This window comes from Neogemmobacter tilapiae, from assembly GCF_014652215.1.
Taxonomy (GTDB): Bacteria; Pseudomonadota; Alphaproteobacteria; order Rhodobacterales; family Rhodobacteraceae; genus Neogemmobacter; species Neogemmobacter tilapiae.
The window spans coordinates 113090-158979 of record NZ_BMYJ01000008.1; the positions used below are offsets into that span (position 1 = coordinate 113090).

Annotated in this window: 50 protein-coding genes, 3 tRNA genes and 1 other annotated feature (1 of these 54 cut by a window edge); of the genes, 35 read left to right on the plus strand and 18 right to left on the minus strand. The window is 62.1% G+C overall.

Annotated features, from left to right (window positions below; translation table 11 throughout):
• Positions 1-2369, plus strand: partial view of an ABC transporter permease gene (locus tag IE095_RS13370; protein ID WP_189412175.1) — the 3' portion only. The gene continues 136 nt to the left of window position 1, outside the view; only the last 2369 of its 2505 coding nucleotides appear in the window; the start codon falls outside the window, past its left edge; its stop codon occupies positions 2367-2369.
• Positions 2370-2493: 124 nt separating this feature from the next.
• On the opposite strand, the gene IE095_RS13375 is transcribed toward IE095_RS13370, so the two are convergent.
• Positions 2494-3105: a DUF1287 domain-containing protein gene (locus IE095_RS13375; RefSeq protein ID WP_189412176.1), complete on the minus strand. Its 612-nt coding sequence runs from the start codon at positions 3103-3105 to the stop codon at positions 2494-2496.
• Positions 3106-3217: 112 nt separating this feature from the next.
• On the opposite strand from IE095_RS13375, the gene mnmH reads away from it, so the two are divergent.
• Positions 3218-4276 (plus strand): tRNA 2-selenouridine(34) synthase MnmH, encoded by a 1059-nt coding sequence (mnmH, locus tag IE095_RS13380; protein ID WP_189412177.1) that lies wholly within the window; start codon positions 3218-3220, stop codon positions 4274-4276.
• Positions 4277-4315: 39 nt separating this feature from the next.
• Here the strand turns inward: mnmH and IE095_RS13385 are convergent, their stop codons facing one another.
• Both IE095_RS13385 and IE095_RS13390 read right to left on the minus strand, forming a co-directional pair.
• Positions 4316-5485: a Gfo/Idh/MocA family protein gene (locus tag IE095_RS13385; protein WP_189412178.1), complete on the minus strand. Its 1170-nt coding sequence runs from the start codon at positions 5483-5485 to the stop codon at positions 4316-4318.
• 78 nt (positions 5486-5563) lie between these two features.
• Complete coding sequence (locus IE095_RS13390; protein ID WP_189412179.1) at positions 5564-6616, minus strand: sugar phosphate isomerase/epimerase family protein; 1053 nt, start codon at positions 6614-6616, stop codon at positions 5564-5566.
• Positions 6617-6928: 312 nt separating this feature from the next.
• Between IE095_RS13390 and hemP the strand changes: the two genes are divergently transcribed.
• The 21 genes from hemP (at position 6929) to IE095_RS13490 (ending at position 21683) form a co-directional block, all read left to right on the plus strand.
• Positions 6929-7090, plus strand: coding sequence for a hemin uptake protein HemP (gene hemP, locus IE095_RS13395; RefSeq protein WP_189412258.1), 162 nt, complete (start codon positions 6929-6931; stop codon positions 7088-7090).
• An 11-nt stretch (positions 7091-7101) separates the two neighbouring features.
• On the plus strand, positions 7102-8355 hold the full coding sequence (locus IE095_RS13400; protein ID WP_189412180.1) for an imelysin family protein: 1254 nt from the start codon (positions 7102-7104) through the stop codon (positions 8353-8355).
• A gap of 9 nt (positions 8356-8364) precedes the next feature.
• Positions 8365-8640, plus strand: coding sequence for a (2Fe-2S)-binding protein (locus tag IE095_RS13405; RefSeq protein ID WP_189412181.1), 276 nt, complete (start codon positions 8365-8367; stop codon positions 8638-8640).
• The gene (gene bfr / locus IE095_RS13410) at positions 8615-9100 is read left to right on the plus strand and encodes a bacterioferritin (RefSeq protein ID WP_189412182.1); all 486 of its coding nucleotides are present in this window, start codon (positions 8615-8617) and stop codon (positions 9098-9100) included. The genes IE095_RS13405 and bfr overlap by 26 nt, the downstream gene beginning before the upstream one ends.
• Positions 9101-9105: 5 nt before the next feature.
• Positions 9106-10593, plus strand: a complete 1488-nt coding sequence (locus tag IE095_RS13415) for a di-heme oxidoreductase family protein (protein ID WP_189412183.1) — start codon at positions 9106-9108, stop codon at positions 10591-10593.
• Positions 10593-11555, plus strand: coding sequence for an imelysin family protein (locus IE095_RS13420; protein WP_189412184.1), 963 nt, complete (start codon positions 10593-10595; stop codon positions 11553-11555). The genes IE095_RS13415 and IE095_RS13420 overlap by 1 nt, the downstream gene beginning before the upstream one ends.
• A 1-nt stretch (position 11556) precedes the next feature.
• Positions 11557-12630, plus strand: coding sequence for a DUF1513 domain-containing protein (locus IE095_RS13425; protein ID WP_189412185.1), 1074 nt, complete (start codon positions 11557-11559; stop codon positions 12628-12630).
• A gap of 75 nt (positions 12631-12705) precedes the next feature.
• Positions 12706-12879, plus strand: coding sequence for a hypothetical protein (locus IE095_RS13430; protein WP_189412186.1), 174 nt, complete (start codon positions 12706-12708; stop codon positions 12877-12879).
• Entirely contained in the window at positions 12872-13675 is an 804-nt protein-coding gene (locus IE095_RS13435; protein ID WP_189412187.1) for an urease accessory protein UreD, read from the plus strand. Before IE095_RS13430 ends, IE095_RS13435 begins: the two co-directional genes overlap by 8 nt.
• 7 nt (positions 13676-13682) lie before the next feature.
• A complete protein-coding gene (locus IE095_RS13440; RefSeq protein WP_189412188.1) occupies positions 13683-13985 on the plus strand; it encodes an urease subunit gamma in 303 nt (100 codons plus the stop codon).
• Between the two features lie 30 nt (positions 13986-14015).
• Positions 14016-14588 carry a HupE/UreJ family protein gene (locus IE095_RS13445; RefSeq protein WP_189412189.1) on the plus strand — a complete coding sequence of 191 codons (573 nt, stop codon included), beginning with the start codon at positions 14016-14018 and terminating at the stop codon, positions 14586-14588.
• The gene (locus tag IE095_RS13450) at positions 14585-14890 is read left to right on the plus strand and encodes an urease subunit beta (protein ID WP_189412190.1); all 306 of its coding nucleotides are present in this window, start codon (positions 14585-14587) and stop codon (positions 14888-14890) included. The genes IE095_RS13445 and IE095_RS13450 overlap by 4 nt, the downstream gene beginning before the upstream one ends.
• A gap of 27 nt (positions 14891-14917) precedes the next feature.
• Positions 14918-15235, plus strand: a complete 318-nt coding sequence (locus tag IE095_RS13455) for an antifreeze protein (RefSeq protein ID WP_189412191.1) — start codon at positions 14918-14920, stop codon at positions 15233-15235.
• A 14-nt stretch (positions 15236-15249) separates the two neighbouring features.
• Positions 15250-15576, plus strand: coding sequence for a DUF6980 family protein (locus tag IE095_RS18380; RefSeq protein WP_229804786.1), 327 nt, complete (start codon positions 15250-15252; stop codon positions 15574-15576).
• A 1-nt stretch (position 15577) separates the two neighbouring features.
• The gene (gene ureC, locus IE095_RS13460) at positions 15578-17284 is read left to right on the plus strand and encodes an urease subunit alpha (protein ID WP_189412192.1); all 1707 of its coding nucleotides are present in this window, start codon (positions 15578-15580) and stop codon (positions 17282-17284) included.
• Between the two features lie 44 nt (positions 17285-17328).
• Positions 17329-17817 carry an urease accessory protein UreE gene (locus tag IE095_RS13465; RefSeq protein WP_189412193.1) on the plus strand — a complete coding sequence of 163 codons (489 nt, stop codon included), beginning with the start codon at positions 17329-17331 and terminating at the stop codon, positions 17815-17817.
• Positions 17814-18443 carry an urease accessory protein UreF gene (locus IE095_RS13470; RefSeq protein WP_189412194.1) on the plus strand — a complete coding sequence of 210 codons (630 nt, stop codon included), beginning with the start codon at positions 17814-17816 and terminating at the stop codon, positions 18441-18443. The genes IE095_RS13465 and IE095_RS13470 overlap by 4 nt, the downstream gene beginning before the upstream one ends.
• A complete protein-coding gene (gene ureG, locus IE095_RS13475) occupies positions 18440-19054 on the plus strand; it encodes an urease accessory protein UreG (protein ID WP_189412195.1) in 615 nt (204 codons plus the stop codon). The genes IE095_RS13470 and ureG overlap by 4 nt, the downstream gene beginning before the upstream one ends.
• A gap of 80 nt (positions 19055-19134) precedes the next feature.
• Complete coding sequence (locus tag IE095_RS13480) at positions 19135-20526, plus strand: sensor histidine kinase (RefSeq protein ID WP_189412196.1); 1392 nt, start codon at positions 19135-19137, stop codon at positions 20524-20526.
• Positions 20523-21155 carry a response regulator gene (locus tag IE095_RS13485; RefSeq protein ID WP_189412197.1) on the plus strand — a complete coding sequence of 211 codons (633 nt, stop codon included), beginning with the start codon at positions 20523-20525 and terminating at the stop codon, positions 21153-21155. The genes IE095_RS13480 and IE095_RS13485 overlap by 4 nt, the downstream gene beginning before the upstream one ends.
• A complete protein-coding gene (locus tag IE095_RS13490) occupies positions 21156-21683 on the plus strand; it encodes a GNAT family N-acetyltransferase (RefSeq protein ID WP_229804788.1) in 528 nt (175 codons plus the stop codon).
• On the opposite strand, the gene IE095_RS13495 is transcribed toward IE095_RS13490, so the two are convergent.
• The 3 genes from IE095_RS13495 to IE095_RS13505 form a co-directional block, all read right to left on the minus strand.
• Positions 21666-22439, minus strand: coding sequence for a MipA/OmpV family protein (locus IE095_RS13495; RefSeq protein WP_189412199.1), 774 nt, complete (start codon positions 22437-22439; stop codon positions 21666-21668). The two genes, IE095_RS13490 and IE095_RS13495, sit on opposite strands and share 18 nt — an antisense overlap.
• Before the next feature lie 228 nt (positions 22440-22667).
• A complete protein-coding gene (locus tag IE095_RS13500; protein ID WP_189412200.1) occupies positions 22668-24158 on the minus strand; it encodes a SulP family inorganic anion transporter in 1491 nt (496 codons plus the stop codon).
• Positions 24159-24207: 49 nt separating this feature from the next.
• Positions 24208-24265, minus strand: a sequence feature (sul1 is cis-regulatory element that is thought to sense ions involved in sulfur or methionine metabolism; They are found in Alphaproteobacteria).
• A gap of 66 nt (positions 24266-24331) precedes the next feature.
• Positions 24332-24415: transfer RNA gene (locus IE095_RS13505), tRNA-Tyr, on the minus strand.
• An 85-nt stretch (positions 24416-24500) separates the two neighbouring features.
• On the opposite strand from IE095_RS13505, the gene rlmB reads away from it, so the two are divergent.
• The 4 genes from rlmB (at position 24501) to IE095_RS13525 (ending at position 28266) form a co-directional block, all read left to right on the plus strand.
• The gene (gene rlmB / locus IE095_RS13510) at positions 24501-25280 is read left to right on the plus strand and encodes a 23S rRNA (guanosine(2251)-2'-O)-methyltransferase RlmB (RefSeq protein ID WP_373295416.1); all 780 of its coding nucleotides are present in this window, start codon (positions 24501-24503) and stop codon (positions 25278-25280) included.
• A gap of 204 nt (positions 25281-25484) precedes the next feature.
• Positions 25485-25895: a CoA-binding protein gene (locus IE095_RS13515; RefSeq protein ID WP_189412202.1), complete on the plus strand. Its 411-nt coding sequence runs from the start codon at positions 25485-25487 to the stop codon at positions 25893-25895.
• An 82-nt stretch (positions 25896-25977) separates the two neighbouring features.
• Positions 25978-27291 carry a calcium-binding protein gene (locus tag IE095_RS13520; RefSeq protein WP_189412203.1) on the plus strand — a complete coding sequence of 438 codons (1314 nt, stop codon included), beginning with the start codon at positions 25978-25980 and terminating at the stop codon, positions 27289-27291.
• A gap of 117 nt (positions 27292-27408) precedes the next feature.
• Entirely contained in the window at positions 27409-28266 is an 858-nt protein-coding gene (locus IE095_RS13525; protein ID WP_189412204.1) for a GGDEF domain-containing protein, read from the plus strand.
• On the opposite strand, the gene IE095_RS13530 is transcribed toward IE095_RS13525, so the two are convergent.
• Positions 28255-28566 carry a phosphoribosyl-ATP diphosphatase gene (locus tag IE095_RS13530; protein WP_189412205.1) on the minus strand — a complete coding sequence of 104 codons (312 nt, stop codon included), beginning with the start codon at positions 28564-28566 and terminating at the stop codon, positions 28255-28257. The two genes, IE095_RS13525 and IE095_RS13530, sit on opposite strands and share 12 nt — an antisense overlap.
• Complete coding sequence (hisF, locus tag IE095_RS13535) at positions 28563-29324, minus strand: imidazole glycerol phosphate synthase subunit HisF (protein ID WP_189412206.1); 762 nt, start codon at positions 29322-29324, stop codon at positions 28563-28565. Before hisF ends, IE095_RS13530 begins: the two co-directional genes overlap by 4 nt.
• A gap of 63 nt (positions 29325-29387) precedes the next feature.
• Here hisF and IE095_RS13540 point away from each other — a divergent pair, with 63 nt between their 5' ends.
• A complete protein-coding gene (locus IE095_RS13540) occupies positions 29388-30287 on the plus strand; it encodes a hypothetical protein (protein ID WP_189412207.1) in 900 nt (299 codons plus the stop codon).
• On the opposite strand, the gene hisA is transcribed toward IE095_RS13540, so the two are convergent.
• A complete protein-coding gene (gene hisA / locus IE095_RS13545; RefSeq protein ID WP_189412208.1) occupies positions 30276-30995 on the minus strand; it encodes a 1-(5-phosphoribosyl)-5-[(5-phosphoribosylamino)methylideneamino]imidazole-4-carboxamide isomerase in 720 nt (239 codons plus the stop codon). The genes IE095_RS13540 and hisA overlap by 12 nt on opposite strands.
• Before the next feature lie 130 nt (positions 30996-31125).
• Between hisA and IE095_RS13550 the strand changes: the two genes are divergently transcribed.
• Both IE095_RS13550 and IE095_RS18620 read left to right on the plus strand, forming a co-directional pair.
• Entirely contained in the window at positions 31126-31926 is an 801-nt protein-coding gene (locus IE095_RS13550; RefSeq protein ID WP_189412209.1) for a metalloprotease, read from the plus strand.
• Between the two features lie 213 nt (positions 31927-32139).
• Positions 32140-32988 carry a calcium-binding protein gene (locus IE095_RS18620; RefSeq protein WP_189412210.1) on the plus strand — a complete coding sequence of 283 codons (849 nt, stop codon included), beginning with the start codon at positions 32140-32142 and terminating at the stop codon, positions 32986-32988.
• 36 nt (positions 32989-33024) lie between these two features.
• Here IE095_RS18620 and hisH read toward each other — a convergent pair whose 3' ends face one another.
• The 4 genes from hisH to IE095_RS13575 form a co-directional block, all read right to left on the minus strand.
• A complete protein-coding gene (gene hisH, locus IE095_RS13560; RefSeq protein ID WP_189412211.1) occupies positions 33025-33660 on the minus strand; it encodes an imidazole glycerol phosphate synthase subunit HisH in 636 nt (211 codons plus the stop codon).
• Positions 33660-34247 (minus strand): imidazoleglycerol-phosphate dehydratase HisB, encoded by a 588-nt coding sequence (gene hisB / locus IE095_RS13565; protein WP_189412212.1) that lies wholly within the window; start codon positions 34245-34247, stop codon positions 33660-33662. Before hisB ends, hisH begins: the two co-directional genes overlap by 1 nt.
• A gap of 101 nt (positions 34248-34348) precedes the next feature.
• Positions 34349-34423: transfer RNA gene (locus IE095_RS13570), tRNA-Gly, on the minus strand.
• A gap of 48 nt (positions 34424-34471) precedes the next feature.
• Entirely contained in the window at positions 34472-35050 is a 579-nt protein-coding gene (locus IE095_RS13575; protein ID WP_189412213.1) for a TetR/AcrR family transcriptional regulator, read from the minus strand.
• Positions 35051-35134: 84 nt separating this feature from the next.
• Between IE095_RS13575 and IE095_RS13580 the strand changes: the two genes are divergently transcribed.
• Positions 35135-35746, plus strand: coding sequence for a DUF2306 domain-containing protein (locus IE095_RS13580; RefSeq protein ID WP_189412214.1), 612 nt, complete (start codon positions 35135-35137; stop codon positions 35744-35746).
• A gap of 39 nt (positions 35747-35785) precedes the next feature.
• Here IE095_RS13580 and IE095_RS13585 read toward each other — a convergent pair.
• The 3 genes from IE095_RS13585 to IE095_RS13595 all read right to left on the minus strand — a co-directional run bounded on the left by IE095_RS13585 (position 35786) and on the right by IE095_RS13595 (position 36754).
• Positions 35786-35860 (minus strand) — tRNA-Gly (locus IE095_RS13585).
• A 79-nt stretch (positions 35861-35939) separates the two neighbouring features.
• Positions 35940-36338 carry a VOC family protein gene (locus tag IE095_RS13590; protein ID WP_189412215.1) on the minus strand — a complete coding sequence of 133 codons (399 nt, stop codon included), beginning with the start codon at positions 36336-36338 and terminating at the stop codon, positions 35940-35942.
• Positions 36338-36754 carry a 4-oxalocrotonate tautomerase gene (locus tag IE095_RS13595; RefSeq protein WP_189412216.1) on the minus strand — a complete coding sequence of 139 codons (417 nt, stop codon included), beginning with the start codon at positions 36752-36754 and terminating at the stop codon, positions 36338-36340. Before IE095_RS13595 ends, IE095_RS13590 begins: the two co-directional genes overlap by 1 nt.
• 102 nt (positions 36755-36856) lie before the next feature.
• Between IE095_RS13595 and IE095_RS13600 the strand changes: the two genes are divergently transcribed.
• Positions 36857-37414: a TetR/AcrR family transcriptional regulator gene (locus tag IE095_RS13600; protein ID WP_189412217.1), complete on the plus strand. Its 558-nt coding sequence runs from the start codon at positions 36857-36859 to the stop codon at positions 37412-37414.
• 62 nt (positions 37415-37476) lie between these two features.
• Positions 37477-37998, plus strand: coding sequence for an alkylphosphonate utilization protein (locus IE095_RS13605; RefSeq protein WP_189412218.1), 522 nt, complete (start codon positions 37477-37479; stop codon positions 37996-37998).
• Between the two features lie 50 nt (positions 37999-38048).
• On the opposite strand, the gene IE095_RS13610 is transcribed toward IE095_RS13605, so the two are convergent.
• On the minus strand, positions 38049-41510 hold the full coding sequence (locus tag IE095_RS13610) for a pyruvate carboxylase (protein ID WP_189412219.1): 3462 nt from the start codon (positions 41508-41510) through the stop codon (positions 38049-38051).
• Between the two features lie 257 nt (positions 41511-41767).
• On the opposite strand from IE095_RS13610, the gene IE095_RS13615 reads away from it, so the two are divergent.
• Positions 41768-44335, plus strand: coding sequence for an ATP-dependent helicase (locus IE095_RS13615; protein ID WP_189412220.1), 2568 nt, complete (start codon positions 41768-41770; stop codon positions 44333-44335).
• Between the two features lie 15 nt (positions 44336-44350).
• On the plus strand, positions 44351-44938 hold the full coding sequence (locus tag IE095_RS13620) for a TetR/AcrR family transcriptional regulator (RefSeq protein WP_189412221.1): 588 nt from the start codon (positions 44351-44353) through the stop codon (positions 44936-44938).
• Here the strand turns inward: IE095_RS13620 and IE095_RS13625 are convergent, their stop codons facing one another.
• Positions 44939-45814 (minus strand): calcium-binding protein, encoded by an 876-nt coding sequence (locus tag IE095_RS13625; RefSeq protein WP_189412222.1) that lies wholly within the window; start codon positions 45812-45814, stop codon positions 44939-44941.
• Positions 45815-45890: the final 76 nt, after the last annotated feature.

Below are 45890 nucleotides of genomic sequence, written 5' to 3' on the forward strand. Positions count from 1 at the left end.
AGGCGGGCCTTTCTGATCAGGGCGCTGTGCTGCTCGGTGGTGATGCGGAACTCTCCTTCACCTACCGCTTTGCCGATGAACAAGAACGCGCTTTCATCGACAGCACGGCCATCGCCCATTCCGAAATCGTCGATTTCCGTTCCATGGCCGTCGTGGGCGAGGATCGCGCCCTGACCCAAGTCAAGGCGGTGGACAGCGCCTATCCCCTGACCGGCACCGTCGAACTTGACCCAAGCATACCCTTGGCAAAGGCTCTGGCCGACAAGGGCGCGGTCATGGATCGCATCTTGGCCGACCGGCTGGGCCTGCAACCCGGCGATACGTTCCGCTTGGGTGAGGGGGATTTTCGCCTTTCCGCCATTCTGACCCGCGAACCCGACAGCGCCAGCGGCGGCTTTGCCCTTGGCCCGCGCACCCTTGTGCTGACGACCTCGCTCGACGGTTCCGGCCTGATCCAGCCCGGCTCGCTGTTTGACACCTCTTACCGCATGATGTTGCCCCCCGGCACCGATCTGGACGCGCTGAAAGCCCAAGCCGAAAGCCAATTCCGCGACAAGGGCCTGCGCTGGGCCGACAGCCGCCGCGCTGCCCCCGGCGTGGACCGCTTTGTCGAACGCATGGGCGCGTTCCTGATCCTTGTGGGCCTTGCGGGCCTCGCCGTGGGCGGCGTCGGCATCCAATCGGCGGTAAGGGCCTATCTCGAAGGCAAAATCCCCACCATCGCCACCCTGCGCACGCTGGGCGCACCATCAGGCCTGATCTTCCGGCTTTACCTGATCCAGATCGGCGCACTGGCCCTTGTCGGCATTCTGGCCGGGCTGATCCTTGGCGCGCTGGCCATCCTGATCGCCGCCCCCCTGATCGCCGCGGCCTTGCCCTTTCCGGTCGACTTTGGCCTCTATCCCATGCCCCTGATCGAGGCTGCCTTCTACGGCGCCATGACGGCCCTTGTCTTTACCCTTTGGCCCTTGGCCCGCAGCGAAAACATCCGCGCGGCGGCGCTGTATCGCGGGGCAGATCGCGGCCATTGGCCGAATCTCCGCCGCATCGCGCTGATCCTTGGCGCGGTGGCGGTCCTGCTGGCGGGGGCCGTCTGGTTTTCCGACAATTGGAAACTGGCGCTGGGCTCGGCCTTGGGCGTCGTGCTTTCTCTGATCCTTCTGGCCTTGGCCGCGCTGGCTCTGCGCTGGCTTTGCCGCCGTTTGGCCCGTTCCCGCCTGACCCGTGGCCGCACCGCCCTGCGTCTGGCGCTCGCCGCCATCGGCGGCCCAAGGGACGAGGCGATGCCCGTTGTCCTGTCGTTGGGCCTTGGTCTGACGGTTCTGGCGGCCGTGGGGCAGATCGATTCCAACTTGCGCACGGCCATCGCGACCGATCTGCCGACCCGGGCGCCTTCGTTCTTTTTCGTCGATATTCAGCCCGATCAGATCGACGGCTTTCTGGAACGGGTGAAATCTGACCCCGCCGTCACCGATGTTGAAACCGCCCCCATGCTGCGCGGTATCATTACCCTGATCAACGGTCGTCCCGCGCGCGAAGTCGCAGGCCCCCATTGGGTGCTGAACGGTGATCGTGGCATTTCCTATGCCGATGCTTTGCCGGATGGGACGACCATCACCGCTGGGCAGTTCTGGCCACAGGGCTATGAGGGCCCGCCACAACTGTCCTTCGGTGCCGACGAGGCGATGGAACTGGGTCTGACCTTGGGCGACCGCATGACGGTGAACATTCTGGGGCGGGATATCGAGGCGGAAATCACCAGCCTGCGGGCCGTGGATTTTTCCGACGCTGGCATGGGCTTTGTGATGCTGATGAATGCCGGCGCGCTGCGGGGGGCGCCGCATTCCCACATCGCGACCGTCTATATGGGCGAACAGGCCGAGGCGGCTCTGCTGCGCGATCTGTCCAAAGCCTATCCGAACCTGACCGCTATCCGCGTGAAAGAGGCGATCGACCGCGTGACCGAGGCTTTGTCGGCCATTGCGACGGCCACCGCCTGGGCGGCGGCGGCCACGCTGCTGACCGGCTTTGTCGTGTTGATCGGCGCTGCGGCGGCTGGCGAAAAGGCGCGGGTCTATGAGGCGGCGGTTCTGAAAACGCTGGGGGCCACGCGCGGGCGCATTCTGGCCAGCTTTGCCCTGCGTTCGGCCCTGACCGGGGCGGCGGCAGGGATGGTCGCTGTTCTGGCGGCAGCACTGTCGGCCTGGGCCGTGCTGGAACTGGTGATGGAGGTAGATTACCGCTTTGAACCCTGGTCCGCCTTGGGCGTGGTAGGGGCGGGCCTGGTGGTGACCTTGCTGGCCGGCCTCGGCTTCGCCGCCCGTCCCTTGGGCGTAAAACCCGCCCGCATCCTCAGAAACGAAGCGTAGGTCGGGCCTCGGCCCGGCTCAACCCTCCCCCAAAAAAAGAGAATTCAAAATACTGAATATAACAACTAAATCAATACATTGACCGCAATTTCACGCGTGAAATCTTTCACAAATGGGGCCGCCCTCATTCCAGCCCCCCAATCCCTCGCAAATATTCCAAAGCCCCGTCATTCATCCGGTAATGCCCCGTCATCTCCCAAGCAAACAACCCCGCCTCCTCCCGCGCCCCCGCCCCGATATTGTGCAGAATCAGAGGCGTCCCATCCTCGGCCTGCCGGTCCGAAACCACGGCAATATGGGGCAGATTTCCCGGCAACAGATAGCTGACCAGATCGCCCGGCTCAAAATCCGCAGGATCGCTGGAAACCGCCAGCTCCGCCCCGGCCCGCTGGAACAGCTTTTGCAGGTTCGGAACCCGGCGGTGATCAATATTCCGGTCCGTGGTCTTCAGCCCCCAATTCGCCGGATAGGCCGCGAAATCCGCCTTCATATCCCGGTTCACCGCCAGTTGTAGATCAATCCCCAACCCCTGCCGAAACGCCCGGATGATCACATCCGTACAAACCCCCCGATCCAGCGGCACATCCCCCGCCGGAAAATCCAGGCTGACGTAAGCCGGATCATAGATCAGCGTGACCCCCACCTGCCACCGCGCGGCGGCAGGCAGGTCAGCGATGGCCTGCGCGATGGCAGGCATGGGAAGCAGGGCAAGGGTCAGCGCGATGAAATGTTTCATGCCCCCGTCTTAGCCCCCGTCCTTCGTTCTGCCTATCATCTCGCCCAGGCATGAACGGAAACCCGCCGATGCGGGGCTTTCCGGTCCCGGCAAAGCCCGCTAGGCTAACCCCATGCCCGTGACCCTGACCCAGCTTTCCGATCTTGCCACCCTTGGCTTTGACGCGATCATCGACGTCCGCGCCCCCGCCGAATATGCCGAAGATCATCTGCCCGGCGCGATCAGCCTGCCTGTCCTGTCTGATGCCGAGCGGGCCGAGGTGGGGACGATCTACAAACAGGAAAGCCCCTTCAAGGCGCGCAAAGTGGGCGGGGCCCTGGTGGCGGCCAACGCCGCCAAACATCTGCAAGGCCCGCTTGCCGACAAGGAAGGCGGCTGGCGGCCGCTCGTCTATTGCTGGCGCGGCGGGCAAAGGTCGGGCTCTTTCGCCACGATCCTGTCGCAGGTCGGCTGGCGGGTCGACACCATCGCCGGCGGCTACAGAGCTTGGCGCGGCCTGGTCGTTCAGGCTCTCTATCACGCACCTTTCCGCCATCGGTTGATCCTGCTGGATGGCAACACCGGATCGGCCAAAACGGAACTGCTGGCCCGGATGGCGGCCAAGGGCGCGCAGGTGATTGATCTGGAGAGGCTGGCCCGCCACCGCGGCAGCCTCTTTGGCGCGATGCCCGGCGGGCAGCCCAGCCAGAAAGCGTTCGAGGGTGCCTTGGCGCTGGAACTGGCGCGGCTGGACCCGGCGCGACCGGTCTTGGTCGAGGCGGAAAGCGCCAAGATCGGGAGTTGTCGCTTGCCGCCACGCCTTTGGCAGGCGATGCAAGTCGCACCACGCCTTTCGATTGCGGCCGCCGCCTCAGAACGTGCAGCCTATCTTTGCCGATCCTATGCCGACCTGACATCGGACCGCGATCGGCTGGTCCGCATCGTGGCCAGCCTGCGCCCCCTGCATGCGGCCGAACAGATCGACGAATGGATTGGTCTCGCGGAGCGGGGCGATTTCCCAACGCTGGCGGAGGGTTTGATGATAAGACACTACGATCCGCGCTATACTCGCCACAGAGCTCGAGCTGCGGTACCGGTCATCGACCTCACCGCTCAGCGCTTGGATGAGTCGGGACTGGTCGATCTGACGGAACGTCTGATGGAGAGTATGGCACGGCTTGCCGTCCAATAGCGGGGGCCAACAATATGCTGGCCCCCTAAGTTAGCCTATTTACAGCGTGACCCAAGCCGCATTCTTGGCCGAAGAGCGCACGCAGGCATCGACAAACGCGACACCTGCGACGCCATCGGCCATGGTCGGGAAATGCACATCGGCGGGCAGGGGCAGGCCTGCCATGCGCGCCCGGATAGCGCGGGCCGCTTCGGCATAGATGTTGGCGAAGCCCTCCAGATAGCCCTCGGGATGGCCGGGGGGAATGCGGCTGACCCGCGCCGCTGCCGCGCCCGAACCTGCGCCGCCACGGGTGATCAGTTGCTTGGGCTGGCCGAGTTTGGTGAACCACAGCAGGTTCGGGTTCTCCTGATCCCATTCTATGCCGCCCTTGTCGCCATAGACTTGCAAACGCAGCGCGTTTTCATTGCCGGGGGAAACCTGCGAACACCACAGCATACCCCTGGCCCCGCCCTTGTAGCGCAGCAGGACATGGCCGTTGTCGTCAAGCTGCCGGCCCGGAACAAAGCGGTGCAGATCGGCGGCCAAAGCCTCGGTTTCCAGCCCCGTGACGAAAGACGCCAGGTTCTGCGCATGGGTGCCGATGTCGCCGACGGCCCCGCCGCCGCCTGAACGCGCCGGATCGGTCCGCCATTCGGCCTGTTTCGATCCGGTCTGTTCCAGCGGCGTAGAAAGCCAGTCCTGCACATATTGCACATGGAGGACGCGGATTTCGCCCAGTTCGCCGCTGGCGACCATCTCTTGCGCCTGACGGATCATGGGATAGCCGGTGTAATTGTGCGTCAGGATGAACAAAGCGTCCGACTTTTCGGCAGCCTTGGCAAGCGATTTGGCATCGGCCAAGGTGCCGGTCAGGGGCTTGTCGCAGATGACATGGATGCCGCGTTTCAGGAATTCCTTGGCGACCGGCGCATGCAGATGGTTTGGTGTCACGATCGACACCGCGTTGATCCCATCCTTGCGCCGGGCCTCACGCTGGGCCATTTCGGCATAGGATGAATAGACGCGGGCCGGGTTCAGGCCGAGATCCGCGCCCGAGGCCGCCGATTTTTCGGGGGTCGAGGAAAAGCACCCCGCGACCAGTTCATATTCGCCGTCGATCCGCGCTGCGATCCGGTGGACGGCGCCGATAAAGGCATCACGCCCGCCGCCGACCATCCCTAACCGCAGTTTGGCCCCTCTGGCCACATGGGCTGCATCAATTGCCATCTCTCATCTCCTCGCCGCAGGCCTATGCCTGCCTTGTCTTGTGAAAAGACGGGGGCAGGGCCCCCGTCTGGAACGGTGCTAAAGGCCCAGCATCCGCCGGTTCGCTGCTTGATCGGTGCCGCCATCGGCGAAATCGTCGAACGCCTTTTCTGTCACGCGGATGATGTGGTTTTTGACGAATTCCGCGCCTTCGCGTGCGCCATCCTCGGGGTGTTTCAGGCAGCATTCCCATTCGACCACGGCCCAGCCTGCGAAATCATTTGCGGCCATTTTCGAGAAGATCGCGCTGAAATCGACTTGGCCGTCGCCCAAGGACCGGAAGCGTCCCGCGCGGTCCACCCAAGGGGCATAGCCCGAATAGACGCCCTGACGGCCGGTCGGGTTGAATTCGGCATCCTTGACGTGGAACATCTTGATCCGGTCTTTGTAGATGTCGATGTGGTCCAGATAATCCAAGCATTGCAGCACGTAATGCGAGGGATCGTAGAGCATATTCGCCCGTTTGTGCCCTTTGACGCGGTCAAGGAACATTTCAAACGTCGTGCCATCGAACAGGTCTTCGCCGGGGTGGATTTCGTAGCAGATGTCCACGCCGTTTTCTTCGGCCACGTTCAGGATCGGCAGCCAACGCTTGGCCAATTCATCAAAGGCGGTTTCGATCAGACCCGCCGGGCGCTGCGGCCAAGGGTAGAGATAGGGCCAAGCCAAAGCGCCCGAGAAAGACGCCATCGCGTTCAGGCCCAGACGGTTCGACGCTTTCAGCGCCTTTTTCACCTGATCGACCGCCCATTCCTGCCGCGCCTTGGGGTTGCCCCGGACGCCCGGTGCCGCAAAGCCGTCAAAGCCTGCGTCATAGGCCGGATGGACGGCGACCAACTGCCCTTGCAGGTGGGTCGAAAGCTCTGTCACCTCGATCCCGTTCGCCGCGGCCTGACCTTTGAAGTCGTCGCAATAGGTCTGGCTTTCGGCGGCCTTGTCGAGGTCGATCAGCCGACCGTCCCATGACGGCACCTGAACGCCCTTATAGCCGCAATCAGCGGCCCATTTCGTGATGCTGTCCCAGGAATTGAACGGCGCTGCATCGCCCGCGAACTGCGCCAGAAACAGCGCCGGGCCCTTGATCGTTTTCATCTGAACTCCTCCGATGAGTGCTGCAAGCCGCGACCCGTCCTCCCCCGTGGCGGCGGTTGGGCACACACTAAAAACGTTTTCATCGCGGATCAACCGCCCATCGAAGGGAATTGTTTCCGACTAAAAGAATCGGACTTTACAAAACCAAGTGAATCAATCAGAAATGCGGCGAAGCCAAGCCAACCTTTGCAGGTCAGCCCGGAGAAAAGGAACAGCAAGCGAGGATGAAGGGGCATGCCGAACCCCGGTTCCGCAGATGCCCGCACCCCCGCCCAAACCGGGCCTGATGCGGCTGTAGAGGAGACGCTGAAGATGAACGCCTATGTCGAAGCCCAGACCTTGATTCAGGACACGACCCCGATCCATGACGCGATGAACCTGACCTCGGGCGGTTCGCTGGCACGGATCGTGTTGAACGGTCAGGTCTATTCGCTGCGGATCACCCGCGCGGGCAAATTGATTCTGACCAAGTAACGGATAACGAAATGAAACGTCTGACCGCTGCCTTGCTGATCACCACCCTGATGCCCTTGCCGCTGCTGGCGGCAACGCCCGAAGGTGTCGTGGCAAACTATGCCAATATCGCTGAAGCCAAGTTTCAGGACAGCCTGACCACGGCGCAGGCGCTGAAAGTGGCGGTGGATGCGCTGGTGGCCAACCCGTCAGACGAAACGCTGCAAGCGGCGCGCACGGCTTGGCTTGCCGCCCGTGTGCCCTATCAGCAGACCGAAGCCTATCGTTTCGGCAATGCGGCGGTGGACGACTGGGAAGGCAAGGTCAACGCCTGGCCCTTGGACGAAGGCCTGATCGATTATGTCGAAGGCGCGGAAGTGGGGGGTGAAAACCCGCTGGCGACCGCCAATGTCATTGCGAACCCGAAGCTGACGATTGCCGGAGCCGAGGTGGACGCCAGCGCCATCACGCCGGAACTGCTGGGCGGCACGCTGCAAGAGGCGGACGGGATCGAATCGAATGTCGCCACCGGCTATCACGCCATCGAATTCCTGCTGTGGGGGCAGGATCTGAACGGAACGGGCCCCGGTGCGGGGGCCCGTCCGGCCAGCGATTTCGTGCAAGGCGATGCCTGCACGGGCGGCAATTGTGACCGCCGGGTGGCCTATCTGGTGGCTGCGACCGACCTTTTGATTACCGATCTGGAAGAAATGGTTGCCGCTTGGGGTGCCGATGGGGTGGCCCGTGCCGCCGTGACCACCGATCCGAAGGCAGGCTTGACGGCGATGCTGACGGGGATGGGCAGCCTTTCCTATGGCGAACTGGCCGGCGAGCGGATCAAGCTGGGCCTGATGCTGAATGACCCGGAAGAGGAACACGACTGCTTCTCGGACAACACGCACAACAGCCACTACTATGACGGTGTGGGCATTCAGGGCGTCTATCTGGGCAGCTATACCCGCATTGATGGCTCGGTTGTGTCGGGCGAGTCTTTGGCGGAACTGGTGGCCGCAAAGGATGCGGCGCTGGACACGCAGTTGAAGGCGGAACTCGACGCTTCGGTCGCGGCCTTGGGGGCGATCAAGACGGCGGCGGAAGAAGGCTTTGCCTATGACCAGATGCTGGCGACCGGCGATGCCAAAGGCGAAGCCTTGATCATGGGTGCGGTTGACGCGCTTGTGACGCAGACGAAATCCATCGAACGGGCGGTTGTGGCTTTGGAACTGGACGCGATTGCCGTCGAAGGTTCCGACAGCCTTGATAACCCGAACGCTGTTTTCCAATAGGAACATCCGGTGATCGTCTGTTCCTGCCAGAACATCAGCGATACGGACATCCGGCGCGCCGTCCAATGGATGCGCGCGTCGGACCCCTTGACGCTGGTGACAGCGGGCAAGATTTACCATGCCTTGGGTAAACGCGCGGATTGCGGCGGCTGTATGCCGCTTTTCGTCGATCAGATGCGAAAATCCGAAGGCTTCCAAGTGCCTGCAACTTTGCGTAATCTTCGCGTGACAGCAAACGCCATCAGCGAGGAGATTGCAGATGAAGGGCGACGCCAAGGTTATTGAGTATCTGAACGCGGCCTTGCGGTCGGAACTGACGGCGGTCAGCCAATATTGGCTGCATTATCGTCTGCAAGACGACTGGGGCTATGGCAAGATTGCCGCGAAAAGCCGGGCGGAAAGCATTGAAGAGATGAACCATGCGGATCGTCTGATCACGCGGATCATTTTCCTTGAGGGGCATCCGAACCTGCAAAAGCTGGACCCGCTGCGCATCGGGCAGAACCTCCGGGAAACGATGGAATGTGACCTTGCGGGGGAGCATGACGCGCGAAACCTTTATATGGAAGCGCGGGATTACTGCGAAAAGGTGGGCGACCATGTGTCGAAAGCCCTGTTCGAGGCGCTGATTGCCGATGAAGAGGGGCATATCGACTTTCTGGAAACCCAGATCGGTCTGCATGACCGGCTGGGGGCCGAAAACTATGGCCTGCTGAACGCCAATTCGGCGGATCAGGCGGAGTAACCCTGATGCGGCCCTTGTTTTTATGCGCAGGGGCCGCGTTCGTTTGGGCCAGTGTTGCAGGGGGGCAGATTGGCCCTTTGGACCCCCATCTGAACTGGCAGGCCTGGGATCAGGGGCAGGCCGAACGGGCGGAGAACGCCCTTGTGCCGCCTGAGGCGTTTGATCTTCCGCAACCGTTTGAAGGCCTGTCCGGGGGGGCGGGGAGCATTCGGGCGGATGAGAGCCGGGATGTGTTTTCCGAACCTTCGGCGAATATGGGTTTTGACCGGTTGATGGATTTCCAACTGGGCAACGCCTTGTTTCGCAAGCTTTGGGTGGCGTCGCCCGCCTCGACCAAGGCGTCGGATGGGTTGGGGCCGCTTTACAATTCGCGATCTTGTCAGGATTGCCACATCCGCGACGGGCGGGGGATGATGCCGGAAGCGGGGCAGGTGCCGATGGCGCTGCTGGTGCGGCTGGGGATGGTGGGGGATGGGGTTTTGCCGGGTGCGCCGGTGCCGCCGCATCCGGTGCTGGGCTATCAGGTGCAGACCTTTGCCGCGCCGGGTTTGCAAGCCGAGGCGGTGGTGGGGCTGGAATGGGCCGAGGAAAGCGTTCGTTTGGGGGATGGGACCACGGTTTCGCTGCGGCGCCCGCTGGTTTCGGTGACGGGGGCGGAGGGGGCGGCTTTGTCGGCGCGATTGGCGCCGCAGATGATCGGGCTGGGGCTGCTGGAAGCTATTCCGATGTTGGTTCTGGCGGAACGGGTGGACCCGGACGATGCCGATGGCAACGGGATTTCGGGGCGGTTGAACATGGTCTGGTCGGCGGCGCATCAACAGATGCTGCCGGGGCGTTTTGGATGGAAGGCGGGGCGGGCGACTCTGGCGGATCAGACGGCCTCGGCGCTGTTCGGCGACATGGGGCTGTCGAACCCTTTGGTGCCGCTGCCGCAGGGGGATTGCACCGCCGCGCAAAAGGATTGTCTGGCGCTGCCGAACGGGCAAGAGGCGGGCGTGCGTGATGGGTTGGAGGTGGATCAGACCTCATTCGATCTGATCAACTTTTATTCGCGCAATCTGGCGGTGCCCCGGCGGCGGGGCGAGGGGGATGCGCAGGTTTTGCAGGGCAAGGCCTTGTTCAACGCGATTGGTTGCGTGGATTGCCACCGGCCTGCCTATGTGACCCATGCTTTGCCGGATCAGCCGGAGCAATCGTTCCAGCTGATCTGGCCCTATTCCGACCTTTTGCTGCATGACATGGGGCCGGGGCTGGCGGATGATCTGCCGGAAGGGCTGGCCATGGGTTCGGAATGGCGGACCGCGCCTTTGTGGGGGCTGGGGCTGACGGCGCAGGTTTCAGGGCAGTTTACGCTGCTGCATGATGGTCGGGCGCGGTCGATCTTGGAAGCTGTGCTTTGGCATGGCGGCGAGGCGCAAGGGCCGCGTGATGCCGTGGTGTCGATGCCTGCGGAAGACCGCGCGGCTTTGTTGAAATTTCTGGAGTCGCTGTGATGCGTCTGATGCTTGGCTTTTGTTTTGCGCTGGCGACCCCGGCGGCCGCCGATGTGGCGGATGCGCTGAATACGGTGATCCTGCCGGGCTATGCGGGTTTTGCCACGGCGACGGCGGCTTTGGATCAGGCGGCGCAGGCGGATTGTGCGCCGGAAGGGTTGCAGGACGAATGGAACGCGGCCTTTGACGCCTGGATGCGGGTGGGTTTTCTGCGGCTGGGGCCGGGAGAGGGCGAGGGGCGCAATCTGGCGATTGCTTTCTGGCCCGACCCGAAAGGGCTGGGGGCCAAGGCGCAGGCGGGGATGCTGAAATCGGGGGAGATTCCGGCGGAATTTGGCGAAGTCTCGGTCGCGGCGCGGGGGCTGTTCGGATTGGAACGGTTGCTTTACCCGCAGGATGCGATTTTCAAGGCTGAGGCCGCCTGCCGGCTGATCCGCGCGACAACCGCCGATCTGGCGCGGATGGCGGCGGAACTGTCCGCCGAATGGCCCCCCTATGCGGCGCGGATGCAAGCGCCGGGTGCAGTTGGGGAGACGGAGTTCTTGACCGAGGCCGAGGTGAAACGCGCCCTGTTGACGGCGTTGGTGACGGGGGTGGAATTCCAAAAGGACAGCCGATTGGGCCGCCCCTTGGGGGATTTTGATCGGCCCCGACCGGAGCGGGCGGAGGCGCGGGCCTCTGGCCGTTCCGCGCGCAATGTGGATCTGTCGCTGCGCGCCTTGCGCGACCTGACGGCGGCGCTGGCCCCCGAGGCGGCGGTGACACTGGCAGCTTTGGACAAGGCGATTGCGACGGCGGAGGGGCTGGATGATCCGGTCTTTGCGGGGGTGGCCGAGCCGGGCAGTCGGTTGAAGGTGGAAATTCTGCAACAGCAGGTGACGGCGGCGAAGGATGCGATGATGGCCGAACTGGTGCCCGCCTTGGGCGTCGGCACCGGGTTCAACGCGGCGGATGGGGACTGACATGGCCACGCGGCGCGGCTTTCTGGCGGGGCTTTTGGTCAGCGGCGCTTTGCCACGGCTGGCTTGGGCCGATGTCGGGGGCCCGGCCTTTCTGGCGGCGGCCAAGGACGCGGCGGGGGAATACGCCCTGCACGCGCTTTCGGCGCGGGGCGAAAGCCTGTTCCACCTGCCGCTGCCGGGCCGGGGCCATGCCGCCTGCGCCCATCCGGTGCGGGCGGAAGCGGTGGCTTTTGCCCGCCGTCCGGGGACATTCGCGCTTGTGCTGGATGCCGGAACAGGGCGCGAATTGGCGCGGCTGACCCCGCCCGAGGGGCGGCAGTTCAACGGGCATGGCGCCTATTCGGCGGATGGTTCGGTGCTTTATACATCCGAAGTGGTGGCCCAAGGTTCGGCGGGGCGGGTGGGGCTGTGGGACAGTGAAAGCTGGCAGCGGATCGGCGAATGGCACAGCGGTGGCATTGGCCCGCATGAGCTGCGCCTGAGGCCCGAGGGCGGGCTGGTGGTGGCGAATGGCGGGATCGAGACGGACCCCGAGGATCGAGCCAAGCTGAACCTTGAAGCGATGCAGCCGAATTTGACTTGGCTGGATGGGATAGGCGGGATTGTCGCGCAGGCGGCGCTGGAGCCGGGGTTGAACAAGAATTCGATCCGCCATCTGGCCTTGGGGCCAGAGGGGCAGGTGGCCTTTGCCATGCAATGGGAAGGCGACCCTGCCGAGGTGGTGCCTTTGCTGGGGCTTTGCGCGGCGGGTGAGAGCCCCGCACTTTGCCCGCCCTTGGAGGCGGAAGCCCTGCTGATGCAGGGCTATGCCGGGTCGATTGCCTGGAATCGGAGTGTCGGGCGGATTGTCCTGACCTCGCCGCGTGGTGGGGTGGCGATGGTTTTTGATGGGGCGGGGCGGCCCGTGGCGAGTCATCGGCGAGCGGATATTTGCGGGGCGGCGGCGTTGGGGGATGGGTTTGTGCTGACGGATGGGGGCGGGGCGATCTGGGCCTTGGACGACAGGGGACTAAGCCTGTTGGCCCAACATGCGCTGTCTTGGGACAACCATCTGGTGGCTTTGCAAACAGCGTGATTTGGCGGTGTGCCTGCGGCACAAGCCTATGCATTCGGGGGGGCTTTGCCCCCCATCCTTCGGATTCCCCCCAGGATGTATGTGAAGAAAAGATGGGATTTGCTGTTTGCGGCTATTTTGGGCGTTCTTGGTATTTCAGGTGAAGATTTAGGCGATGCGTGGCCGGGGCATTTTGTTCCTTGGGCCTTTGGTTGCGGGGCAGGGCTGGGGCATGGTCTGACCGGAGGCAAGGGGAGAGCCGATGTTTGATGCCGCACCAATCAGGATGGAACGCAGCCGGGGGCGGGCCTTTGTCGGCTTTGCGGGTGGGCGTTTGGCGGATTTGCGGCAAGAGGGTTCGGCCAAGGCGATGCTGCCGCGTGTTTTTGATGGCGTGCCAGAGGTGGTGTTTCTGAACACATCGGGCGGGCTGACCTCGGGCGACCGTTTGGAACTGGCTTTGGATGCAGGGGCAGGCGCGCGGATCGTGGCGACGACGCAGACGGCCGAGCGGGCCTATGCGGCGGTTTCGGGTTCGGCTGAGGTTTCGGTGCGTTTGCAGGTTGGCGCGGGCGGGCATCTGGACTGGTTGCCGCAAGAGACGATTTTGTTTGATCGGGCGGATCTGGCGCGTCGGACGCGGGTTGGTCTGGTGGGGGATGCGTCCCTTGTGATGGCGGAAACGCTGGTGCTGGGGCGGGCCGCGATGGGGGAGAGCTTGGCGAGACTGGCGCTGTCGGACCGGCGTGAGGTTTATCGGGATGGGCGGGCGGTGTTGGTGGAACCCTTTGCTTTGAGCGATGCGGTTTTGGCACCGCGGGATGCGCTGTTGGGTGGCGCGCGGGCTTTGGGGTTTCTGGCCAAGGTCGGGGCCGGGGCCGAGGCGCTGGTGGAACCTTTGCGCCGGGTTTTGGCGGAATGCGATGTGCCCGGCGCGGTGAGTGGTTGGGATGGGAAATGCGTGGTCCGGTTGCTGGCGGCGGACGGCTGGCCTTTGCGGCGGGCGATGGGGCGTTTGATCGGGATGATGACGGGGCGGCCCTTGCCGCGCGTCTGGCAGGGATGAGGGCGGAATGAACCTGACACCACGGGAAAAGGAAAAGCTGCTGATCAGTCTGGCAGCGATGGTGGCGCGGGGGCGTCTGGCGCGGGGGGTGAAGCTGAACCATCCCGAGGCCGTCGCCTTGATCACCGATTTCGTGGTGGAGGGGGCGCGGGACGGGCGTTCGGTCGCCGATCTGATGCAGGCGGGGGGGCATGTGATCAAGGCGGATCAATGCATGGAAGGCATCCCCGAGATGATCCATTCGGTGCAGGTGGAGGCGACGTTTCCGGATGGAACGAAGCTGGTCACGGTGCATCACCCGATCCGCTGAGGGCAGGAAATTGAACAAGATGAGGGCGCTATGAAGAAACTGATCCTTTTGGCGATGCTGTTGCCGACCACCGCCTTGGCGCATGGGGGCCATGTCGAAGGCTCGGCCTTTATGGCCGGGTTGGGGCATCCGGTGGGCGGTCTGGACCATGTTCTGGCGATGGTCGCCGTGGGCCTTTGGGCGGCCGTGACGGGCGGGCGGGCGATCTGGGCCATGCCGGTCGCCTTTGTGCTGGCGATGCTGGCGGGGGGCGCTTTGGGTATGGCGGGGCTGCCGATGCCGGGGGTGGAGCCGATGATCGTGGCCTCCATCGTGTTGCTGGGGGTGGCGGCGGCTTTGGCGTTTGAACCGCCATTGGTCTTGGCCTTGGCGGGGATTGCGGTCTTTGGCGTGGCCCATGGCCATGCGCATGGGGCCGAGGGGCCGGGCGCGGGGATGGGGCTTTATGCCTTGGGCTTTGCGCTTTCGACGGCGGGGCTGCATCTGGCCGGGCTGGCGGCGGGGTTTGGCCTGGTGAAGATCGAACAGCGGATGCTGGCCCGGGCCGCAGGCGGGGCGGTGGGCTTGGGCGGGATGGCGCTGGCCATGGGGGTGATCGGATGATTCCGGGCGAGGTTTTCCCTGCCGAGGGGGCGATTGAGATCAATGTGGGGGCTGTTGTCGTGACTTTGCCGGTGGCCAACACGGGCGACAGGCCCATTCAGGTGGGCAGCCATTACCATTTCGCCGAAACCAATGCGGGGCTGGCCTTTGACCGCGATGCGGCGCGGGGGATGCGGCTAGACATTGCGGCGGGAACCGCGGTGCGGTTTGAACCGGGCCAAACGCGGGAGGTGCGGTTGGTGCCCTTCGGGGGCCTGCGGCGGGTTTACGGCTTCAATCAAGCTGTCATGGGCGCGCTGTAAGCTGCGCCCTTGATGAAGGAGAATGCCATGCGTGCCTATGATCCGACCGAAGCCATGCGTCTGTGGATGCAGATGGGCCTGATGACGATGGAGGCGCAGGCGACTGTGGCCATGCGGCTTTGGGGGATGGCGGGGATGTGGAAAACGGCACCCGACGAAATGCAGCGCATGGTGCAGGAAAAGTCGGATGCCATGCAGCAATCGGCCAAAGCGGCCACGAATGCCGCCTTGCAGGGCAAATCGGGGGTTGGGATCGCGAGTGCCGCGCTGAAACCCCTGCGCCAAAAGACCCAAGCGAATGCCAAGCGCCTGACGGCGCGCGGCCCGAAACTTCCCAAGCTGTAAGCGACAGAAAATTGATGTCTGCAAACTTCACCAAATCTCACTGCTGCGAAATGTTGCGAAGCAATGTCGAGGCAGCCTGCGCGCAACATCCAGAACGTTGGGACTGCCCTGATGCTCTGGTCGAATATGATCCCGTGACAGACTCGTATGGTCTGATGATCCACGATGGTGGGCGTTCCGCCATCACCATTCGGTTTTGCCCGTGGTGCGGCAAGGCATTGCGGGACCTTAGGGATGAATATTTCAGCCTTCTGGAAAAGACGGGATTGGGTGAAATTCCCCTAGATGAGCGCCCGCTTAAGTTTCGATCCGCGCAGTGGTGGCAAGAGAGGAACCTTTGAAATGCCCGCAATGATCCAACGCCCCGCCTATGCCGCGATGTATGGCCCCACGACCGGGGATCGCCTGCGTTTGGGTGACACCGAGCTGATCATTGAGGTGGAGCGCGACCTGACGACCTATGGTGAAGAGGTCAAGTTTGGGGGTGGCAAGGTCATCCGCGACGGGATGGGGCAATCCCAGGTCACCCGTGCGGCGGGGGCGATGGATACGGTCATCACCAATGCGCTGATTCTGGACTGGACGGGGATTTACAAGGCCGATGTCGGCCTGCGCGACGGGCGGATTGCGGGAATCGGCAAGGCTGGAAACCCGGATACGCAGGACGGGGTCACGCTGATCATCGGGCCGGGGACCGACATCATCGCGGGCGAGGGGCGGATTTTGACGGCGGGAGGGATGGATGCGCATATCCATTTCATAGCACCGCAGCAGTTTGAGGATGCTTTGCATTCGGGGGTGACAACGCTGATCGGCGGGGGCACGGGCCCTTCGCATGGCACGCTGGCCACAACCTGCACGCCGGGGCCCTGGCATATTTCGCGGATGCTGCAAAGTTTTGATGCCTTTCCCATCAACATCGGGCTTTCGGGCAAGGGCAACGCGTCGCTGCCCGAGGGGCTGGAAGAGATGGTGCGGGCGGGGGCCTGTGCTTTGAAGCTGCACGAGGATTGGGGCACGACCCCGGCGGCGATTGACTGCTGCTTGGGCGTGGCCGACGCCATGGATGTGCAGGTGATGATCCACACCGATACGCTGAACGAAAGCGGCTTTGTGGAAAACACCCTTGCGGCGATCAAGGGGCGGACGATCCATGCCTTCCACACCGAAGGGGCGGGGGGTGGCCATGCCCCCGATATCCTGAAAGTCGTGGGTTATGACAACATCATCCCCTCCTCGACCAACCCGACGATGCCTTACACGGTGAACACGGTTGAGGAACATCTGGATATGCTGATGGTCTGTCACCATCTGGACCGGTCGATCCCCGAAGATGTGGCCTTTGCCGAAAGCCGGATTCGGAAAGAGACGATTGCCGCCGAGGATGTGCTGCATGACATGGGGGCGCTGTCGATCCTGTCTTCGGACAGTCAGGCGATGGGGCGGATCGGCGAGGTGGTGACGCGCTGCTGGCAGACAGCCAGCAAGATGCGCAGCCAGCGGGGGCGCTTGCCCGAGGAAACGGGCGAGAATGATAACCTCCGCGCCCGTCGCTATGTGGCGAAATACACGATCAACCCGGCGATTGCGCATGGGATTTCGCAGCATATCGGCAGTGTTGAGGTTGGTAAGCGGGCCGATTTGGTCCTGTGGAACCCGGCCTTCTTTGGGGCAAAACCGGAAATGGTGCTGGTGGGGGGTATGATCGCGGTGGCGCAGATGGGTGATCCGAACGGGTCGATCCCGGTGCAGCCGATGTATTCGCGCCCCATGTTCGGGGCCTTTGGCGGCGCGCGTCTGGCGACGGGGGCAACCTTTGTTTCCCAAGCCGCCGAGGCGGATGGGGTCAAAGGGGCCTTGGGTCTGGGCAAGCAAGTGCTGGCGGTCAAGGGCACGCGGGGCATCGGCAAGGCCGATATGAAGCTGAACGCGGCCAAGCCGAAGATCGAGGTGAACCCGGAAACCTATGAGGTGCGGGCGGATGGGCATATCATCACCTGCGAACCGGCGAAGGTTCTGCCCTTGGCCCAGCGGTATTTTCTGTTTTAGTCCCATCGCGGATGGCGGCACTGGGAAGTGTAAAGGACGTGACGATGGCGGAAGATTTGCCAAAGGCAGGCGAAGTGCTGGCCAAGGGGGCTTGGGCCAAGGCCGATTTTCAGGTGCAACTGGGCTATGAGGCGCGGTTTCTGCGGCGCAAGCGGTTGGAGACGACGGGGGGCCTTGGGTTTCTTGTGGACCTTGCGCAGACGACCGACCTGCGGGGCGGCGAGGCTTTCCGGCTGAACGATGGGCGTCTGGTGGAAATCATCCCGGCGCGGGAACCGGTGTTGGTGATCCGGGGCGATCTTTCGCGTCTGGCTTGGCATATTGGGAACCGGCATACACCGTGCCAGATTGAAAAGGACCGTCTGGTGATCCGGGCGGATCATGTGCTGGAAGGCATGTTGCGCGGCCTTGGGGCGGATGTGCGCCCGGCGATTGAGCCGTTTCAGCCGGAACAGGGGGCCTATGGCATGGGGCGGACGATGGGGCATAGCCATGGGGCGGAGGGGGCGTTTATTCCGCTGGCGAACCCGTGACAGCCGAACTTTTGCGCCTGATCCAATGGCTTTCGCCCGCCTTTCCGGTGGGGGGCTTTGCCTATTCGCATGGGCTGGAAAGCGCGATGGTGTCGGGGGCTGTGCGGGATGGGGCAGGGGTGCGGGAATGGGTGGGCGATGTGCTGGCCTATGGGTCCGGGCGGAATGATGCGATTCTGCTGGCAAGGGGGCTGGCTGGTGGTGATCTGGAGGACTTGTCTGATCTGGCCCGCGCGATGGCGGCCAGCAGCGAGCGTTTGCGTGAGATGATGGATCAGGGGGCGGCCTTTGCCATGGCGACCTCGGCCTTGACGGGTATGGACCTGCCCGCACGGCCCTTGCCTTTGGCGGTGGCGCAAGCGGCTCGGGGGTTGGATTTGCCGCTGGAAACTGTGCTGTCGGTCTATTTGCAGAGTTTTGCGGGGGCTTTGGTCATGGCGGCGGTGAAGTTCTTGCCGCTGGGTCAGACTGAAGGGCAGGGGATTTTGCAGGCCTTGCAGCCGCTTGTCCTTGAGATTGCCAAGGACGCAGCCCGCCCGGATGCCGATTTCGCGAGCAGCGCCTTTGGTGCGGATATGGCGGCGATGGAACATGAAATTTTGGAAGTCAGGATATTCCGGACATGACGAACGGACCTTTGAAGGTGGGCATTGGCGGGCCTGTGGGCGCGGGGAAGACGACGCTGACGGAACAGCTTTGCCGGGCTTTGGGCCACCGCTGTTCGATGGCGGTGATCACGAATGACATCTATACGCGCGAGGATGCCGAGTATCTGATGCGCCAGCAGGTGCTGCCCTTGGACCGTATTCGTGGGGTGGAGACGGGGGGTTGCCCGCATACGGCGATCCGTGAGGATGCGAGCATCAATCTGGCGGCGGTGGCGGACCTGAACCGCGCTTTTGCCGACCTTGACCTAATCCTGATCGAAAGCGGCGGCGATAATCTGGCGGCGACCTTTTCGCCGGAACTGGCGGATTTGTCGATCTATGTGATCGACACGGCGGCGGGGCAGGACATTCCGCGGAAAAAGGGGCCGGGGCTGGTGCGGTCTGACCTTTTGGTGGTGAACAAGGTCGATCTTGCGCCGCATGTGGGGGTCGATCCGGTGCTGCTGGAAAGCGATGCAAAGGCGGCGCGGGGCGAGAGGCCCTATGTCATGGCCAAGCTGCGGCAGGGGTTTGGGGTGGATCAGGTGGTGGCCTTTCTGGAACGTGAAGGTGGGCTGGCCCTGCGCTGATCAGACCAAAGCCCATAGGCAGGGCGCGGGCTTGGGGCTAAATTGGCGGAAAGCCACGACCTTGGACCCTTGCTTTGAATTTGCCCCCGCCTTCGCGCCTGTCGCTGGCCCAGCGTTTCGCCTTGGCGGGCGGGGCGGTCATGTTGGCCGCAACGGTGGCGGTTGGCTATTGGGTCAGCAACCGCATCGAAGAGGCGGTGGTGCGCAATACGGCGAATGCGACTGCGCTGTATATGGAAAGCTTTCTGTCGCCCATCACGCAGGACATTGACCGGGGCGATGCTTTGCCGCCCGGCGCGATCCTGGCGCTGGAAGAGGTTCTGGAGGGCACCTCGCTGGGCGAAAGGGTCAAGTCCTTTAAAATCTGGAAACCGGATGGGCGGATCATCTATGCCAGCGATCCGACGCTGATTGGCAAGGTCTTTCCGGTGGATGACGGGCTGAAGGCGGCTTTTGAAGGGGTGGTCAGCGGTGAAATCGGCGGCCTGGACGAGCCTGAGAACACCACCGAAGCGGCGCTGGGGATTCCCTTGCTGGAAATCTATAGCCCGGTGCGTGAGGTCTGGTCGGGGCGGATTGTGGGGGTGGCGGAGTTCTATGAGGTGGCCGATGGGCTGACCGATGATCTGGCCAAGGCGCGCTGGCGGTCCTGGGGGGCGGTGGCCTTGGTCATGCTGGGCATTGGGGGGGCGATGTTCCTGATCGTGTTGCAAGGCAGCCGGACGATTGACAGCCAGCGTGCCGCGCTCACGGGGCAGATGGCGGCGCTGCGCGATCTGGCGGATCAGAATCTGGCCCTGCGGCTGCGGGTGCAAGAGGCGGCAGGGCGGGCGAGTGCGATGAACGATCGGGCGCTGCGGCGGGCGGGCGCCGATCTGCATGATGGTCCGGCGCAGTTGTTGGGCTTTGCTGCGCTGCGGCTGGACAGTTTGCGCGGGTTGGTGGGGGAACCGGAGCAGACCGATCTGGATCAGGTGGAAAGCGCCCTGCGCGACAGTTTGCAGGAAATCCGCCAGATCGCGCGCGGGCTGAGCCTGCCCGAGATCGAAGCACGGCCGATCGACCAAATCGTGCAGGGTGTCGTGCAGGCGCATGAGGCGCGTCATGGCGTGACAGTGGCGGTGACAGGGCTTTCGGGCGATATCGCCGAACTGGGGCCGGCAGCGCGGATATGTCTGTATCGGTTCGTGCAAGAGGGGCTGAACAATGGCTGGAAACATGCGGGGGGCGCTGGGCAAAGGGTCAGCCTGCACCGTGAGGGGCGCCATTTGCAGGTGACGGTCAGCGATGAGGGGCCGGGGCTTTCGGCGGAGGGCCTTGGGCAATCCGAAGGCATGGGCCTTGCCGGTCTGCGGGACCGGGTGGAAAGTCTGGGGGGCAGTCTGATCCTGACCCGCCGGGGGGCGACGGGGGAAAGGCCGGGGGGCATGGACCTTATCATGATGCTGGAAATTCAAGGAGGCGGGCTATGACCTTGCGGGTTGTGATTGCGGATGATCATCCGATCTATCGCGAAGGTGTGGCGCGCAGCCTTTCGGAGGATGCGGGCATTCAGGTCGTGGGGCAGGGGCAGGATGCCGATCAGGCGGTGGAACTGGCCGAACGGCAGCAGCCGGACCTCATCCTGCTGGACATTTCCATGCCGGGCGGGGGCGGTATTTCAGCGCTGTCGCGGATCATGGCTTTGCCGAAGCCGCCGCGTGTGGCGATGCTGACGGCCTCTGAAGAAGATGACGATGTGATGCAGGCGCTGAAAGCGGGCGCGCAGGGCTATATTCTGAAAGGTGTGGGCGCGCGCGAGTTGATCTCTTTGGTCAAGGACATCGGCGCGGGGGGCTCTTATGTCTCACCCACCCTCGCTGCGCGCATTTTGAACGCGATGCGGGCACCAAAAAGTACCAATCCTTTGGAAGACTTGTCGAAACGCGAAGAAGACATCCTGCGGCTGGTCGCCGAAGGGAAAAGCAACAAGGAAGTGGGGCTGACTTTGGATTTGCAAGAAAAGACGGTAAAGCATTACATGACCGCCATCCTGCAAAAGCTGCATGTGCGGAACCGGACCGAAGCGGCGCTGATCGCGCGCGAACATCTGCGCAAATAAATGGGAATGGTCGACACTGGGGCTTTCAAGATGATCTCGATCCGACCGGGAACCGTGGAAGATGCGCCCGAGGCGATTGATCTTTTGCGCCGTTCGATCACCCATCTGTGCCAGTTGGATCATGAAAACGATGACCAGAAACTGGCCTCCTGGCTGTTCAACAAAACCGAAAAATCCTGGATCACCTGGGTCACCAAGCCCGAATTGATCGTGCTTGTGGCCGAACGCGAGTCGCGTCTGGTGGGCATTTCAGCGATGTCGCACTATGGGTTCATCCTACTGAACTATGTGGATATCGGGGCGCAGTTCATGGGGATTGGCAAGGCCATGATGGAACGGCTGGAGGGCAAGGCCGCCCTGTTGGGCATCAAAACCTGTCGTTTGAACAGCACTCGGGCCGCGCAGCGTTTCTACACGGACCGGGGCTATGTTCCGGCTCGGCTGGGGGTTTATGGCGAACTGACGATGGAAAAGGCCATCCAGCCGAAGAAAGCACGGATCTGGGCCAGTCTAGAAGCGGATGAATAATCCCGCAAAGGCGCTGGGCTGGGCTTTGTCCAGCGCCAGCGGGCTGTCCGCGGCATCGCCCAGCAAACGGTCATAGCGCACGCCGCCGATCAGCGCCGTGCTGGGCGACAGGCCATAGCGGGCTGTCAGGCCGACGCCTGCCGATTGCAGACCACCGCCCGTGGCAAAGGCCGCATGGCCCGAAGTGGCGGATTGCGCGGCTGTGATGCCAAAGAAGGTTTGCTGATGGTCGGCATTGGCCAGCGTGGTCCCAGCCTCGATCCCAAGGGCAAAGCGGTCGGTGACTTCCCACTCCCGTTCGGCTGTCAGGTCCAGCGTCGCACCATAGTCGCCACCGCCCTTGAGTTCGGCCCCGAGAACGAATCCGTCCAGATCATAGTCCAAACGCAGGATGCCCAGCAGTTGCCCGTCAATGTCGCCCATCCCCGCCAGCTGCGGATCGTCGTCTTCGTCCCGTCCGAAGGCATAGCCCAAAGCGACCTGCACCTTTAGCTTTTCGGTGCGAAAGGCTGTGACGCCGACACCTGACCGGAAACCGGCAAAGAAGTGATCGTCTTTGTAGCTGGCGCTAAAGTCGAGCAGCGGCCCGGCCTTGAAATCATCGGCCCCGGCATAGGCTGGCCCATAGGTGCCGCCGATCCCCGCCATGAATTGCCAATTCTTTTCCGCCTCTTGCGCCATGAGTGGCGTTCCTGCCAGCATAAAGACAAAAGTCCACCCACCCCGCGCCAAGGCGCTGGTTGCTTTCCGATCCATGAGAGTTTTCCTGCTATTTCATGATGTACGACAAAATGGTGCCGATATTCGTGATTTGCCCAGCCCGGTTTTCATGACTTTCCACGCAGATCTTCCCGAAGTGTTTCAAGCGCCGGACAGACGGGCCAAGCACGACATCGCTACCACTTAGACAGTGTCAGGTAGATAGACGGTGTCAAGCCCAACGGGAAGCCCCGACCAAAGTCGATAGGCGGGGATTACCGTCGATCAATGCGCCGGAAGCAGGTCCATTGCGCCGGGCTTGTCATGCAGGGCCAGACGGTCAACCAGCGTTTCCGAGGCGGCATTCATCCCGATGATCTCGACCTCGGCCCCACGGCGACGGAACTTCATCACCACCATGTCGATGGCCTGCACGCTGGAAATATCCCAGATATGCGCCCGACTGACGTCGATGATGACCTTTGCCGCGCCTTCCCTGAAATCAAAGGCTGCGACAAAATCTTCGACCGAGCCATAGAAAAGCTGACCTTCGATGACATAGGTTCGCAGATGCCCATCGGGCGATAGCGTGGCGCTGACCTTGAACAACTGGGCGATCTTGCCGGCAAAGAAGATGCCGGACAACAGCACGCCGACCAGCACCCCGATGGCAAGGTTGTGGGTGTAGACGACGGTTGCGACGGTGGCGAGCATAACGATGGACGAGGAATGCGGATGCCGTCGCAGATTGCTGATCGACGCCCATGAAAAGGTGCCAATCGACACCATGATCATAATGGCGACCAGCGCGGGCATGGGGATACGCCCCACCCAATCACCCAGAAAAACCACAAGGATCAGCAGAACGACACCAGCGACGAAACAGGACAACCGCCCACGGCCGCCTGATTTCACATTGATCATGGATTGTCCGATCATGGCACAGCCCGCCATGCCGCCGATGAAACCTGTGGCCGTGTTGGCGATGCCTTGGCCGATACATTCCTGATTGCGGTCGGTTTTTGTGTCGGTCAGGTCATCGACAAGGCTTTGCGTCATCAAGCTTTCCAGCAGGCCGACAACGGCCACCGCGAGGGAATAGGGCAGGATGATCAACAGCGTTTCCAGCGTCAGTGGCACTTGTGGGATCAGAAAGACCGGCAGGGTGTCGGGCAAGGCCCCCATGTCGCCAACGGTGCGGACGTCCCAGCCGAAGTAGAGCGTGAGCGCGGTCAGAACGACGATGGTGACCAAAGGCGATGGGATTGCCTTGGTCAGGCGGGGGAAGAGATAGATGATGGCCAGCCCTGCGGCGACGAGAACATAGGTCAGCCAGGTGACGCGGCGCGGGTCAAGTTCGGGCAGTTGCGCCATGAAGATCAGGATGGCCAGGGCGTTGACGAAACCGGTCATGACCGATTTGGAAACATAACGCATGACAAAGCCCAGCCGCAGAAGGCCCATGCCAATCTGGATCAGCCCGGCCAGAACTGTGGCTGCCAAAAGGTATTGCAGGCCGTGATCCTTGACCAAAGTGACCATCAGCACGGCGGTGGCGGCGGTGGCCGCAGAAATCATCCCAGGCCGCCCGCCCGCGATGGCGGTCAGAACAGCGATGGAAAAGCTGGCATAAAGCCCGACTTTCGGATCAACCCCGGCGATCAGCGAAAAGGCAATCGCCTCGGGGATCAGGGCCAAGGCGACGACAAGCCCTGACAAGAGGTCGGCACGAATGTTGCCCAGCCATTCCTGGCGGTACCGGTCATAGTGAAACATGGAATTTTCCGTCTGGCCCCGGCCTTGGTTGGTCTGTCGGGGTCTGTCAGGTTGTCCGGCGGATCGGCGGCCGGAAGAGCCATCCGGGGCTTGCACCCGGATCCTTACGATTGCGATGCTGTTAGCCCGCAGAACGCAGTTTGCCAAGCCAGAAACAGTCATTTCAGGAAGGATGGTGGGCGACCCTGGAATCGAACCAGGCACGAGTCGCCTCGGCGGAGTTACAGTCCGCTGCCGCACCTTGCAGCACGTCGCCCACTGGGGCTGCGAATTAGCGAAGGCCCCCGGTGGCGTCAAGGCGAAAAGGGCGCTATGTGCGACAGAAATCGAATGGAGCGCAGCATGACCAAGCCGGATTGGGTGATCGACAAGGAACGGGCCAAACGGCAGGCGGAGCGCGAAACCGTCTGGCTGTTCGGCCTCCATGCGGTGCGGGATGCCTTGGTCAATCCGGCGCGCAAAAAGCTGCGACTGGTGCTGACGAAAAATGCGGCGGATCGTCTGGGGGCCGAGGTTCTGGCGGCGGGGGGGATCAGCCCCGAAATCGTCGATCCGCGGAATTTCAACGTGCCGATTGATCCCGAAAGCGTGCATCAGGGGGCGGCGATGGAGGTCAAGCCGCTGAACTGGGGTAAGCTGGCCGATGTCGCCATTTCGGGGGAAGGGGCGCCTTTGGTGGTGCTGCTGGACCGGGTGACCGATCCGCACAATGTGGGGGCTGTTCTGCGTTCAGCCGAGGTGTTCGGCGCGCGGGCGGTGATCGCGCCGCATCGGCATTCGGCCCCGGAAACGGGGGCCCTGGCGAAAACCGCCAGCGGGGCTTTGGAACGGCAGCCCTATCTGCGGGTGACGAACCTGTCGGAGGCGATGGAGGAGCTGAAGGCGATGGGCTATGTTCTGCTGGGGCTGGACGGTGATGCCGATGTGACGCTAGGGCAGGCCTTGGCCGAGGTCGGCACGCGGCCCGTGGGGCTGGTGATGGGGGCGGAAGGGCCGGGCCTGCGCGACAAGACGCGGGAAACCTGCGACCGTCTGGTGAAAATTCCGGCCGCCGGGGGCTTTGCTTCGTTGAACGTGTCGAATGCGGCAGCTGTGGCGCTTTATGCGGCGACCATCCGTTAACAGCGTTTCACAGTTGCGCGACCGGGTCTAGGCACAGGGCGCAAAGGGTCTATCTTGAAGGGCAGGACGGGACCGGAACCCCCGTCCATTCACTTTACTGTCCCTCGTTCCGCAACTGACGCCCGGCCTCCCAAAGGCGCGGGCGTCTTTTTGTCTGGATTGCCGGGCAAGGGCGGGGCAGTCTTGGCAAAACCGGAGGCTGACATGACCGACGACGACATCCGCCGCATCCTGACAACAACCCGCACCATCGCCCTTGTCGGCTGGTCGCCAAAACCGGAACGCCCCTCGAATGGCGTGGCGCGGTTTCTGGCGGGGCAGGGCTATCGGGTGATTCCGGTGAATCCCGGTCAGGCGGGCCAGCAGGCTTTGGGCACGACCGTTCGGGCCAGCCTGTCCGAGATCGACGAACAGGTGGATATGGTGGACATCTTTCGCCGATCCGAGGAGGTTCTGCCGGTGGTGCAAGAGGCGCTGACGCTGCCGGGGGTCAAGACAATTTGGATGCAACTGGGCGTCGTGAACGAGGAAGCCGCGGCTTTGGCGCGGGTCAAGGGGTTGGATGTGGTGATGAACCGCTGCCCTGCGATCGAGATTCCACGGTTGGGAATTTGACCGCTGTCCAAAGCGTTTGCCAGTAAGCGGCTGTGGGCCTATCCTCCGCCGCATTCACACAACGCTTTTCCAGGAGATTGTCATGCCCATCAACGCCACCAGCAAATCCGGCTACGGTATTCTTTACACCCTCACCGGCAGCCAGGATCTTGTGATCGGAACAGGAAAGAAAGTTGAATCCTTTGGTCCTAGACTGATCGAAAATTCTTTGGCCGTCTTTGCCCAAACCGGAAGCCATGACGTCACAGTGGCGGGCAAGCTTTATTCTTTTTCCGATGCGATCAACTTTGAAGCGGCCGATGGGACACATCGGATCACGATTCAGTCCGGCGGTGAAATCATCTCCACCGAAGGGGCCGCGATGACGCTGGGAGGGCAGAATGGGCAGGTGGTGAACCGTGGGCTTATTCTTTCTGACGATGGCATTGAATTCACGGACGACGGTGCCGGGACATCGCGCGTGACCAACTATGGCCGGATCATCGGCGATGACGGGATAGACGCGGCATCGGCGCAAAAAATCGTGGTCAAGAACTTCGGAACGATTCTGCTGGCCGGCAGCGATGCCTTGAGCGGATCAGATCTGCGGGATGTGTTTATCAACCGTGGCAACGTGAACGGAAGCATCAGTTTCGGCGATGGCAACGACTTTTACGATGGCGTGGGCGGTGTCTTCCGCGGCGAAATTTCCGGCGCTGAAGGCAACGATGTTTTTCGCGCCGGTCGCGGTGCCGAAGCGTTTGATGGTGGGGGCGGAATCGACCTTATCGACTATCGCGCGTCGGCGGCGATCAGGATCTGGCTGGATGAAAGCCAGACCAACAAGGGCGGTGCTCTGGGCGATCAGATCGAGGGGGTGGAGCGGGCTTTTGGGTCCTTGATCGGGAACGACCGGATCCAAGGAAGCACGGACGACAACGATCTCCGCGGCTTTGGCGGCAAGGATACCCTGATCGGTGGCGACGGCGAGGATCTGCTGGTTGGCGGCGACGGCAATGACCGGCTGGTGGCGGGCGAGGGTGGCGATACGCTGATTGGCGGCAAGGGTGTCGATACGATTGTCCTTGGGCCGCCGGCCTTTGAGCAGAATCTGGTCCGTTACAACAATATCAACGAGTTCGGCGACAAGATCGAGGGTTTCATCTTTTTCGACGAGTTGGAGTTCAAGGGCAGCGCCTTGGGCGGCGGGTTGGAATTGGGGGAACTGTTGGTCAACCGCTTCAAATCGGGCGGGAACAACAAGGCGGCGGATGCCGATGACCGTTTCATTTTCAGGACGGGGGACGCGACGCTGTGGTTTGACCGGGATGGCAACGGTACGGCCTTTAAATCCGTGCTGGTGGCTGATTTCACCGACGGGACGGCATTTAGCGAGATCAACATCACCATTCTTTGACGATGCCGGGTCTTTGACCATGCCGGGCGCGGGTTTCGGCCTGCGCCTGGTCTTTGGCGGCGTTAACTATTTGTTAACAAATGGCGCTCAGTCTGGTTCAAAAGCGGTGGACCTGACATGCGGATTTACAAAGCCTTGGCCCGGCTGTTCCCGGGAAGCTTCACCGCCAAGGTGTTCTTTCTGGCCTTCGTGGGCACCCACGTGCCGTTGATTGTGCTGATCGCCTATCTGCTGGGCGGGCCTGACGGGCTGTCGCAGCATCTGGACATTCTGGCCATGGTTCTGGTCGCAACGCTGGTGGGCACGGCGGCAACGCTTTTTGCGCTGAAGGCCATTCTGCGCCCAGTGTATCAGGTGGAACGGGCCATGCAGCGGTTTGAGGATGAGGGCATCATCGCGCCGCTGCCGCAGGACATGCAGGATGAGCTGGGACGCTTGATGCAGCGGGCGGGGCGCATGATGGCGCGTCTGCAAGACCGGATCGAAACGACGCAGCGCAGTGCCGACACCGATCCGCTGACGGGCGTCTTGAACCGTCGTGGCTTTGAACGACGCACGGCGCGAGATGGCTCGGGGGCGGTTCTGCATTTCGATTTGGATCATTTCAAGGCGATCAATGATCGGCTGGGTCATGATGCGGGCGATCAGGTCTTGCAGGATGTGGCGCGTCTCGTGGCGGATGGGCTGCGGCAAGACGATGTTCTGGCGCGGTTTGGCGGAGAGGAGTTTGTGGTGTTCCTGTCCGATGTTTCGGCGGAAGAGGCGCGTTTGGCGGCCGAACGCCTGCGCCGCGCGATTGCCGAAAATATACGGGCGGGCGGGGCTGCGGTGACGGCCTCAGTCGGTGTCAGCCATGGGGCAGGGACATTGGCCGAACGTATCGCCCGCGCCGATCAGGCCACCTATCTGTCCAAGAACACGGGGCGGAACCGCGTGACGGTTCTGCCAATGGGCGACCAAAGCTCAGCCGCGTGAGGCTTTTTCGGCGATGCCTGACTGCCCCTCGCGCCGTTCCAGCTCGGCCAGCACGTCCGCCAGCGTCACATCCCGGGCGGCGAGCATCACCAGCAGGTGATAGATCACATCGGCAGCCTCGGCGGTCAGTTTGGCGCGGTCGCCCTTGACCGCCTCGATGATCGCCTCAATGGCCTCTTCGCCGAATTTCTCGGCGCATTTTTCCGCGCCTTTGGCCAGCAGTTTGGCGGTCCAAGACGATTCCGGATCGGCCCGCTTGCGGGCGGCGATGGTGGTGGCGAGGCGTTCTAGGGCGCTCATGACAGCCTCATCGGAATGCCTGCCGCGGCCATATGGGCCTTGGCCTCTCCAATCGTAAACGTCCCGAAATGGAAGATCGAGGCCGCCAGAACGGCGCTGGCATGGCCTTGGGTCACGCCTTCGACCAGATGGTCCAGCGTGCCCACCCCGCCGCTGGCGATGACGGGCACGGGCACGGCATCGGCAATGGCGCGGGTCAGGGGCAGGTTGTAGCCGCCCTTGGTGCCGTCGCGGTCCATGCTGGTGAGCAGGATTTCCCCCGCGCCCTTGGCAGCCATCATGCGTGCGAATTCTACCGCATCAATGCCGGTTTCGCGGCGACCGCCGTGGGTGAAAATTTCCCACTTGCCCGGTGCCACGGTTTTCGCGTCAATCGCCACCACGATGCATTGGCTGCCGAAACGGTCCGCCGCGCGGGCCACCACATCCGGGTCGGCCACGGCGGCGGAGTTGAAGGACACTTTGTCCGCCCCGGCCAGCAAAAGCGCCCGCACATCCTCGGGCGTGCGCACGCCGCCGCCCACCGTCAGCGGCATGAAGCAAGCCTCGGCCGTGCGGGTCACCAGATCGAACATGGTGCCCCGGTTTTCATGCGTGGCGTGGATGTCGAGAAAACACAGCTCGTCCGCGCCCGCCGCATCATAGGCTTTGGCGGCCTGCACGGGATCGCCCGCGTCGATCAGGTTCACAAAATTGACGCCCTTGACCACGCGGCCATCGGCGACATCGAGACAGGGAATGATCCGGGTTTTCAGCATGGCTGGCCTTTCGTCGGGGCCGTGATAGCCTTGAGTGCAGGGCAATTGCAATGGCGGTGGCCGATGCGGGAAGTTTGGCATCTTTTCGGGTTGTCGCTGACCTTGGGGGCGATTGCCGTCTTTGGGTCGGAGACGCTGTTCTGGGCCTTTCCGGGGCCGACCATGGGTGTGGTCGAATATGCGCTTTTGGTCGTGATTTACGGGCTCGCCAGCGCAACCGCGCTGAGTGCGGTTTTGCTGACGGGGGCGGGCGGCTGGCGAGGGTTCTGGCTGGCCGGTGCGATGTTCGGCTTTCTGATCGAAGGCGTTGTGGTGGGCGAGATGTATCTGGCCTTTCCCTTCCAATTGGTCTGGACGCCACTGGCCTGGCATATGCTGCTGACGGCAGGCGTCATGCTGGCCTTGGTGCGGCTTTCGGTGGGTTGGTCGCTTGGGCGTCAATGTCTGACGCTGGGCGCAATCGGTATGGCCTATGGTTTCTGGGCGGCTTGGTGGCCGCTGGAAAAGCCGGAACTGCCGGGACTTGGGGCCATGGCGCTTTACCAATTTTCCGGCGCGGGCGTCGCGGTCTTGGGGTTTCTGGGGCTGGACAGATTTGGACGGCTGCCAAAGCCGCCGCGTCGGGCGCTGTGGATCATGCCCGTGGTGGCGGCCAGCCTTTTCATGTTGCAGACCGTGCTAAACCCAACGCCCCTACGGATATTCCTGCCGATGATGATGGGCTTGACCGTTTGGGGGATGTTGCGGGCCAAGGGGAATGGGGCCGAGTTTCGGCTTAAACCGGCCCCGGTCTGGCGCTATTTGCCGCTGTTTCTGGTGCCCGCGTTTTCGGTTTTGACCACCGCTGTGATCTTTCAAACCGCAGGGGCCATTCCGTCAAATGCAGTGGTGGCCTTCATCACCTGCCCGGTTGGGCTGGGGCTTTGGCTTTGGCAGATTTTCCGCAAAGGCTCAGCGGTTTAGCAGCGCCAAAGCTTCGCGCAGATCAATCGCGCCTTCATAGAGTGCCCGGCCGGAAATCGCGCCTGCAATGACGCCCGTCGCTTTTAGCGAGGTCAGGTCGTTCAAGGTTGAAACCCCGCCGCTGGCGATGACAGGAATCGTCACGGCCCGCGCCAAAGCCTCGGTCGCGGGGATGTTCGGCCCGCCCATGGCGCCATCGCGGTCAATGTCGGTGTAGATGATGGCAGCAACGCCTGCGTCTTCAAACTGGCGGGCAAGATCTGTCGCGTTCACATCGGTTTCCATCGCCCAGCCTTTCGTGGCGACCATGCCCTTGCGGGCGTCAATGCCCACCGCCACCTTGCCGGGGAAGGTCGCCGCCGCCCGCCGCACCAGATCGGGGTTCTCAACCGCCACGGTGCCAAGGATCACGCGGGACAGCCCCGCCTCCAGCCACATGGCAATCGTGGCCATATCGCGGATACCGCCGCCCAGTTGCACCGGAACTTTGACGCTGGACAGGATGGAACGCACCGCATCGCTGTTCACCGGATGGCCGGCGAAGGCCCCGTTCAAATCGACCAGATGCAGCCATTCGCAACCCGCATCCTGAAAGGCCAAGGCCTGTGCGGCGGGATCGGCGCCAAAGACGGTGGCCTTGTCCATATCGCCACGCAACAAGCGCACGCATTGGCCGTCTTTCAGGTCGATGGCAGGATAAAGGATCATTTGGCAGCCCCCGGAATTGACCCCGCCCCTTTGGCACGGCAAGGGCTGACGCGCAAGTTTCACGCCCTTGCCCCAATCCCGCCCTGATCATGGTTCAGGTCCGAAAAGGACAAGTAAGGGACATGCCATCGTGACTGTTGAACTGCCGATGTTGAGTTTGGTGCTGTCCCTGATCCTGATGTCGGGCACTTGGTTGGCCCTGCGTGGGGGGATGGTGGCGGATACCGGACTGACGGTCGTAGGGCTCGATTTCGACAGTCTGGGTATGGCTTTGCTCGCGGTTCTGGCCGCCTGCTGGTTCTGGGGGCCGATGTATGGCCTGGCCCTGATTCTTGCGGTCATGATTCATGAATTCGGCCATGTCGCGGCCTATCGGGTGTGCGGGCATATGGATGCGCGTTTCCGCCTGATCCCGCTGATGGGCGGAGTGGCCATTTCGGACCGGGTGCCAGACAGCCAAGCCAAGGATTTCTTCATCTCGCTGATGGGGCCAGGGATTTCCGTGGCCCCAATGGCACTGGCCTTTGCTTTGTCGGGAATGATGCCTGCGGGTCTGGAAGGGGCAGGAGAGTTTCTGTGGATTTTTGCGGTGGTTATCGCATCGCTCAATTTCTTCAATCTGTTGCCGCTTTGGCCGCTGGATGGTGGGCGGTGTCTTCACATCTTGACCATGCGATTTGGTGGCGGTTTTGCGACCTATGCCACGATTGCGACCAGTGCTGTTCTGGGCGCCTTGGCGGTGTGGATGGGGTCGCTGTTGCTTTTGTTGTTCGCCGTGTTGGGCGCGGCCGGCATCACGCGGCATATTGCCATCGCCCGAGCGCAAACGCCCTTGCAGGGCGGGGCGTGGTTCTGGGCCTTCGGTGCTTGGCTCTCAGTTTTGGCGGCTCATCTCTATGGCAGTTGGTGGTTCTTGACACAGATGCTGTAACGCGGCCCGCTTCAACGAAAGTCGGATCCGGGTTCTTGGTCGTCTGACAGGAATGTGACCAAAACCTCCTAAACCGAGGTTTATTCACGACTCTCGGGGCGACCTAGCCCTTGAGTTTACAAGCCTATTGTTGATCGGCCGCCTCAATTCGGTTTGTTGACCAAATCGGCGCACAGTTGACCGTGCGTCAATTTCGACAAAAGGGATCCCATAATGGCTGTCTGGAAATTCGCCCCGACCTCGCGGCAAGTCATCGCCGATACGGCTGACTTCGCCTTTGACCTTGGGCTTTACATCGTCAACGATCTGCCTGTTACCTTGAGCTCTTCGACATCGGTGACCTATCAAGGCAATCTGTCCATCGTCGTCCCGTCGGCGGAGTTTGCATTCAACTTGAAAGGCAGCGGTCTGACTGTCGCAGACGGCATTCTGACCGGTGGCACCATCACTTCGCTGTCACTGAAAATCGGCGGAGCAAACTATGTAACGGTGACCGGCCTGTCGCTATCGGCTGAACAGTTCGGTGATCTGGCCTTGCCGAATTTTGACAGCACCGTGCTGCTGGAGCAGTTTCTTCTGTCGGGCAATGACAACATCACGGCAACCGGGTTGAATGATGACATCCGCGGTATGGCGGGAAATGACGTGCTGAATGGGCTGGCTGGACGGGACGAACTGGATGGTGGTGCAGGCAAGGATGTCTTGCGCGGCGGCGGCGGCGACGATCAGCTGACGGGCGGAGCCGGGGCCGACAAGTTTGTTTTCGACAAATCGGTCTATGGGGCCGGCACCGACTTCATCAGCGATTTTGGCGGAACCGATCTGATGATCTTGGACAACGATGCGTTTAAGGGCGTTGGAGGGCCGGGCAAGTTGTCGTCCAAGCTGTTCAAGAATATGGATACCGGCCGGATCGATGCGAATGACCGCATTCTCTATTCGCAGGTCAGCGGCGGTGTCTACTACGACCCCGATGGCAACGGGTTGAAGCCGATGGTTCTGTTTGCCTTCCTCGATAACAATTTCCGTCTGACGGCGGGCGATATTCAAATCATCAACTGATGATTTCCGGGGCCCCGGCGGCAGGTCCGCCGGGGTTCAGGGTTTCCAGCGCAGGAAATTACCGATCAGGCGCAGGCCGGTGGCCTGGCTTTTCTCGGGGTGGAACTGGGTGCCCACCATATTGTCGCGCCCGATGATCGCCGTCACGGGCCCGGCATAATCGACATGCGCCAGAAGATGCGCCTTGTCGGCGACTTGCATCGCATAGGAATGCACGAAATAGGCGTGATCGCCGGTTTGCAGCCCCTCCAGCACTGGATGCGGCTGGTCGATCACCAGATCGTTCCAGCCCATATGCGGCACTTTCAGGCCCGTCTCGCCGGGTTCGATCCGCGTGACCTGCCCGCCGATCCAGTCAAAGCCTGCCACATCGCGGTATTCGCGGCCCACTGTGGCCATCATCTGCATCCCCACGCAGATGCCCAGAAAGGGTGCGCCTTGGGTCACGCGTTCGGCAATCGCCTCGAATAGACCGATATGATCAGACAGTGCCTGACGGCAGGCGGGAAAGGCCCCGTCACCCGGTAGCACGATGCGATCTGCTCGCGCGACATCCTCGGGGCTTGAGGTGACAAGAACTTCGCCCCCCCCAACCTCGACCGCCATACGCTGGAACGCCTTGACGGCCGAATGCAGATTCCCCGCGTCGTAATCGACCAAGGCCGTCCGCATCACAGCGAACCTTTGGTCGACGGAATGGCATCCGCGCGGCGTGGGTCGGGTTCGACAGCCATACGCAGCGCCCGCGCCACCGATTTAAAGGCGGATTCGGCGATGTGGTGGCTGTTCAGCCCGTGAAGGCGGTCAAGGTGCAGGGTGATGCCGCCATGCGTCGCCAGCGCTTGAAAGAATTCGCGCACCAGTTCGGTGTCGAAGGTGCCAATCTTGGTGGTCGGGAAATCGACGTTCCAGACCAGAAAGGCCCGCCCCGACAGGTCCAAAGCACAGGCCACCTGCGCGTCATCCATCGCCAAGCGGCATTCGCCATAGCGCCGGATGCCCCGCTTGTCGCCCAATGCCTGTGCCAGCGCCTGCCCGATGGCGATGCCTGTATCCTCGACCGAATGGTGATCGTCGATGTGCAGATCACCTTCGCAGCGGATGGTCATGTCGATCAGGCTGTGGCGGGCCAATTGGTCCAGCATATGGTCAAAGAACCCCACGCCCGTCTTGCAATCCGAACTGCCGGTGCCGTCCAGATTGACGCTGACCGAGATCGCCGTTTCGTTGGTCTTGCGCGTGATCACTGCCTGCCGCATCGGAACATCCTGCTTTGCTTCACGCGCCTTATAGGCCGCAGGGACAGAGCAGGGAAGGGGGCCTTAAAACGAAAAGGCGGCCCGAAGGCCGCCGTTTTCATTGGAGCGGGCGATGAGATTCGAACTCACGACCCTAACCTTGGCAAGGTTATGCTCTACCCCTGAGCTACGCCCGCACTCCGTGGCAGCGATCTAGCCAATGTCGGGGGCGGGTGCAAGCGGGTTCAGGTGCGGCCCGCAAGAATTTTTTCCAGCAGGGTGGCAAAGGGTGGAATGTTGGAAATGGCGCGGCGTTTCTGGGCATCCGGGCTTTGCAGGCCCAGCATGGCGTAGCCGTGGACGCTGCTCCAAACCGCAAATTCCAACTCTTCGCGGTCGTCGGGTGTGCAGAAGGGCGCGCAGCAGTCGCGCAGGATCAGATAGGATTGCGTGCTGGCGCGACCGAAATCTTCGTCCGTGCGGTTCACGGTGCTTTCGGTGAACATGATGTGGAAAACCCCGGCATGGGTCGCAGCAAAGGCCAGATAGCCTTGGCAGATGCCATGCAGCCGGGCGCGGGGATTAGGGCCAGCCCGGTCGCGCGCCAGAATCATTTCGGCTGAGAAGCGGTCAAAGGCGCGGGCGGCGATGGCGGTCAGAAGGTCGGGCAGGGCGGAGAAATAATGCGCCGGGGCGGCATGGCTGACGCCCGCCCGTGCCGCCGTCTTGCGCCATGTCAGGGCCTCGGTCCCGCCTTCCAGCAGCAGTTCAAGGCCCGCGTCGATCAGACGGTCGCGGGTGGATAAGGGCGGGATCACGTTCATGGTATCGTCCTTGATCTTTGACTTGACAGTGTCAAGCTGTCGTGGCTAGTTGGGTAAAACTTGACACTGTCTAGGGATGCAGAAATGACACTGACCTTCTTGGGACGCTGGGCGTTCAGGCTGTCTTGCGTGATTGTGGCGCTGTTCACCTTGCGGCTTTTGGCCTTGCCTGCGGACATGGTGATGCCCGTGCTGACCTATTACCTGCCGGTGTTGCCGGTGACGATCTGGCTGCATGTGATCTTTGGGCCGATCGCGTTGTTTCTGGCACCGTTCCAACTGTCGAATGGTCTGCGGGCGCGGCGTCCGGCGCTGCATCGGGTGATGGGCTATGGCTATGCGCTGTCGATCCTGATTGCGGGGGGATCATCGCTGGTTCTGCTGCTGGAATTCGCGGGAAGCTGGTTTGCCTTGTCGGGCTTTGCGGCGCTGGGGACTTTGTGGATCGCCTTTACGGCTTTGGGCATAAGGGCGGCGATGGGGCGGGATTTTGGGCGGCACAGGCGGTGGATGCTGCGCTCGGTGGCGCTGACCTTTGGGGCGGTGACCCTGCGGATCATGATGCCGCCCTTAATGGCGGCGGGCATGTCGGCGGTCGAGACTTATGATGTCACCGCTTGGGGCTGCTGGTTGCCCAGCCTGCTGCTGCTGGAATGGTGGCAAAACCGCCGGCCCGCCCGTGTGGCCTTGGCCTGAAACGAAAAAAGCGCCCCGTGGGGCGCTTTTTCATTCGGCTGGAGCGGGCGATGAGATTCGAACTCACGACCCTAACCTTGGCAAGGTTATGCTCTACCCCTGAGCTACGCCCGCATCAGCCGATGGCGGGGATTTAGGGAAAGGGGGCGGGGGATGCAAGGGGCATTTTGCCCCTTTGCGCCAATATTTGGGTCTATGCGGTTTGAACCAGTTCCAGCCGGTGACCGTCGGGGTCTTCGACAAAGGCGATGATTTCGCGATGGCTTTGCCCCTTGGCGGCATGGGTCATGGGGCCAGCTTGTCGCAGGATGGGGACACCCATCGCCGCAAGCCGGGCACAGGTCGCGGCTACGTCGGGCACCCCAAAGGTGATGTGGCCCCAGGCCGTCCCAAGACTATAGTCCCCGCTGTCCCAGTTGTAGGTCAGCTCGATCAGGCTTTCACCGGGCTGTTCAAAGCCCAAGAAGGCCAATGTAAAGCGCCCCTCGGGGTAGTCTTCCTGACGGATCAGCCGCATCTGCATCGGGCCCGTATAAAACGCCAAAGCCCTTTCCAGATCGCTGACGCGCATCATCGTGTAAAGCATCCGCATCAGTCAGCCCCGATCGCGGCCAGAAGGTCAGCGTTGCTGTGGGCCACCCCGTTCAGGTTCCACGTGCCATCGACGGTATGAAGCGCCTCGGTCCAGATGCGTTCAGGGCTTAGGCGGCCTTCGGACAGGCCAACCAGAATATCCGTTACCTGACCAAAGAAGGCCTTCTGAACGCCCGCATCGGACAAAGCGAAGGCTGGCACCTTCGCTTCTAGCCAAGCGCCAAGGACGGGCGCTCCGCCTGCAAAGGCCTGACCTTCGGGCAAGATATGGACTTGGCCCGTCACATTCGGGCCGATCACCCGGTTGCCGGTCAGCCCGTGGGTTTCCAGAAAAGCCGCCGTGATTTGCGCCATGGCTTTGGCGACATGTTCGGGCGGGATCGCGTTTTGCGAGAGGGTGAGGACGAGTGGCATGGGGATTCCTTTGTAAGATAGTGATCGTTATGGCATATGGAATAACGATCGTTATCTTGTCAAGAATGAAATAATGATCGTTATCTCATCGGGGAGAGTGCGATGCGCTATGCGGCAGAACAAAAGACGGAAACGCGGGCGCGGCTGCTGGCGGCGGTGGGGCGGGCGTTTCGCCGAGCGGGCTTTGGTGGGGTGGGGGTGGACGCCTTGGCGAAAGAGGCGGGGATGACCTCGGGCGCGTTCTATGGGCATTTCAAATCGAAAGATGCGGCGTTTGAGGCGGCGGCGGTTCAGGGGCTGGAGGAACTGCGGGATGCTGTGCTGGCGATGCAGGCGGATGGTGACGACTGGCTGGAAAGATTCATGGCGTTCTATCTGTCTGTGCGCCTGTTCGGTCCGGCCGAAGAAAGCTGCGGCCTGCAAAGCCTGACCGCGGATGTGACGCGGGCCAGCCCTGCGATAAAAGCGCAGTATCAGGCGGCGCTGGATCAGGTGATCGGGGCGATGGCGGTGGGTTTGGGCGACCGGGGCAAGGCCTTGGGGCTGCTGGCGCTGTTGTCGGGCGGGGTGACGCTGGCGCGTTCGGTGGCGAATGGAGATGTGCAGCGGGATATGGCCAAGGCGCTGCTGGATCAGGCGCGTGCCTTGGCTGCGGCCTGAGGGCCGGGCTTTCCCTTTCGCCGTTCCGGGCGTAGGGCAGGGCAAAGTGACAGGAGATTTCGATGACCCTAGCCGAATTGATGGCCCGTGCGGGCGAGGTTTGCGAATTCTGCGGGGCAGGCGACCGGCTGGGGGGCGTGGAACTGCCGCCGGCGGGTGCCCTGTTGCTGTGTGCCCAGTGCCGGGGCGACCGGCCCGCACCGGATGATCACTGGCGCTGTCTGGAAGGGGCGGCCTGGTCGCAGGAGCCAGTGGTGCAATGGGCGGTCTGGCGGCGGCTGGGAAGTCTGGATGCGGCCTGGGCCGGGGAAGTGCGGGACAATATGGTGCTGCTGCCCGAGGTGGAGGGTTGGATCAACCTGCCATCCGCCGTGGAACACCGGGACGCCCACGGGGCGCTGCTGGCGGCGGGCGATACGGTGGTTCTGGTGAAGGATCTGGTGGTGAAGGGGGCGAATTTTACCGCCAAACGCGGGACGGCGGTGCGGGGAATTGCGCTGGTGCCGGACAATGGCGGGCAGATTGAGGGCCGGGTTGAAGGACAGCGGATCGTGATTTTGACCGAGTTTGTGAAAAAGAAATAGGCGGAAGATGGGCCAATGGCCCATCCTACACGCGCGCTATTGCGGCGCGCTCATTCAAACTCGATCAGCAAATCCTTCGCTTCGATCTGGCTGCCCGGATGCACATGGACAGCCTTGACCACCCCCGCCCTTTCAGCGTGCAGGCCGGTTTCCATCTTCATCGCCTCGATGGTCAGCAACAGATCGCCTGCATTCACCTTTTGCCCGACGCTGACGCCGACGCTTGCCACGGACCCCGGCATCGGGGCCCCCAGATGCGCGGGGTTGCCATCCACCGCTTTGGGACGTGCGGCCGTTTTTGCCTTGACCGCGCGGTTCGGCACCCGGATCACCCGCGGCTGGCCGTTCAGTTCAAAGAAGACCTTCGCCTCGCCTTCTTCGGTCGTCTCGCCCACCGCTTGCAGGCGGATCTCCAAGGTTTTCCCGGCGTCGATTTCCGCGGTCACTTCCTCGCCCGGTTCCATGCCATAGAAAAAGGCCTTGGTTGGCAGAACCCGCACCGGCCCATACAGACGGTGCCGTGCGCGGTAATCCATGAAAACCTTGGGATACATGAGGTAGCCGTTCACATCCTCATCATCCAATGTCTCATCATCCGCGTCATCCCCGCCGATGCCCAAATCGGCCAGCAACTTGGCGCGCACGGCATCCAGATCGACTGGAGGAAGCGATTCCCCCGGACGGCCCGCCAAGGGCTTTTCGCCCTTCAGCACCTTTTTCTGAATCCCCGCAGGCCAGCCGCCATGCGGAAGGCCCAGATTGCCCTTCATCATGTCAACCACCGATTCCGGGAAGGCGACATCAACCGCCGGATCCTCAACTTGCGAACGCGAAAGGCCCTGCGCCACCATCATCAGGGCCATATCGCCCACGACCTTCGACGAAGGCGTCACCTTCACGATATCCCCGAACATCCGGTTCGCATCGGCATAGGCCTGCGCCACCTCGGGCCAGCGCTCCTCAAGCCCCATGGATCGGGCCTGCGCTTTCAGGTTGGTAAACTGGCCACCCGGCATTTCATGCAGGTAAACCTCGGACGCAGGTGCCGCCGTGCCGCTTTCAAAGGCTGCATACTGTGCCCGGACATGTTCCCAATAGTTGCTGATTTCGCGGATCGCCCCGATGTCCAACCCGGTATCGCGTTCGGTATGACGCAAGGCCTCGACAATCGACCCCAAACAGGGCTGCGAGGTGCCCCCCGAGAACGCATCCATCGCCGCATCGACTGCATCGACCCCGGCATCGCAGGCGGCCAGAACCGTCGCCGCTGCGGCCCCGCTGGTGTCATGCGTGTGGAAATGAATGGGCAGACCGATTTCCTGCTTCAGTGTTTTGACCAGAACCCGCGCTGCGGCTGGTTTCAGCAAGCCCGCCATATCCTTCAGGCCCAGCACATGGGCGCCTGCGGCTTTCAATTCCTTGGCCCGGTCCACATAGTATTTCAGGTCATATTTCGACCGTTCCGGATCCAACAGATCGCCGGTGTAGCAGATCGTGCCTTCGCAGACCTTGTTGGCCTCCAGCACCGCGTCCATCGCCACGCGCATGTTTTCGACCCAGTTCAGGCTGTCGAACACGCGGAACACATCCACCCCGGTCTTGGCCGCCTGCAAAACGAATTCCCGTACCACATTGTCGGGATAGTTCGTATAGCCGACCCCGTTCGACGCCCGCAAAAGCATCTGCGTCATCACATTCGGCATGGCGGCGCGCAGATCGCGCAGGCGCTGCCAGGGGCATTCCTGCAAGAAGCGGTAGGCCACGTCAAAGGTCGCCCCGCCCCAGCATTCGACGCTGAACAGTTGCGGCAGGTTCGCCGCATAGGCCGGGGCCACGCGGATCATGTCGATGGACCGCATACGGGTGGCCAAAAGCGACTGGTGCCCGTCGCGCATCGTCGTGTCGGTGAGCAGCACCTTTTGCTGCGCCCGCATCCAGTCGGCCACCGCTTGCGGCCCCTTTTGCTCTAGCAGATTGCGCGTGCCCATTGCGGGTTCCGCCCGCAGGGCCGGGGGCTTCGGGGCCTTGACCTCGGCGTTGGGCAGGGGTCGGCCAGCGGTTTCGGGATGCCCGTTCACCGTGATGTCGGCGATATAGGTCAGGATCTTGGTCGCCCGATCCTTGCGCTTGCGGAAATTGAACAGGTCGGCGGTCGTGTCGATGAATTTCGTGGTATAGGTGTTGTCGAGGAAGGTCGGGTGTTTCAACAGGTTCACGACAAAGTCGATGTTCGTTGAAACCCCCCGCACCCGGAATTCGCGCAAGGCCCGGTCCATCCGCGCGATGGCTTTCTCCGGGGTCTGCGCATGGGCCGTCACCTTGACCAGCAGACTGTCATAATAGCGTGTCACCACGGACCCCGAATAGGCGGTGCCCCCGTCCAGACGGATGCCGTTGCCGGTGGCCGAGCGATAGGCGGTGATCCGGCCATAGTCAGGGATGAAATTGTTCAGCGGGTCTTCGGTTGTCACGCGGCATTGCAGCGCATGACCGTTCAGTTTCACATCCGCCTGCGAGGCCACACCCGTTGCCTGCGCCAGCGTCTTGCCTTCTTCGATCAGGATTTGCGCCTGAACGATGTCGATGCCGGTCACCTCTTCGGTCACCGTATGTTCGACCTGCACACGGGGGTTTACTTCGATGAAGTAGAACTTGCCCGAATCCATATCCATCAGGAATTCGACCGTGCCCGCGCATTCGTAATCCACATGGGCGCAGATTTTGCGCGCCAGTTCGCAAACCTCATCCCGCTGTTCTTGCGTCAGATAGGGGGCGGGGGCGCGTTCGACGACCTTTTGGTTCCGCCGCTGCACGGTGCAATCGCGTTCCCACAGGTGCCAGACATTCCCCTGCTTGTCGCCAAGGATCTGCACTTCGACGTGCCGCGCCCGGATGATCATCTTTTCCAGATAGCCTTCGCCATTGCCAAAGGCCGCTTCTGCCTCGCGCCGGCCTTCGCGGACCTTCGCCTCCAGCTCCTCGGCGTTCAGCACCGGGCGCATGCCGCGCCCACCGCCACCCCATGACGCCTTGAGCATCAGCGGAAAGCCGATTTCGGCGGCTTCCTTGCGGATCGCGTCGAAATCATCGCCCAGAACCTCGGTCGCAGGGATAACCGGAACCCCTGCCGCCATGGCGACCCGCCGCGCCGAGGCCTTGTCGCCCAAGGCCCGCATGGTTTCGGCGCGCGGACCGATAAAGGTGATCCCGGCCTGATCACAAGCGTCCACAAAATCGGGGTTTTCCGACAGCAGGCCGTAGCCCGGATGAATGGCATCGGCCCCCGCCATCCGCGCCACACGGATGATTTCTGGGATGCTCAGATAAGCGCCCACAGGGGAAAGGCCCTCGCCGATCTTGTAAGCCTCGTCCGCCTTGAAACGGTGCAAGGACAGCTTGTCCTCTTCGGCATAAACCGCCACCGTTTTCTTGCCCATTTCATTCGCGGCGCGCATCACGCGGATGGCAATCTCGCCACGGTTGGCGACAAGGATCTTCTTGAACTCGGGCATGGGGCGACCTTTGGCTGAAAGCGCGAACTTAGGCAGTCTAGTGGTGCTGCACTGCGGCGCAAGGGGTGACATGGACCTGTTACAAAAACAAGTGGCGTGATCTGGCGGAATGGCCTTTGGCCATAAGCCTTTTGTTTCGGGGGGGCTTTGCCCCCAGCGCTGCGCGCTCCCCCCAGGTATTTGGGGCAAGATGAATGGGGATGAACAATCCAAGAACAATGCTTTTCCTTGCGAAAAAGGGGCGTTATGTTCCGGGAATGAACGCTTGGGATGACATCGACGATTCCGCCCCGCCCGTGCCTTTGTCGCAGCGGGCGATGGCGGCGCGACCGCAGCCTTATCTGGACGATCTGAACCCGGCGCAAAAGGCGGCGGTGCTGGCTTTGGATGGGCCGGTGCTGATGCTGGCGGGGGCCGGAACGGGCAAGACCAAGGCGCTGACGGCGCGGATCGTGCATCTGCTGATGCAGGGCAAGGCCCGCCCGAATGAGATTCTGGCGGTGACCTTCACCAACAAGGCCGCGCGGGAAATGAAGGATCGCGTGGGCCGGATGCTGGGGCAGGCGGCGGAGGGGATGCCCTGGATGGGGACGTTCCATTCGATTTCGGTGAAAATCCTGCGGCGGCATGCGGAACTGGTCGGGTTGAAGTCAAACTTCACCATTCTGGACACGGACGATCAGTTGCGGCTGTTGAAGCAGTTGATCGTGGCTGCGAACATCGACGAAAAGCGCTGGCCGGCGCGGATGCTGGCGGGGCTGATCGACCATTGGAAGAACCGCGCCTGGACGCCGGACAAGGTGCCCTCATCGGAAGCGAGCGGTTACAACAACCGGGGGACCGAGCTTTACGCCGCCTATCAGGACCGGCTGAAAACGCTGAACGCCTGCGATTTTGGCGATCTGCTTTTGCATTGCGTGACGATCTTTCAGGCCCATGCGGACGTTCTTCAGCAATATCAGCGCTGGTTCCGCTATATCCTTGTGGACGAATATCAGGACACCAACGTCGCCCAATATCTGTGGCTGCGGCTTTTGGCCCAGGCGCATCGGAACATCTGCTGCGTGGGGGATGACGACCAGTCGATCTATGGCTGGCGGGGCGCCGAGGTGGGTAATATCCTGCGCTTCGAAAAGGATTTTCCGGGGGCCGAGGTGATCCGGCTAGAGCAGAACTACCGCTCCACCGCGCATATTCTGGCGGCGGCTTCGGGGGTGATTGCGGGGAACGCCAACCGTCTGGGCAAGACGCTGTGGACGGCGGGCGACCCGGGCGAAAAGGTGCGGCTGATCGGCCATTGGGACGGCGAGGAAGAGGCACGCTGGATCGGCGAAGAGATCGAGGGGCTTCGATCCGGCTCACACCATCTAGCAAAGAATCGTCTGAATCTTCGTTCAATGAACTTGCATCAGGAACTTTCTGGCTTAGCAAGAAGCGGTTTTGGGCGCCCAACACGGCGCGAGTTCATAAAGTATGCGTTCGAGAGTGGAAGGGCCTACATTGATCGACGGGTCGAGAAGCTTATTCGGTGGCTTCTGTCTAAGGATTCTAATTCTACCGCGAAGTATCAGAGTGTTCTCGATAGCCCGCTTGATCGTTTCAATTGCGAGGAAATGGCGATTCTGGTGCGCGCCAGCCACCAGATGCGGGCGTTTGAGGATCGGTTCCTGACCATTGGCCTGCCTTATCGCGTGATCGGCGGCCCGCGTTTCTATGAGCGTTTGGAAATCCGCGATGCCATGGCCTATTTCCGTCTGGCGGTTTCGCCCGATGATGATCTGGCCTTTGAACGGGTGATCAACACGCCCAAACGCGGTCTTGGCGAAAAGGCGCAGCAGGATTTGCAGCGGCTGGCGCGGGGGGCTGGGGTTTCACTGCTTGATGGCGCGCGCGAGGCTGTGGCGCGGGGCGCGATTGGCGGCAAGGGCGGCGGGCAGTTGCGGCAGTTCGTCGAAGCGGCGGACCGTTGGCACAAGGCGACGCTCGAGGTCGATTATGACCATATCCGGCTGGCCGAAACGATTCTGGATGAATCCGGCTATACCGAGATGTGGCAGAACGACAAGACGCCCGAGGCGCCGGGGCGGCTGGAGAACCTGAAAGAACTGGTCAAGGCCTTGGAGAATTTCGACAATCTTCAGGGCTTTCTGGAGCATGTCTCGCTCATCATGGAGAATGAGACCGAGGATTCGCAGCCCAAAGTCTCGATCATGACACTGCACGCGGCCAAGGGGCTGGAATTTCCCGTGGTCTTTTTGCCGGGGTGGGAGGATGGGCTTTTCCCCAGCCAGCGCAGCATGGACGAAAGCGGCTTGAAGGGTTTGGAAGAGGAACGCCGTCTGGCCTATGTCGGCATCACCCGCGCCGAAGAGCTCTGCACCATCAGCTATGCTTCAAATCGGCCTATTTATGGCAGGTGGCAATCTCAATTCCGTTCGCGCTTTGTTGATGAACTGCCTCCCGAGCATGTTGATGATTTAACGCCACCTAGTATTTTCGGTGGTGGCTATGGTGCTGCGGGAATGTTTGGGGCCATGGAAGCACGGGTCGCCAAGGCCGATGTCTATAACTCGCCTGGCTGGAAGCGGATGGAGGCGCGGGCGGGCTCCCGCCCCGTCTCGCAGCCCCGCGAATCCCGCGCCAGTGTGATCGACGCGACGGCCGTGTCGGCCTTTGTCGAAGGCGACCGCGTCTTTCACCAGAAATTCGGCTATGGCAGCGTCATAGGCATGGAAGGCGACAAGCTGGAGATCGACTTTGCCCAAGCCGGGGTGAAACGGGTTCTGGCGTCCTTTGTGGTGGATGCGGATGAGGTTCCCTTCTGATCTGGAACGATTGCGGTGGTCTGGCGTTCGGTGCAGAATGTCGGCCATCGGGGGGGCGTGACGATGGAAAGCAAGGTAATTGAGGGGGCGATGGGCCTGTTCTGGACGCGGGGGGCCGATCAGGCCAGCGACCCGGAAATCCAGCAGGCGACCGGGCTTTCGCGCAAGGAATTGTCGCAGCGCTGGCCCGACAAGAATGCGCTGATTGCCGATGCCCTTTTGCATTATCGCGATACGGTTCTGGCCCGGATGCTGGCAGAGTTGAACCCGCCGGGGCGGGCCGGATTAATCCAATTCTGGGACAAGCTGGACCATATTGCCCGCCAGCCGGGATGGTCGGGTTGCCTGTTGTTCCGCACAGCCAGCGGCCCGATGGGGCGTGAACCCTTTGTCGGTGCGGCCTTTCTGGCCTATCTGCGCGATCTGACCGAGGCTTTGGCCAAATGCCTTGCGGCCGAAGGGCACACAAAGGAAAATGCCCGCCTTGCTGCGATGCAGGCCGTGGCCCTGCTGGGCCAGATTTCCCTGATCGGGGCCAGCCAAGGTTGGTGCCCCGCCGCCGAGGATTGGATTGCCGCAGGCCGCGCAACCTGCGGCCTCTGATCAGGCGATAATCTGGAAATCCGCCGCCGTCAGCGCCGGGGCGTCGACCATTTCCGCGATGACCTGGGCCTTGGCGGCCCCATTCCCGTCGCGGTCATAGTAAAGCGTGCCGCTGAGATTGTCATAGATGATGCGGTCGTTCGCATCACCCGCCGCTGTGCCCAGCCGGAACCGGGCCGAGGCCAGCAGGCCAACCGGCCCGATGGCGGTGAAAATGTCCTGATCCAGCACAATACGGTCGCTTCCACCGGTGAAGTTCTGGATATAGTCGCGCTGTCCTTCAACAGGGGCGGCGTCAAAGATGATCCGGTCGGCACCGTCACCGGCATAGATCGAATCCTGCCCAGCCCCGGCGATGATCACATCGTTCCCAGGGCCGCCATCAATCAGGTCGCGGCCCTTTCCACCCAGCAACCGATCATTGCCACCGCCGCCATAAATATTGTCGTCGCCCACGCCACCCTTGATCGTATCCGCCCCAGCATAGCCATAAAGATAGTCGGTCTTGCTGGTGCCGGTGATGTCGTCAGCGTCTTCGAACAGCCGCCGCATCAGCGCCTCTTCGTCATGTGCATCAATGGCTTCAAAGATTTTGGCAGCCGACACGCTAAGGCCCGTTGCTTGCAGCGCGACCTGCCCATCGACGCGGATCGTGGTCGAGGTGACCTGTCCCCCGACAATTTTCGGCGGTTGGCCCGACGCCGATTGGACGGTCAGATTGTTGGCCGCAAAGTTCACGGACAGACCCGGTTCCGCATAGCGAAAGCCCGTGTTGTTTCCGGTCAGGGTCAGGGTGTTCAGGTCGGCAATGTCCTGCATCAGCAGCGGAAAATACTGCGGCATGTTGTCGACAAGCGAAAATTTCCAGACGGCCATCGTCTTCTCCTGCAAAAAAGTGAATCAATGGCCGCAGACTAGCGCAGATGCCCCCGCCTGTCATGGAAAACAGCGG

Coding starts and splice junctions, on each gene's coding strand:
- IE095_RS13580 (WP_189412214.1), top strand. CDS start 35,135: ATGACACTGACCTTCTTGGGACGCTGGGCGTTCAGGCTGTCTTGCGTG.
- IE095_RS18620 (WP_189412210.1), top strand. CDS start 32,140: ATGGCTGTCTGGAAATTCGCCCCGACCTCGCGGCAAGTCATCGCCGAT.
- IE095_RS13450 (WP_189412190.1), top strand. CDS start 14,585: ATGATTCCGGGCGAGGTTTTCCCTGCCGAGGGGGCGATTGAGATCAAT.
- rlmB (WP_373295416.1), top strand. CDS start 24,501: ATGACCAAGCCGGATTGGGTGATCGACAAGGAACGGGCCAAACGGCAG.
- IE095_RS13615 (WP_189412220.1), top strand. CDS start 41,768: ATGAACGCTTGGGATGACATCGACGATTCCGCCCCGCCCGTGCCTTTG.
- IE095_RS13490 (WP_229804788.1), top strand. CDS start 21,156: ATGGGAATGGTCGACACTGGGGCTTTCAAGATGATCTCGATCCGACCG.
- IE095_RS13415 (WP_189412183.1), top strand. CDS start 9,106: ATGCGGCCCTTGTTTTTATGCGCAGGGGCCGCGTTCGTTTGGGCCAGT.
- IE095_RS13600 (WP_189412217.1), top strand. CDS start 36,857: ATGCGCTATGCGGCAGAACAAAAGACGGAAACGCGGGCGCGGCTGCTG.
- ureC (WP_189412192.1), top strand. CDS start 15,578: ATGCCCGCAATGATCCAACGCCCCGCCTATGCCGCGATGTATGGCCCC.
- IE095_RS13390 (WP_189412179.1), bottom strand. CDS start 6,616: ATGAAAACGATCAAGGGCCCGGCGCTGTTTCTGGCGCAGTTCGCGGGC.
- IE095_RS13495 (WP_189412199.1), bottom strand. CDS start 22,439: ATGGATCGGAAAGCAACCAGCGCCTTGGCGCGGGGTGGGTGGACTTTT.
- hisF (WP_189412206.1), bottom strand. CDS start 29,324: ATGCTGAAAACCCGGATCATTCCCTGTCTCGATGTCGCCGATGGCCGC.
- ureG (WP_189412195.1), top strand. CDS start 18,440: ATGACGAACGGACCTTTGAAGGTGGGCATTGGCGGGCCTGTGGGCGCG.
- IE095_RS13610 (WP_189412219.1), bottom strand. CDS start 41,510: ATGCCCGAGTTCAAGAAGATCCTTGTCGCCAACCGTGGCGAGATTGCC.
- IE095_RS13590 (WP_189412215.1), bottom strand. CDS start 36,338: ATGCGGATGCTTTACACGATGATGCGCGTCAGCGATCTGGAAAGGGCT.
- IE095_RS13440 (WP_189412188.1), top strand. CDS start 13,683: ATGAACCTGACACCACGGGAAAAGGAAAAGCTGCTGATCAGTCTGGCA.
- IE095_RS13465 (WP_189412193.1), top strand. CDS start 17,329: ATGGCGGAAGATTTGCCAAAGGCAGGCGAAGTGCTGGCCAAGGGGGCT.
- IE095_RS13525 (WP_189412204.1), top strand. CDS start 27,409: ATGCGGATTTACAAAGCCTTGGCCCGGCTGTTCCCGGGAAGCTTCACC.
- IE095_RS13425 (WP_189412185.1), top strand. CDS start 11,557: ATGGCCACGCGGCGCGGCTTTCTGGCGGGGCTTTTGGTCAGCGGCGCT.
- IE095_RS13515 (WP_189412202.1), top strand. CDS start 25,485: ATGACCGACGACGACATCCGCCGCATCCTGACAACAACCCGCACCATC.
- IE095_RS13595 (WP_189412216.1), bottom strand. CDS start 36,754: ATGCCACTCGTCCTCACCCTCTCGCAAAACGCGATCCCGCCCGAACAT.
- IE095_RS13455 (WP_189412191.1), top strand. CDS start 14,918: ATGCGTGCCTATGATCCGACCGAAGCCATGCGTCTGTGGATGCAGATG.
- IE095_RS13435 (WP_189412187.1), top strand. CDS start 12,872: ATGTTTGATGCCGCACCAATCAGGATGGAACGCAGCCGGGGGCGGGCC.
- IE095_RS13625 (WP_189412222.1), bottom strand. CDS start 45,814: ATGGCCGTCTGGAAATTTTCGCTTGTCGACAACATGCCGCAGTATTTT.
- hisB (WP_189412212.1), bottom strand. CDS start 34,247: ATGCGGCAGGCAGTGATCACGCGCAAGACCAACGAAACGGCGATCTCG.
- IE095_RS13400 (WP_189412180.1), top strand. CDS start 7,102: ATGAAACGTCTGACCGCTGCCTTGCTGATCACCACCCTGATGCCCTTG.
- hisA (WP_189412208.1), bottom strand. CDS start 30,995: ATGATCCTTTATCCTGCCATCGACCTGAAAGACGGCCAATGCGTGCGC.
- IE095_RS13540 (WP_189412207.1), top strand. CDS start 29,388: ATGCGGGAAGTTTGGCATCTTTTCGGGTTGTCGCTGACCTTGGGGGCG.
- hemP (WP_189412258.1), top strand. CDS start 6,929: ATGAACGCCTATGTCGAAGCCCAGACCTTGATTCAGGACACGACCCCG.
- IE095_RS13605 (WP_189412218.1), top strand. CDS start 37,477: ATGACCCTAGCCGAATTGATGGCCCGTGCGGGCGAGGTTTGCGAATTC.
- mnmH (WP_189412177.1), top strand. CDS start 3,218: ATGCCCGTGACCCTGACCCAGCTTTCCGATCTTGCCACCCTTGGCTTT.
- IE095_RS18380 (WP_229804786.1), top strand. CDS start 15,250: ATGTCTGCAAACTTCACCAAATCTCACTGCTGCGAAATGTTGCGAAGC.
- bfr (WP_189412182.1), top strand. CDS start 8,615: ATGAAGGGCGACGCCAAGGTTATTGAGTATCTGAACGCGGCCTTGCGG.
- IE095_RS13420 (WP_189412184.1), top strand. CDS start 10,593: ATGCGTCTGATGCTTGGCTTTTGTTTTGCGCTGGCGACCCCGGCGGCC.
- IE095_RS13520 (WP_189412203.1), top strand. CDS start 25,978: ATGCCCATCAACGCCACCAGCAAATCCGGCTACGGTATTCTTTACACC.
- IE095_RS13375 (WP_189412176.1), bottom strand. CDS start 3,105: ATGAAACATTTCATCGCGCTGACCCTTGCCCTGCTTCCCATGCCTGCC.
- IE095_RS13445 (WP_189412189.1), top strand. CDS start 14,016: ATGAAGAAACTGATCCTTTTGGCGATGCTGTTGCCGACCACCGCCTTG.
- IE095_RS13500 (WP_189412200.1), bottom strand. CDS start 24,158: ATGTTTCACTATGACCGGTACCGCCAGGAATGGCTGGGCAACATTCGT.
- IE095_RS13385 (WP_189412178.1), bottom strand. CDS start 5,485: ATGGCAATTGATGCAGCCCATGTGGCCAGAGGGGCCAAACTGCGGTTA.
- IE095_RS13530 (WP_189412205.1), bottom strand. CDS start 28,566: ATGAGCGCCCTAGAACGCCTCGCCACCACCATCGCCGCCCGCAAGCGG.
- IE095_RS13485 (WP_189412197.1), top strand. CDS start 20,523: ATGACCTTGCGGGTTGTGATTGCGGATGATCATCCGATCTATCGCGAA.
- IE095_RS13575 (WP_189412213.1), bottom strand. CDS start 35,050: ATGAACGTGATCCCGCCCTTATCCACCCGCGACCGTCTGATCGACGCG.
- hisH (WP_189412211.1), bottom strand. CDS start 33,660: ATGCGGACGGCCTTGGTCGATTACGACGCGGGGAATCTGCATTCGGCC.
- IE095_RS13430 (WP_189412186.1), top strand. CDS start 12,706: ATGTATGTGAAGAAAAGATGGGATTTGCTGTTTGCGGCTATTTTGGGC.